This is a genomic window from Vibrio sp. 10N.247.310.24, assembly GCF_041467175.1.
Lineage (GTDB): Bacteria > Pseudomonadota > Gammaproteobacteria > Enterobacterales > Vibrionaceae > Vibrio > Vibrio tasmaniensis_A.
This window is the reverse complement of the sequence record NZ_JBFSUD010000040.1, coordinates 1-44,105: the sequence shown is the minus strand read 5'-3', so window position 1 is coordinate 44,105 and position 44,105 is coordinate 1. Positions and strand designations below refer to the sequence as shown.

General features: G+C 44.4%; 25 protein-coding genes. 13 read left to right on the top strand and 12 right to left on the bottom strand.

Annotation, left to right across the window (positions count from 1 at the left end):
• Nucleotides 1–9,752: cadherin-like domain-containing protein (locus tag AB6E08_RS13755; RefSeq protein ID WP_372160011.1), on the top strand; the 9,752-nt coding region annotated here is incomplete at its 5' end.
• 231 nt (nucleotides 9,753–9,983) lie between these two features.
• Here the strand turns inward: AB6E08_RS13755 and AB6E08_RS13750 are convergent.
• From AB6E08_RS13750 to AB6E08_RS13735, 4 genes are all read right to left on the bottom strand, one after another.
• A complete protein-coding gene (locus AB6E08_RS13750; protein WP_372064448.1) occupies nucleotides 9,984–11,753 on the bottom strand; it encodes a sodium:solute symporter family protein in 1,770 nt (589 codons plus the stop codon).
• A 397-nt stretch (nucleotides 11,754–12,150) separates the two neighbouring features.
• The gene (locus tag AB6E08_RS13745) at nucleotides 12,151–12,777 is read right to left on the bottom strand and encodes a bifunctional 4-hydroxy-2-oxoglutarate aldolase/2-dehydro-3-deoxy-phosphogluconate aldolase (protein WP_009846516.1); all 627 of its coding nucleotides are present in this window, start codon (nucleotides 12,775–12,777) and stop codon (nucleotides 12,151–12,153) included.
• A gap of 73 nt (nucleotides 12,778–12,850) precedes the next feature.
• Nucleotides 12,851–13,783: a sugar kinase gene (locus AB6E08_RS13740; RefSeq protein ID WP_009846517.1), complete on the bottom strand. Its 933-nt coding sequence runs from the start codon at nucleotides 13,781–13,783 to the stop codon at nucleotides 12,851–12,853.
• 34 nt (nucleotides 13,784–13,817) lie between these two features.
• On the bottom strand, nucleotides 13,818–14,153 hold the full coding sequence (locus AB6E08_RS13735; RefSeq protein WP_009846518.1) for a cupin domain-containing protein: 336 nt from the start codon (nucleotides 14,151–14,153) through the stop codon (nucleotides 13,818–13,820).
• A gap of 332 nt (nucleotides 14,154–14,485) precedes the next feature.
• Here AB6E08_RS13735 and AB6E08_RS13730 point away from each other — a divergent pair, with 332 nt between their 5' ends.
• The 3 genes from AB6E08_RS13730 to AB6E08_RS13720 all read left to right on the top strand — a co-directional run bounded on the left by AB6E08_RS13730 (nucleotide 14,486) and on the right by AB6E08_RS13720 (nucleotide 20,885).
• Nucleotides 14,486–16,684, top strand: a complete 2,199-nt coding sequence (locus AB6E08_RS13730) for a heparinase II/III family protein (protein ID WP_029225577.1) — start codon at nucleotides 14,486–14,488, stop codon at nucleotides 16,682–16,684.
• Between the two features lie 2 nt (nucleotides 16,685–16,686).
• Nucleotides 16,687–18,840 (top strand): heparinase II/III family protein, encoded by a 2,154-nt coding sequence (locus AB6E08_RS13725; RefSeq protein WP_009846520.1) that lies wholly within the window; start codon nucleotides 16,687–16,689, stop codon nucleotides 18,838–18,840.
• A 1,163-nt stretch (nucleotides 18,841–20,003) separates the two neighbouring features.
• A complete protein-coding gene (locus AB6E08_RS13720) occupies nucleotides 20,004–20,885 on the top strand; it encodes an NAD(P)-dependent oxidoreductase (RefSeq protein ID WP_012603741.1) in 882 nt (293 codons plus the stop codon).
• A gap of 516 nt (nucleotides 20,886–21,401) precedes the next feature.
• Here the strand turns inward: AB6E08_RS13720 and AB6E08_RS13715 are convergent.
• The 3 genes from AB6E08_RS13715 to AB6E08_RS13705 form a co-directional block, all read right to left on the bottom strand.
• A complete protein-coding gene (locus AB6E08_RS13715; RefSeq protein ID WP_372064452.1) occupies nucleotides 21,402–22,769 on the bottom strand; it encodes an MATE family efflux transporter in 1,368 nt (455 codons plus the stop codon).
• Between the two features lie 147 nt (nucleotides 22,770–22,916).
• A complete protein-coding gene (locus tag AB6E08_RS13710) occupies nucleotides 22,917–23,639 on the bottom strand; it encodes a FadR/GntR family transcriptional regulator (RefSeq protein WP_004733529.1) in 723 nt (240 codons plus the stop codon).
• Nucleotides 23,640–23,840: 201 nt separating this feature from the next.
• Nucleotides 23,841–24,617, bottom strand: coding sequence for an SDR family NAD(P)-dependent oxidoreductase (locus tag AB6E08_RS13705; RefSeq protein ID WP_372064454.1), 777 nt, complete (start codon nucleotides 24,615–24,617; stop codon nucleotides 23,841–23,843).
• 342 nt (nucleotides 24,618–24,959) lie between these two features.
• Between AB6E08_RS13705 and AB6E08_RS13700 the strand changes: the two genes are divergently transcribed.
• The 3 genes from AB6E08_RS13700 (at nucleotide 24,960) to AB6E08_RS13690 (ending at nucleotide 28,485) form a co-directional block, all read left to right on the top strand.
• Entirely contained in the window at nucleotides 24,960–25,679 is a 720-nt protein-coding gene (locus AB6E08_RS13700) for a FadR/GntR family transcriptional regulator (RefSeq protein WP_004733531.1), read from the top strand.
• Nucleotides 25,680–25,906: 227 nt separating this feature from the next.
• Nucleotides 25,907–27,769, top strand: coding sequence for a DUF294 nucleotidyltransferase-like domain-containing protein (locus AB6E08_RS13695; protein ID WP_017081004.1), 1,863 nt, complete (start codon nucleotides 25,907–25,909; stop codon nucleotides 27,767–27,769).
• Nucleotides 27,769–28,485 carry a 3'-5' exonuclease gene (locus AB6E08_RS13690; protein WP_017077162.1) on the top strand — a complete coding sequence of 239 codons (717 nt, stop codon included), beginning with the start codon at nucleotides 27,769–27,771 and terminating at the stop codon, nucleotides 28,483–28,485. Before AB6E08_RS13695 ends, AB6E08_RS13690 begins: the two co-directional genes overlap by 1 nt.
• 138 nt (nucleotides 28,486–28,623) lie before the next feature.
• Here the strand turns inward: AB6E08_RS13690 and AB6E08_RS13685 are convergent, their stop codons facing one another.
• From AB6E08_RS13685 to AB6E08_RS13675, 3 genes are all read right to left on the bottom strand, one after another.
• Nucleotides 28,624–29,298: an oligogalacturonate-specific porin KdgM family protein gene (locus AB6E08_RS13685; RefSeq protein WP_065682232.1), complete on the bottom strand. Its 675-nt coding sequence runs from the start codon at nucleotides 29,296–29,298 to the stop codon at nucleotides 28,624–28,626.
• A gap of 76 nt (nucleotides 29,299–29,374) precedes the next feature.
• On the bottom strand, nucleotides 29,375–30,634 hold the full coding sequence (locus AB6E08_RS13680) for an alginate lyase family protein (protein ID WP_102450741.1): 1,260 nt from the start codon (nucleotides 30,632–30,634) through the stop codon (nucleotides 29,375–29,377).
• A gap of 766 nt (nucleotides 30,635–31,400) precedes the next feature.
• Entirely contained in the window at nucleotides 31,401–32,954 is a 1,554-nt protein-coding gene (locus AB6E08_RS13675; RefSeq protein WP_061021515.1) for a methyl-accepting chemotaxis protein, read from the bottom strand.
• A gap of 286 nt (nucleotides 32,955–33,240) precedes the next feature.
• Here AB6E08_RS13675 and AB6E08_RS13670 point away from each other — a divergent pair, with 286 nt between their 5' ends.
• Nucleotides 33,241–33,378, top strand: coding sequence for a hypothetical protein (locus AB6E08_RS13670; RefSeq protein ID WP_372160006.1), 138 nt, complete (start codon nucleotides 33,241–33,243; stop codon nucleotides 33,376–33,378).
• A gap of 67 nt (nucleotides 33,379–33,445) precedes the next feature.
• Here the strand turns inward: AB6E08_RS13670 and AB6E08_RS13665 are convergent, their stop codons facing one another.
• Complete coding sequence (locus tag AB6E08_RS13665) at nucleotides 33,446–34,054, bottom strand: toxin-antitoxin system YwqK family antitoxin (protein ID WP_076679156.1); 609 nt, start codon at nucleotides 34,052–34,054, stop codon at nucleotides 33,446–33,448.
• Nucleotides 34,055–34,566: 512 nt separating this feature from the next.
• Between AB6E08_RS13665 and AB6E08_RS13660 the strand changes: the two genes are divergently transcribed.
• Nucleotides 34,567–36,339 (top strand): sodium:solute symporter family transporter, encoded by a 1,773-nt coding sequence (locus AB6E08_RS13660; protein ID WP_032555190.1) that lies wholly within the window; start codon nucleotides 34,567–34,569, stop codon nucleotides 36,337–36,339.
• An 85-nt stretch (nucleotides 36,340–36,424) separates the two neighbouring features.
• Nucleotides 36,425–38,041 carry a polysaccharide lyase 6 family protein gene (locus tag AB6E08_RS13655; RefSeq protein WP_372064457.1) on the top strand — a complete coding sequence of 539 codons (1,617 nt, stop codon included), beginning with the start codon at nucleotides 36,425–36,427 and terminating at the stop codon, nucleotides 38,039–38,041.
• Nucleotides 38,042–38,231: 190 nt separating this feature from the next.
• Here AB6E08_RS13655 and AB6E08_RS13650 read toward each other — a convergent pair whose 3' ends face one another.
• The gene (locus AB6E08_RS13650; RefSeq protein WP_052878544.1) at nucleotides 38,232–38,744 is read right to left on the bottom strand and encodes a peptide-methionine (S)-S-oxide reductase; all 513 of its coding nucleotides are present in this window, start codon (nucleotides 38,742–38,744) and stop codon (nucleotides 38,232–38,234) included.
• 239 nt (nucleotides 38,745–38,983) lie between these two features.
• Between AB6E08_RS13650 and AB6E08_RS13645 the strand changes: the two genes are divergently transcribed.
• From AB6E08_RS13645 to tnaA, 3 genes are all read left to right on the top strand, one after another.
• Nucleotides 38,984–40,096 (top strand): YcjF family protein, encoded by a 1,113-nt coding sequence (locus tag AB6E08_RS13645; RefSeq protein ID WP_372064459.1) that lies wholly within the window; start codon nucleotides 38,984–38,986, stop codon nucleotides 40,094–40,096.
• Nucleotides 40,083–41,777 carry a GTPase family protein gene (locus AB6E08_RS13640; protein WP_372064461.1) on the top strand — a complete coding sequence of 565 codons (1,695 nt, stop codon included), beginning with the start codon at nucleotides 40,083–40,085 and terminating at the stop codon, nucleotides 41,775–41,777. Before AB6E08_RS13645 ends, AB6E08_RS13640 begins: the two co-directional genes overlap by 14 nt.
• Nucleotides 41,778–42,523: 746 nt before the next feature.
• Entirely contained in the window at nucleotides 42,524–43,996 is a 1,473-nt protein-coding gene (gene tnaA, locus AB6E08_RS13635; RefSeq protein WP_372064463.1) for a tryptophanase, read from the top strand.
• Nucleotides 43,997–44,105 lie beyond the last annotated feature (109 nt).

Here is a 44,105-nt window from a genome sequence, read left to right as displayed (position 1 = left end):
TGGGTGAGTACACCTTTACTCTACTTGAAGCATTAGATCATGCTGATGGCCAAGCGAAGAACGATCTGAGCTTTGAACTGCCTGTATTTGCCGTCGACCGCGATGGTGACGATTCATTGATGTCGCCATTGAAAGTGACGGTCAGCGATGATGTGCAAGGCATGCAAAACCAAACGTTGACCATTACTGAGCCAACGGTGGCTGATTTGGCTGCTGGTGTTGTCACGACAGGCACGGTTGATGTGATGCCAGTGCAAAGTGCAGATGGGGCAACGATTACCCAGTTCGTTTATGACGGGCAACTTAGAACATTGGTTCAAACAGATACTGGTGAGCAGCGCTTCGGTTTCACTGAAGGGACGTTAGTCATCACCCTTCAAGGTGAAGTGCGTTTTGAACCCAATCGCGATTTAAACCACACGAGCAGCGAAGACATCGTTAAAACCATCGTGGTGACGTCAAGTGACTTTGATAAAGACCCAGTGACATCTACCGTGAAGTTGACCATCACCGATGGTGATATTCCAACGATTAATACCATTCCAAGCGTCACGCTATCGGAATCTAACCTTGCCGATGGTTCGGCAGCAAGCACCGCGCCTGTGAGTCAAACAGAGACGATCACCTTTACCAATCAAAGCGACAATGTGACCAGTTTCCGCATTGAGCCAAGCTTATTTAATACCAACGACACACTTAAATCTAATGGGTTGGTCGTTGAGCTTAAAGCCGATCCAAACACGACTGGGGGGTACATCGGCTTTGTGAAAGACGGAGCCAACCCAGAAGTTCCTGTCTTTACGATTAGTTTCTCTACTAGCACTGTGGGTGAGTACACCTTTACTCTGCTTGAAGCATTAGATCATGCTGATGGACAAGCGAAGAATGACCTGATATTTGAACTCCCCGTTTATGCGGTAGATCGTGATGGTGATGACTCATTAATGTCGCCACTGAAAGTGACGGTCAGCGATGATGTTCAAGGCATGCAAAATCAAACGCTGAGCATTACGGAACCAACGGTTGCAGATTTAGCCGCTGGTGTTGTCACGACAGGTACTGTCGATGTCATGCCAAACCAAAGTGCCGACGGGGCAACGATTACCCAGTTTACTTACGATAACAACGTGTACACGTTAGTTCAGGGGACAACCGGAGAGCAGGTTTTCCCTGTTGCTGAAGGTAAACTGTATATCACTCTGGAAGGTGATGTCCGTTTCGAACCTAATCGCAACCTCAATCATTCAGGGGGCGATATTGTTAAGACTATTACGGTCATGTCTGAAGATAAAGATGGTGACGAAGTCACGTCGACCGTTACGCTTACCATTTCAGATGGTGCTCCACCTGTTATTGATAACATATCACCAGTCGCTTTGGCTGAAGCAAACTTGCTTGATGGGACCTCTCCGAGCATAACGGTCACTCAAACCGGAACAATGACGTTTACATCTGGTAGTGATGATGTGAACCACTTCCGTATTGATACTGCGCAGTTCAACACAACTGGGGACCTAAAATCGGATGGTCTGGTTGTTAAGCTAAAACAAGATCCTCTAAACAGCGACAATTATATTGGCTTCGTAGAAAACGGTGGTGTCCAAACGGACATTTTCACCATCACTTTTGATAGTTTGGTGCTTGGTCAATATACCTTCACATTGTTAGAAGAGTTAGATCACCTGCCTGTGCAAGGTAATAACGTTCAAATCTTCACTTTGCCAGTTATTGCGGTCGACCAAGACAATACGGATTCAGTAATTAAGCCTCTTACGGTGACTATTACTGATGATGTACCCGTCATTACGGATACAACAGTTGCGAGTACGTTTGTTGTTGATGAAGATGATTTAGGCTCTGTTGTGGCTCAAGCGACAGGCTCGTTTGTGACCACAGAAGGTGCAGACCAAGTAGAGGTTTACGAACTGCGTAACGTAGCCACTCTAGAAACTACTCTGACATCAGGCAATGAAGCGATTTCGATCACTGAGGTCACTGGGGCTGCGAACACAACCACCTACCAAGGTGCGACCACAAGTGGGACTCCGATTTTTACTCTTGCACTTGGTAACGATGGGTCATACACATTCACTTTACTGGGCCCTCTAAATCACGCTACTGGATCAAATGACCTAACCATACCATTTAATGTTGTGGCGGTAGACGGTGATGGCGATGACTCCAACCAGTATCAACTACCAATTCAAGTCATTGATGATGTTCCAGTAATGACGCCGCCGACGGGCGAAACGGTTGTCGATGAAGACGACCTTTCAGGCATAGGTTCGGATCAATCTGAAGACACCATTATCAATGGACTGTTCACCGTCGATGAAGGTGCCGATGGCGTTGTGAAGTATGAACTGGTTGATGAAGATTTAGTCTTGACCGGTTTAACCTCCGATGGAGAAAGCTTAGAGTGGCTAGCTGTTTCACAAAACGGCACAAAATTCACATACGTTGCTCAAACTGTGACCAGCAATGAAGCGGTGTTTGAGATTGTTTTCGATACCTCTGATAACAGCTATCAATTCGAATTATTTAAACCACTGAAGCACCCTGACGCTGAAAACGAGAATACGATAAATCTTGATTTCTCCATCGTTGCTGAAGATTTTGATCACGACCAATCGAATGCGATCGATCTGAAGATCACGGTGACGGATGATGTTCCATTAGTGACAACACAATCGATTACTCGTGTTGAAGGTCAGGGTTATCGCGGTTCTATAGTCGATATGTTTGCTGATGCCACTGATGTAGGCGCTGATGGGGCGGCTTTAAGTCGAATCGAAGGAATTACTGATAATGGAGTCAATATTGTTTTCCGCTCTGGAACTAGTGGGCCTTACAGTAGTGGTTTCGATCTAAATAGTGGAACTCAGGAGATTCGAGTATACGAGCAGAGCAATGGCGGCGTTGATACTCGTGAATTGGGTCGACTTCAAATAAACTCAAATGGTGAGATAGAATTTAGAGCCAATAATTACTTAGAGCATGTTGGTGATGAAATTAATTTCTCTATTAATGTAACAGCGAAGGATGGCGATTCAGATACGTCATCGACACCCTTGGACATCACTATTACGGATAGGAATTCGTCGAAAATCGCGCTGACAGTGACCACCTTTGAGGATGCGGGTAGAGACTCAACAATACCATATGCTGCAGGTAATGCTCCGATTCTTGAAAATATACAAGACAACCAAAGCGGTTTACCTAATGCACCAGCTCAAGTTGCGCTTCAGGTTAACCTGAATGACAGGGATAACAGCGAGTCTATCGGTCAACTGATTATAAAAAACAGTAACCATAGAGGCACGTTCTATTACTTTGAGGGTGGTGAGTATCACAAGTTAACGCCTGAAACTAACGGTCAAATATTATTTGGACCGCCTCAAATGCAACAAAGCTTTGCATTAAACCCGAGTGAAGTCAGACAAACTATTGCGACTATCGATAACCTGTTCTTTGTCCCTGACCAAAACTATGGTTCAGATAGTAATGGTGTTGAGATCCGCTATCAATTGGAGATCGATAATGGAGGCACTCTTGACCACAAAGTAAACTCAAGCTTCAAAATCGAGATTGAAGCGGTAGCGGATATTGCTACTTGGGATGATGGTAATAGCACTTATCAGTATCAAGTCAACGAAGATGAAGACAATGTCACACTACAGCTGAATGCAGAATCACAAGATAACACTCAAACTGAAACGATCACCTATGAGTTAGAAGTTATCGAAGGCGACGGGAAGTTTGAGCTTCTTGATAAAGACGGCAATGTGCTTACTCTGACGGCGGATGGTGTATATAAAATAGCAGCAGAAGACATTAACACCACCGTGGTTAACCCTATTGATAATTTCTCGGGTCAGATTGAATTCAAAGCAACAGCGGTTACAGAAGAAACACTGAATCCTTATGAAGATACTGCCAACGGCGGAGCAAATGATAAAACTGAGGCCCGTTCTGTAGAGCAAAACATCATTATTGATGTCACCGCTGACGCGGATGCTGGAAAGTTCAGTGTTAATCGTATTCAGATTAACGAAGACAATATAGATGATCCTGATTACATAGGTCCGCTAGCTAACAAAGATGCATTCACGCTAGACGAAGTCATTACCATGACAGGGTCGGTCGATACGGATGGCTCTGAAGAACTGTTTGTTCGTATCAGCAATATTACAGAAGGCGCAGTGCTTTACTTTGTAGGTACAACCACGGTAGTTCCTATTGTCAGTGGTAGCAATTACCACGAAATAGCGTATTCCGATTTGGCTAATGTTGAGGTGGTTCCAACTAAACACAGCAATGTGGATTTCACTTTTGATGTTACAGGTGTAGTGAAGGACACTGCAAACCTGTCAACCAACCCACAACAAGTCGATGTAGAAATACTCGGTACTAAAACGGTTAACGTTGAAGTGAAAGGGGTTGCTGACACACCTTATGGTGGGACGAATGGTACCGATTGGACCGCGATTACAGATGGTACTGCAAGCGGCGTTCAAACGACGATTCAAGAGAGTCAAAACGGCGACAGCTTTGCTCTGCTTGACTTTACGGTATTGTCGGGTGAGAGAAAGCCTGATACAGGCACTACACCATTACCGGACGATGGTTCCGAATCAATAACGGTCATCTTATCGGGTATTCCTGATGGCGTTATAATCGAGGATGGTGACGGTACGGTTATTGATCTTAATTTTGTGGGTTACGAAACCGGACCGGGTGGTAGCCCTGATTTATCAAAACCTATCTACGAAGCTAATATTACGGAGGCGGGTACAACGTCAGGTATTCGTATTCGACCTGTCGACTCTTCGACCGAGAATATCCACATTCAAGGCAAAGTGATCGTAACGGAAAACGACGGTCACACACTTTCTTTTGATCAAGAAATTCGAGTGTTGGTTGAGCCTATCATCGATACCTCAACAACCTACGACAACGTCACAAACGGGAACGAAGATACGGCTATCAACATCGATTGGCATCCTGAAGGCGTTGACTATATCGACTCAGATGAGCATTTCACCTCAATTAAGATTTTCGGTATTCCACCGGGTGTCACACCCACCGTAAATGGTGATGTGACTGTTGTGAATGATGGTGCGGGTACGTTAACGATTACCCCTAAAGACGCGAATCAGACGCCGGAACAATTTACCCAAATTGCATTAGCGAATAACTTTATTCAAATGACTCCGCCAACTGACTCTAGCGTTGATTTCACATTGACGACAGAGGTAGACGTTGAGGAGCGTGATCACGAATATGTGGACTCTTCTAACCCAGGTGAGGGTATTGCGACTGCGACGGTTAAAGGTACGATCAATGTTATCGTAAGACCCGTTGTTGAGACTCATGATGGCATCGATAATCAGCTTATCGTCGACGACGTGGCTGGAACTGGTTCTTTGGGTACGGTGAGCGCCGATCCTTTGACTGGTGTACTCAAGTTTACAACCAACAGCGACAATCCGTCCGCCACGGATGAATTTGTTATTCGATATCAAGAAACCGATGCATCATCTGCTATTGAGGAAGTCGACCAACTGGTTATTCAATTAACGAATAATGACCCGAATAAGACTCCATTATCAGATGACGTATTGAATCAATTACTCGTTATTGGCGCGGCTTATGAAGGCGATGGTCGTTGGGTTGTGACGAATGAGGACTTGTTTAGTATCAGTGCTCCTAATGGTCTTGGTTTCCCTCCTATTTCTAATCTTCCAGACGTATTCAATGACATCAAGATGACTATCTTTAGTACGGTGGTTGATCGCGGTGATGGTGTTGAGGTTGAGTCATCTCCTGCCGTTATTCGGGAAGGCGAAGTGACATTATCATTTCCAGAAGTACTTGTTGGGGGAGGCGAGGTTGCAGCTAACATTACAATGGATGCTAATAGTGTTGTCGACGCTATCGAAGACACGCAACTTGATTTAGGTGCAGCACTAAATGGTGTGATCACTTTCTCTGGAGAAGATGCTTCGGTAGACCAAGTGACCATTATCATTGATGACTCCGTGACCATTAACCCAGGAGGCACTTTCCCAATTAGTTTAGCGGGAAGCAGTGAAGTCGATTTTGTTAATGGAAAATATGTATTTGAGACAACCGTTGAACAGGGCGTTCCAACTGATTTCTCAGGGCTGTTACTTAACTTGCCTGCCGATTACTCTGGTGACTTTAGATTACCACTAACCATAGTGACCAAAGATACGCTCTCTGGTGATGAGAAAACGTTAGTTACCGACGTCGTCATCAAAGTCGCGCCAGATGCAGAGACGGACCCTACGATTGAGGTGAATGTCGTCGGTTCGCTTGATGATGCCTTTAATCCTGTTGATAACGACGGTCAGGCTGGACAAGATCAGGTGGGTTACGAAGACACCTACATTCAACTCGACTTCAATTCGACTATTTCGGATCAGGTATCAGGCGTCGAAGGGGGGCAAGAGGCGTTTGCATCCATTACTTTGACGTTGGATGACCCTTCAATAGGGGCATTCTATGACAATACGGGCACCTCACTTGGTACCTCAGTCACGTTTAATCAAGCTGAAATCGCGGCGGGGGCGCTCGATAATGTCCTCTTTAGGGCGATAGAAAACTACCCAACTGGAAATGATATTAACCAAGTGCAGATTAATGTAAGTGGTACAGTTACAGATACCGCAACCTACAATGATTCTGCTTTTCCGGTAGGCACTGCAACCGACTCCGATACCTTCAATACAAGTGTTCGTTTTGATGTTGTTCCGGTTGTTGATGATGTACATGTCTCTGGGCCGGGTAGTGATCCTGATGTAATCGAGATTACCGGCAACGAAGACCAGCTTATTTCCTTGTCAGGTACAGGACCTGTATCGATTGCACTGACTGACCTTGATGGATCAGAACAGTTTGTATCGATTAAGTTCACCGATGTACCTGATGGCTTCCAGATGCGTGTAGATGCTGGTTCTGCTTACACTGTGAAAAACAACGGTGGCGGTGAGTGGAGTGTTCAATTGCCTCAAGCTTCTGGGCTTTCATTCGACTTAAGTGAAATTTCGATTTTACCGCCTAAAAACTTCAGTGGTACTGCTGAGTTTGGTGTTGAAGTGTTCACTCAAGAGTCGCTACTTGGTGTACCGACTGCGGCTGCAAACTTACCAAGCTTCAAACTGCATGTGGTGCCTGTTGGTGACGATGTTGATACCAATCCTACGGACTCTGTAACAGGCAACGAAGGGCAGAATATTGATATCGAAATCAATGCGACTATTTTAGATAAAGAGTTGTCGGCCACAGGAAGCGGAACGTATACCGAAAATGCACCCGAAACCCTTCGAGTCGAAGTGGCTGGTGTTCCTCAAGATGCTTCTATCTACTACCCTGACGGAACCACTATAGGTAGCTATGATCCAGCGACGCAACTCTGGACACTAAACGTCCCAGCTCAGTCGTTAGATAAGATCGTATTTAACTCTGGCGAACATAATAGTGATACAGGTAATGCTTTGGGTATTAATGGTCCACTGCAGATTACCGTTCGTTCTGTGGATACAGATGCTGATAACACGGAGCATTTAGGCACACCAACGAGTTTCAATGTTGATTTAGTGATTGATCCTATCAACGATCAACCGACCTTTGTCAATGTGACTAACCTTGAAACGACAGAAGACTCTACTGGCGTGGCAATCAACAACTTTAGTATCTACGATATCGACGCAAACTTTGATAATCCAGATGCACCGTATGTACTGACGCTAAAAGTTGACCAAACACTGCCGGGTGCACAGGGCGAGTTTGTACTCCCAAGCACTCAATCCAATGGTGTGACATTTGTATTGCAGGCTGATGGCTCACTTGTCATGACAGGTAAAGAAGCTGACATCAATGCAGCGCTAACTAATGGCGAGGTTACGTTCAAACCGGACCCGGATCAGAACTATCTCAATCAGGGTGGGTTAGTGACCATTAATGCTACGATCGATGACGGTGGTAATAACGGTTTGATTGATGCGGGTGATCCGAATACCGCTCAAACGAATCAAACTACCTTCACTATTAAAGTGACGGAAGTGAACGATGCTCCGATAGCGAGCAATATTGATTTGGGCACCATGCTTGAAGAAGGTCAGCTAATCATCAAAGCTGAAGACCTGATTACAGCGACGACAGACCCTGAGGGGCATGCCATTACGGTAACTAAGGTCGAAATCGATCAAGGTCAGGGGCAAATTCAGAAGTTTGAGAACGTTGGTGGGGCGGATGACAATTCGATTAATGGCCCATACTGGGTATTCACGGCAGCTGATGATTACAATGGCGATGTTACATTCACCTATACAGTAGAAGATAACGGTACAACCAATGGCTCAAATGATTTCTTAACGGATACCGCGGAAATCAGCGTTGTGGTACAAGGTGTTAACGATACACCTGTTGTTAATGGTGACAATGTCACTGATTTTATTGATGAAGAATCGGGTCAGCTGCTGAGTGGCATCAATGTCAGTGATCCTGATTATGTTGATTCATTTTCTAATGACTTGATGACGGTCACTTTGACGGTGGATTACGGAACGTTAAATGTGTCGCTGCCTGCCGTGACAACTGTGATGGTGAATGGCAACAACACAGGTTCGGTTATCTTAGTAGGTACGTTGAGCGACCTAAATGCATTGATTGACACACCGACTAGCCCTGCGGGTGTTTATCTGGATGCGAGCCTGTCTCCAACCAATAGCATTGGCTTGGAAGTCATCGCGAAAGATAGCGGAAACCCTTCTGGTATCGTCATTGAAACCACGCCAGTTATCTATGATATAGCAGTGACTCCTGTGGCGAATGCGCCGACCTTGTCGATTGATACTGCGTCTAACTACGTCAGAAATATCACCGCTAACCAGTCAGTAAGCGCTAGCGGCGTTCCTTTGGTTGGTATTATTGCTGCCTTGACCGATATTACGGAAAAGCTAACGCTACGTATTAGTGATGTGCCTGTTGGTGCTCAAATTACGAGTGATGTGGGTTCAGTGACTGATGTCGGTGGTGGAGTTTGGATTGCCACGGCGGATGCGATTGACACTGTGAAAGTGGTCGGGCTTTCTGATACGCCGGGAAGCTACACACTCAAAGTGGAGGCGGTTTCAGAAGAGCTAGATAACAGCGATACTGCAACATCGGCTTCGATAGATCTCAACTTGAACATTGTGTCTAACGGGGTTGATATCGATTTAGCTACAGAAACCGACGATGTTCAGTTATTGGCAGGGGCTGGCAATATCGACCTGACAGCGGGATCTGGAAATGATCGTCTGGAAGGTGGTTCGGGTGACGATACGTTAGTTGGCGGTGATGGTAACGACACTCTCATCGGTGGAGGCGGTTCCGATATTCTGACTGGTGGCGACGGTATGGATTCGTTTGTATGGTTCAACATCGAAGATGGTGTCGAAGATACGATTACCGACTTTAGCCTATCTGAAGGAGACCAACTCGATCTAAGAGAAGTGTTACCTGAGCTGAAAAGTGCCTCACCAGATATAACAACACTGCTGCAACACATTGATGCGAAGGTTGACGGGGATGATATTGAACTTACGATTAACCCTGATGGCTTAGGTACTACAGAACAAGTGATTGTGGTTGAAGATCTTGCGCCTCAGCTGACGTTAAATGGCACCATGCCTTCTGATATTCTGGATGCGCTAGTGCAACAAAATGTCATGACTCACGGTTAACGCTCAATTGATAAGCGCTAGTGATTAGAAGTGAATAACTAAACCATAACGAAATAGGCCAGCAATGCTGGCCTATTTTTTATTAAATCTTGCTGAATGAGTCCGATAAACCAATAGCCTCGATAAAACAATAGCCTCGATAAAACAACAAAAAGCCCATGCTGTCGGGGGAAAGCATGGGCATTATTTTATGTGTTATATCAGCTAAGCGAATAGTGTTCTTTCTCTATACTATTTGAGAATCGCTCCATCATTTAGCTTTTTTGCAGGGTTTTTGGCCGCATTAACCAGTAGGATACCAACGGTTAGTACCATCGAACCACATAGTAGGAACAACAAGCGTCCTGTTGGTTCGTTTGGAATCAGAGCCATTGCTAGGATACCGAAACCTGCTGTGCTGATAAGCTTACCAAGCATTGAACGCTGTTTAGTATCTAGGTTTTGTTGCTCTTCACCTTCCGCTACTAATGGTGTGTTCCAGTTAGTGAATAGTTGGTCAACTTCTTTCTCACGTTCAGGCGATAGGCCTTTGTAGAAGCGAGAAGTTAGCATGAAGTAACCACCAGTAAACACTACGTGAGCAGCTAAGCTAAGACCTACTTTCAAGTCGCTCCATTCACGGTCAGTAAGCGCTGTTTCCATACCGAATAGGTGCTCGATGTCTTCTGCTTGAAGCGAGATACCGAAGATGTAAGAAACGAAACCACCAACCACGAGAGTAGACCAACCAGCCCAGTCAGGCGTCTTACGAATCCACATACCAAGTAGTACAGGGATAAGCATTGGGAAGCCAATTAACGCACCTACGTTCATTACGATATCGAACAAGCTCAAGTGACGTAGAGAGTTAATGAACAAGCCAATCGCGATGATGATAACACCCATCATAATAGTCGTTAGCTTACTTACAATAACCAGCTCTTTCTGAGTCGCATTTTGACGAAGAATCGGGCTGTAGAAGTTCATTACAAAGATACCAGCGTTACGGTTCAAACCTGAATCCATAGAAGACATCGTTGCAGCGAACATTGCTGACATAAGAAGACCAACCATACCTGCTGGCATTACGTTCTGTACGAATGCTAGGTAAGCAGCATCACCCGCTTTATCACCCATTGAAGCGTACTCTAATGCGAACTCAGGCATGAATGCACTTACGTACCATGGTGGTAGGAACCAAATTAGTGGACCAACAACCATAAGGATACATGCTAGGCCTGCCGCTTTACGTGCGTTTTCACTGTCTTTTGCACATAGGTAACGGTAAGCGTTGATGCTGTTGTTCATTACACCGAATTGCTTCACGAAGATGAACACAACCCAAAGGATGAAGATGCTCATGTAGTTTAGGTTGTTACCTAACATGAAGTCGCCGTCGAAGTTAGCAACGATGTTAGTTAAGCCACCACCGTGGAAGTAAGCCGCAACCGCACAAGTGATTGTCACGGCCATGATTACAAGCATTTGCATGAAGTCAGAAGCAACAACCGCCCAAGAGCCGCCTGTTACTGCCATCAATACTAGAACCATACCCGTTACCACAATGGTTGCTTCCATTGGGATGTTGAATACAGCAGCTACGAAGATAGCGAGACCGTTTAGCCAGATACCTGCAGAGATAAGACTGTCAGGCATACCTGCCCATGTGAAGAACTGTTCAGACGTTTTACCAAAGCGTTGACGAATGGCTTCGATCGCCGTTACCACACGAAGTTGGCGGAACTTTGGAGCGAAGTACATATAGTTCATGAAGTAGCCAAAAGCATTGGCTAAGAATAGGATTACAATAACGAAACCGTCATTGAACGCGCGTCCTGCGGCACCTGTAAACGTCCATGCTGAAAACTGTGTCATGAAGGCGGTTGCACCAACCATCCACCACAACATTTTGCCGCCCCCTCTGAAGTAATCACTTGTAGAGGTGGTGAACTTACGGAACATCCAACCAATCGCGATTAAAAAGAAGAAGTAGGCGAGAACAACAAAAGTATCAATAGTCATCTTTTCAGCCTTTTAAGTTTCATAATTAACTGACACCTAGATTACTCCTTTCGCATGTTTATTTGTACTACAATATGTCTTTAGCGTGATCTGGGGCGCATGTTTATTTCATCATAGATGGCACTTAAAGCCGTTTAAGAGCTTAATTTTTTGCAATTATTTCAAACTTCATCGTTGTCGTCGGATAAATGCTTGAAAGTAAGCATTTAAAATAATAATACAAATGTCCATGTGGTTATAGGGGTTAGTTGAGCGAGCGTGTTGATTTAGAAGTGACAAAACTCTAATAAGTATGGTTAAAAATAAAATAGGTGTGTCCACTTTATATCACGTAATAAAAAAGCGAGCACAGAGCTCGCTTTCGTCGTTGAACAAGTGTCAGCCGGTTAACGCGAACCTATCTATTGACTAGCTCGACAGCGTCACGAACAAGCTTGCCTAGTTCGTCCCACTTACCTTCGTCGATAAGGTTAGTTGGAACCATCCAAGTACCGCCACACGCAAGAACAGAAGGGATCGATAGGTATTCATCTACATTCTTCAAGCTTACGCCACCAGTAGGCATAAATTTAACAGGGTAAACTGCTGTTAGTGCTTTAAGCATACCTGTACCGCCAGAAGGCTCAGCAGGAAAGAACTTCAACGTGCGAAGGCCCATTTCCATTGCTTGTTCAACTAGGCTTGGGTTGTTAACACCCGGTACAATTGCGACACCTTTATCGATACAGTATTGAACTGTACGAGGGTTAAAACCTGGGCTTACGATGAAATCAACGCCAGCTTCGATAGATGCGTCAACTTGCTCGTTAGTCAGTACAGTACCTGAACCGATTAGCATGTCTGGGAATTCTTTACGCATGATGCGAATCGCTTCGATTGCACATTCTGTACGCAGTGTGATTTCTGCACATGGCATGCCGTTTTCAACCAGTGCCTTGCCTAGGGGGATGGCATCTTCAGCACGGTTGATAGCGATTACAGGGATTACTTTTAGGTTTGCTAGTTGTTCATTTAATGTAGTCATGAATTCTTTCTCACGTTAATAATGGGTCTGCTTTCAACTAAGCAAACCCTTGATTAATAGTTAAAGTGCGCAATTATAGAGACAAATCAGGGGTCGCTTCTAGAGGAATGATAGCACCTGGATGCTGAATCACAGTCCCTGCCACAATGTGACCTGCTAATGCTGCATCACGCGCATTGCCACCGCTCAAGCGTTTAGCCAAGAAGCCTGCACTGAACGAATCGCCAGCCGCTGTTGTATCAACGATGCTGTCTACTGGGTTTGGTGCAACGTACTGAGCACTTTGGCTTTCAACCACTAGGCAGTCTTTCGCGCCACGCTTAATGATGATCTCTTTCACACCAGACTCAGACGTACGTGCAATACACTGTTCAATGCTTTCGTCACCGTACAGCTCTTGCTCGTCATCGAACGTCAGTAGCGCTGTGTCGGTGTACTTAAGCATCTTCAAGTACCAAGAAATCGCTTCTTGTTGGCTTTCCCAAAGTTTTGGACGAAAGTTATTGTCGAAGAATACTTGGCCGCCTTGAGCTTTGAATTTGTCTAAGAAGCTGAATAGCTGTGCGCGTCCGTTCTCTGTCAAGATAGCAAGCGTAATACCACTTAGGTAAACCGCGTCAAAAGAAAATAGCTTATCAAGTAGAGCAGGCGTGTCTTGCTGGTCAAACATGAATTTTGCTGCAGCATCATTACGCCAGTAGTGGAAACTGCGTTCACCAGTTTCATCGGTCTCGATGTAGTAAAGCCCTGGTTGTTTGTGATCAAGCTGAGCAATTAAGCTAGTGTCGATACCTTCCGCTTGCCACTTTTCTAACATGTCGGTACTGAATGGGTCAGTGCCTAGTGCTGTTACGTAGCTCGTGTTGATATCTTGCTCTTTTGTTAAGCGAGACAAGTAAAGTGCTGTATTCAGTGTATCGCCACCAAAACTCTGCTGAAGCCCGTCTTGTTTCTGTTGTAGCTCAACCATGCACTCGCCAATGACCGCGATGTTTAATGATTTCATATGCTTACCTTAGCAACTGAGGTTGCGCTAGTTATTATTTTAGGAAATCTTCACGCGCAGGATTGAAGATATCAAGAAGGATGCTGTCTTGCTCTAGAGCAACGGCGCCGTGCATCATGTGTTTACGCGCGAAGTAAGCATCGCCTTCTTTAAGCACTTTCTTTTCACCTTCGATTTCAGCTTCGAAGCTACCACGAACAACATAACCGATTTGGTCGTGAATTTCGTGAGTATGAGGATGGCCAATTGCGCCCTTATCAAAACATAGGTGTACAGCCATAAGATCGTCAGTGTACGCGACGATTTTACGCTTGATACCACCGCCCAATTCTTCCCATGGGTTTTCATCTAGAATAAAGAAAGAGTTCATTGTGTATCTCCTAATCTGTTTAAATCTTTTAAGTGTTACTTAACTGTGTTCATCATAAGGGAATGAGGTTAATTGTAATACAATATATCTAGCGTTGTGTGATGTTGATCAAGCGATACTTTATATAGCGCAAATAAATCAACAACTTAACAAATGCCTGATGTTTAGTGTTATCTATTCATATCAATAGCTTATGCGGGTTTATGTGATTCTGCTCATCATTTTGCGACGAATAGGTACAATTAAAGCTAATATTGTATTACTTTATATGGAGTTTGAAAATTTAATCAAAGTTTAAACCGATAAACTCTTTATTGAGGGTGACAAAGAATATGACGACTAAACCAGTATTGTTGACTGAAGCAGAAATAGAGCAACTTCACCTTGAAGTGGGCCGTTCTAGCTTAATGGGCAAAACCATTGCAGCGAACGCGAAAGACCTAGAAGCGTTCATGTGCTTACCTATTGATGTTCCTGGTCACGGAGAAGCGGGTGGTTACGAGCATAACCGCCATAAGCAAAACTACACGTACATGAACTTAGCTGGTCGCATGTTCTTGATCACTAAAGAGCAAAAGTACGCTGACTTTGTTACAGAACTACTAGAAGAGTACGCGGACAAATATCTAACGTTTGATTACCACGTACAGAAAAACACTAACCCTACAGGTCGTTTGTTCCACCAAATCTTGAACGAACACTGCTGGTTAATGTTCTCAAGCTTGGCTTACTCTTGTGTTGCTTCAACACTGACACAAGAGCAGCGTGACAACATTGAATCGCGCATTTTCGAACCAATGCTAGAAATGTTTACGGTTAAATACGCACACGACTTCGACCGCATTCACAACCACGGTATTTGGGCAGTAGCCGCTGTGGGTATCTGTGGTCTTGCTCTAGGCAAGCGCGAGTACCTTGAAATGTCAGTGTACGGCATCGACCGTAACGATACTGGCGGCTTTCTAGCTCAAATCTCTCAACTGTTTGCACCTTCTGGTTATTACATGGAAGGTCCTTACTACCACCGTTACGCGATTCGCCCAACGTGTGTGTTCGCTGAAGTGATTCACCGTCATATGCCTGAAGTTGATATCTACAACTACAAAGGCGGCGTGATTGGTAACACAGTACAAGCAATGCTGGCGACAGCGTACCCGAACGGTGAATTCCCGGCTCTGAACGATGCATCTCGCACAATGGGCATCACAGACATGGGTGTTCAAGTTGCCGTCAGTGTTTACAGCAAACATTACTCTTCAGAAAACGGCGTAGATCAAAACATTCTTGGTATGGCGAAGATTCAAGACGCAGTATGGATGCACCCATGTGGTCTTGAGTTATCTAAAGCATACGAAGCGGCTTCTGTTGAAAAAGAAATCGGCATGCCTTTCTGGCCAAGTGTTGAATTGAACGAAGGCCCTGAAGGTCACAACGGCGCGCAAGGTTTTATCCGCATGCAGGATAAGAAAGGCGACGTTTCTCAGTTAGTGATGAACTACGGCCAACACGGCATGGGTCACGGCAACTTCGATACGCTGGGTATTTCTTTCTTCAACCGAGGTCAAGAAGTGCTACGTGAATACGGCTTCTGCCGTTGGGTGAACGTTGAGCCAAAATTCGGCGGTCGTTACCTAGATGAAAACAAATCTTACGCACGTCAAACGATTGCTCATAATGCAGTAACCATTGATGAAAAATGTCAGAATAACTTTGACGTTGAGCGTGCAGACTCAGTACACGGCTTGCCTCACTTCTTTAAAGTAGAAGACGAGAAAATCAACGGCATGAGTGCATTTGCTAACGATCACTACCAAGGTTTTGACATGCAACGCAGCGTGTTCATGTTAAACCTTGAAGAGCTTGAATCTCCGCTATTGTTAGACCTTTACCGCTTAGACTCTACAAAAGGCGGCGAAGGCGAGCACCAATACGACTACTCACACCAATATGCAGGTCAGATTGTTCGCACTAACTTTGAATACCAAGCAAACAAAGAGTTAAACACGCTAGGCAGCGATTTCGGTTATCAACACTTATGGAACGTCGCAAGTGGTGAAGTCAAGGGCACAGCACTTGTGAGCTGGCTACAAAACAACACGTACTACACTTGGCTAGGCGCAACGTCTAACGACAATGCTGAAGTTGTCTTTACTCGCACTGGTGCTAACGATCCAAGCTTCAACCTACGTTCAGAGCCTGCATTCATTTTACGTAGCAAAGGCGAAACAACACTGTTCGCTTCTGTTCTAGAAACGCACGGTTACTTTAACGAAGAGTTCGAACAATCAGTAAATGCTCGCGGCGTTGTGAAAGACATCAAGGTTGTAGCGCATACAAACGTCGGTTCAGTCGTCGAAATCACCACAGAGAAGTCAAATGTGACAGTGATGATCAGCAACCAACTTGGTGCGACTGAGAGCACTGAACACAAAGTAGAACTGAACGGTAAAGTATACAGCTGGACAGGCTTCTACTCAGTAGAAACAATTTTAAACCCAGAATTAGCAAGCACAGCAGAGCAGGGGAAATAATAATGAGCTATCAACCACTTTTACTTAACTTTGAGGAAGCAGCAGAGCTTCGTAAAGAACTTGGCAAGGATAGCCTTTTAGGTAACGCACTGACTCGCGATATTAAACAAACTGACGCTTACATGGCGGAAGTTGGCATTGAAGTTCCAGGTCACGGTGAAGGCGGCGGCTACGAACATAACCGTCATAAACAAAACTACATCCACATGGATCTAGCGGGTCGTTTGTTCCTTATCACTGAGGAAACAAAGTACCGTGATTACATCGTTGATATGTTAACTGCGTACGCGACGGTGTACCCAACACTTGAAAGTAACGTAAGCCGTGACTCTAACCCTCCGGGTAAGCTGTTCCACCAAACGTTGAACGAAAACATGTGGATGCTTTACGCTTCTTGTGCGTACAGCTGCATCTACCACACCATTTCTGAAGAACAAAAGCGTCTGATTGAAGACGATCTTCTTAAGCAAATGATCGAAATGTTTGTTGTTACTTACGCACACGACTTCGATATCGTACACAACCACGGTTTATGGGCAGTGGCTGCAGTCGGTATCTGTGGTTACGCAATCAACGATCAAGAGTCAGTAGACAAAGCGCTTTACGGCCTGAAACTCGACAAAGTAAGCGGCGGTTTCTTAGCGCAACTTGACCAACTGTTTTCGCCAGACGGCTACTACATGGAAGGTCCTTACTACCACCGTTTCTCACTACGTCCAATCTACTTGTTCGCAGAAGCGATTGAACGTCGTCAGCCAGATCTTGGTATTTACGAATTCAACGACTCAGTGATCAAGACAACGTCTTACGCGGTATTCAAAACGGCATTCCCAGACGGTACATTGCCAGCTCTGAACGATTCATCGAAGACGATTTCTATTAACGATGAAGGCGTTATTATGGCAACGTCTGTGTGTTACCACCGCTATGAGCAGACTGAAACTTTACTTGGTATGGCTAATCACCAACAAGATGTTTGGGTCCATGCTTCAGGTAAAACGCTATCTGACGCTGTCAATGCAGCAGACGACATCAAAGCATTCAACTGGGGTAGCCTGTTTGTAACGGACGGCCCTGAAGGCGAAAAAGGCGGCGTAAGCATTCTTCGTCACCGTGACGAACAAGACGACGACACGATGGCGTTGATTTGGTTTGGTCAACACGGCAGCGATCACCAGTACCACTCTGCGCTAGACCACGGTCACTACGATGGGCTACACCTAAGCGTATTCAACCGTGGCCACGAAGTGCTGCACGATTACGGCTTCGGTCGCTGGGTAAACGTTGAGCCTAAGTTTGGCGGTCGTTACATCCCAGAGAACAAGTCTTACTGTAAGCAGACAGTTGCTCACAACACAGTAACGGTTGATCAGAAAACACAGAACAACTTCGATACGGCATTGGCTGAATCTAAGTTTGGTCAGAAGCACTTCTTCGTAGCAGACGACCAGTCTCTGCAAGGTATGAGCGGCACAATTTCTGAGTACTACACCGGCGTAGACATGCAACGCAGCGTGATTCTTGCTGAACTTCCTGAGTTCGAGAAGCCACTAGTTATCGATGTATACCGCATCGAAGCTGACGCTGAACACCAGTACGACCTACCCGTTCACCACTCGGGTCAAATCATCCGTACTGACTTCGACTACAACATCGAAAGCACGCTGAAGCCGCTAGGTGAAGACAACGGTTACCAGCACTTATGGAACGTTGCTTCAGGCAAAGTGAACCAAGAGGGCTCTCTGGTGAGCTGGCTACATGACAGCAGCTACTACAGCCTAGTAACCAGCGCGAATGCGGGCAGTGAAGTAATCTTTGCTCGCACTGGTGCTAACGATCCAGACTTTAACCTTAAGAGTGAGCCTGCGCTTATCTTACGTCAGTCTGGTCAAAACCACGTGTTTGCTTCTGTACTAGAAACGCATGGTTACTTTAACGAGTCTATCGAAGCCTCTGTAGGCGCTCGTGGTCTGGTTAAATCAGTGTCTGTTGTGGGCCATAACAGTGTCGGGACTGTTGTTCGCATTCAGACTACTTCTGGTAATACTTACCACTACGGTATTTCAAACCAAGCTGAAGACACGCAGCAAGCAACTCACACTGTTGAGTTCGCGGGTGAGACATACTCGTGGGAAGGGTCATTTGCTCAACTGTAAATGATTAACATACATGCTGTTTAACGAGGGCATGTATTGATGTGGTGCTTTGCGGGAACGAAGCATCACATTGAAATTCAGTCGTGATTGAAAAATCGTTCGTTGATACCAACAACGACTGAAACATCGGGAATAAGTCAAACCGAGTAACTCACTGCGAGTTGCTCGGTTTTTTTATTCGTGTGGTTTGAGGGTGAGATCGTTTGAATTAATTGGATTCAATTTACATCTGATGTTTAGGGTTGATGACTAGGGGCTGTTGACCTTTCGTGGTTAAGTTTTGTTCGAGATAAAATCGTTTTAGGCGCGGCGAAGAGTATGTAGCCTAGTCATTTTAAGCAAATATTCTTCAACAAAGCATAAAACGATTTTAGCCGAACCCTCGGGCAGCTCTTGTGGTTCATTTCTACAGCGTTATCGGCTTTTCATGTAGGCCAGCTACACGTCAAAGCCTCTTCCTTGTATAAATTTCCCACAAGATGCTGCAAAACCCAGCTCGAAAGATCACAGCCCCTAAATTTAGAGAAACGTTCAACTCTGCAGCGGCGCATTGACAACGAAACGATTTAACAAAATGAACGTTGTTATCTGGTTCTACGAGTATTGTTACGATAACTTCCAATAACTTTTAGTGCTTATAAGTAATACAATTGATGGTGTTGTATTGTCCGAAATTTATTACTTACTGGATAAGGTTGTTGAAAAATGACAGTGTTTTTGCCGCATTATTCTTGACTCGGCAAGTTCTTGTTGTGAGCTACTCTAGTACCTTTAGGGGGCAGGGAAAGGTGTCAGACGCTTTGATTTATTGGGGGGAACTTTAAGAGTGTGCCTGACTCATTTTTCTTTGGTCAGAACGATAGGAATGTACACTAATTAAACCTATCAAGCTTTATCTGTAAGTGATTTACTGATTCGTATCCGGTTAGATATTGTCGGATATGAAGGACGAAAGACTGAGTTGCTATCTGATTTGTCACTTATTAATCACAAGACCTATTCTTTGGGTTTATATGAGGCCAATTCGATAAGTGATGTCAGTATCCGCATTCGAAATTCATGCGCTGGATCACGCACGAAAGTCCTAAAACGGTTGCCTTAGCGGATTCGGCTAGTTATTATAATGAGAATATAATCATACAATAACATATTTGGAGTTGAACATGACTAAACCTGTAATCGGTTTCATTGGCCTAGGTCTTATGGGCGGCAACATGGTTGAAAACCTGCAAACACGCGGTTACCACGTAAACGTAATGGATCTAAGCGAAGAAGCGATGGCTCGTGTTACTGCTCGTGGCAATGCTACAGCTTTCACTTCCGCTAAAGAGCTTGCAGCTGCAAGTGATATTGTTCAGTTTTGCCTTACCACCTCTGCTGTTGTTGAAAAAATCGTTTACGGCGAAGACGGTGTTCTAGCGGGCATCAAAGAAGGTGCAGTACTCGTAGACTTCGGTACGTCTATCCCTGCTTCTACTAAGCAAATCGGCGCAGCTCTTGCTGAAAAAGGCGCGGGTATGATCGACGCACCTCTAGGTCGTACTCCAGCTCATGCTAAAGATGGTCTTCTGAACATCATGGCTGCTGGCGACATGGAAACTTTCAACAAAGTTAAACCTGTTCTTGAAGAGCAAGGCGAAAACGTATTCCACCTAGGCGCTCTAGGTGCTGGTCACGTGACTAAGCTTGTAAACAACTTCATGGGTATGACAACGGTTGCGACTATGTCTCAAGCTTTCGCTGTCGCTCAACGCGCTGGTGTTGATGGTCAGCAATTGTTTGACATTATGTCTGCAGGTCCATCTAACTCTCCGTTCATGCAATTCTGTAAATTCTACGCGGTAGACGGCGAAGAGAAGCTAGGTTTCTCTGTTGCTAACGCAAACAAAGATCTTGGTTACTTCCTTGCTCTTTGCGAAGAGCTAGGTACTGAGTCTCTAATCGCTCAAGGTACCGCAACAAGCCTACAAGCTGCTGTAGATGCTGGCCTTGGTCAAAACGACGTACCAGTAATCTTCGACTACTTCGCTAAACTAGAGAAGTAATCACGTCGTTTAGACACGGTTGGATAAAGAACCTGCTCATTTGAGTGGGTTTTTTTATGCTTGTTTTTAGACATTCTTGGAACGATATCTTTTAAGGAAGTGTACTTAATGAAGAGTGGGAAGAATGAAAACGGGTTTGTAGAGTTGGGTATCTGATTCGCTAATGTGTTGAACATGAACATAAGGATCAACTGGTGATATGAGATTATGAAATTACAAGGCGATTTTTGCCCAATAACTAGTATATAGACACACGTATTGTCAGGTATTGCTCAAAGAGGGCAATAACCCGAACGATAACCCACTCAACGCCATTTGATAATGAGGAATATACGGTGACTAGCAAGGTTACCATTATTGTTTACTAGGACTTAATGCAGCCTTATTCTTTATGGCGTAGCGAAATGTCTAGGCTCTTCGTTTGAGCTATATCGATCTAAATGAGATAAGCCTGAGACTACACAAGCAGTTCAGACATTTTCTCGGGACAGTAACTTTGTTACTTTTTGGTGGCGATCAGTCATACATCAATTCGTTGGCTTTGTTTGAGTCGAACTCTATCAATGACTTGCGAGCAAGATGTCTGAAGGGCAGCGCTTTTACTAACTCTTCAAAGGGCTGGATGGCAAATGCCCAAAAGATAGAACCGTCTAATCCAAAGATGATCAATGCACACAATGGAATTGAAATTAGCCATTGACCAGTAAAGTTGATTTTGAAGACTGCGGTCGTTTTTCCTAGTGCTCTTAGTACATTCCCATGAACCGTGTTGTAGCCACGGACAATCGGCAAGAAGATGTAGAGTGGGGCGATAACGGCCAATGCTTGATAGGTAGACTCATCCAAGTTCGGGTAAATGTCACCAATGACCAGACTTAATCCTGCGAACAAGATTGCACACACAAAAGAAATGACGACCGCAATATCAATACTGGTATCGACGTTTTTGACTAGGTCATCCATCTTTTTAGAGCCAATCGCTTGGCTGATAGTAATTGCGGAAGAGTGAGCCCAAGCGGTAATAAATTGAGAGACAGCCCTGATCCAAGGCATCACCAAAGTAATCGCAACATACGCGTTGATGTTAAGTTGCGAATACAGTAACTGATAAATCGTTGCGCCAATCAATAGCATGGTTACATTTGCTGCGACAGGGAATATCTCGATAAAGTGACGGCGAACGTTTGTCATGAACTCAGATCGCTGGGCGTCTAATTTGAGTGAAATTGCCGAGCTCAAATACACGCAAAGAACCAGATACACAAGGCGAAGGGTGATAGCAATAACACTGCCTAGCGCGGCGCCTTGAACACCAATACCTTCGAAATTTGAAAAGCCGTGAATGAGTCCATAAGAAAGTACAGCGTTGATCGGCAATTCAATCAAATACCCTTTAAACGGTATCTTGGTTCTTCCTAATGCATTAAATAGGGCGATAATTACTTGCGTTAATGCTGTGAAAATGACGAGATACTTTGAGATATCAAGGTAGTGGCTGATTTCTAAGTAAAGGTCTTTATCGTCGGTTAAGGCTTGAATTAAAGGCTGTTCTAAAAAGGTGAGCAGAAACCAAAATATTGTCGCGATACCTAAGTTGATGAACAGACCTGCCCAAAACGCTTTGGATAATGAAGCGGTGATGCCAGAACCCACGGCGCGGCTCAATACTAGCTGAGTGCCGTTTGCCAGCGCCATTTGAATACCGAGTACAAAGGCAACCATAGTGGTCGCAATTCCCATGGCAGCCAAAGGTATTTCACCAAGAGGAGAAACCAGCAGCGTATCGATCATCAACATCGACTGCATCAATATACCGTTTAGGGCTAGGGGCCAGGCGAGAGAGAAATTTTTCCTTACATACGATTGTGTAGACACAAACAACACCTTATGTGTGTAACCGTAAGTTTTCTCTGAGAGGACCCGAGTTCAACATTTAAAGATGAAACACTACGGTAATGGATGGTTAAAAATGGGCGCTAAAACAGACTGACTCGTGTATTGGGATACACGAGTCAGTCTGGTCAATCTTGGTTATGCGATGGCTAATTCAACCCTAGACAGCTTTTGGTTTTCATCATCAAGTAAAGCTTGAGAGGCTATTCGAGCCTGATTCGCATTGCCTGACATAATCGCATCGTATATCGCTTTGTGCTCTTCTAAACAGAAGCGACCGCCTTCGGCAGAGTGGTCGATAAACTGTTTGAAAATCGTCGACAGAATGTTCGCGAACGGAATGTAAAACTGGTTACCCGTCGATAAGAAAATCGTTTGGTGAAACAGATGATCGTTGGTTGTCCACTCTTGATAATCAAAGCCGTTTGCGGCAATGGTCATCTTTTGGAAAAGGATCGAAAGCTCTTTGCGTTGCTCTACCGTAGCGTTGGATGCCGCAAGCGCACATGCTTCTGGGTCAATAGCTTTTCTTAAGCCCAAGAATTGAGATAAGAAGGGTTTGGTGTCTTCTAAATCTTGGATCCAATACAGTAATTGAGGATCTAAAAAGTGCCATTGCGTTCTTGGTTTGATACGAGTGCCCACTTTAGGCTTTGATTCAATCAACCCTTTTGCTGAAAGCAGCTTAGTGGATTCTCGAAGGGCAGTTCTGCTGACTCCAAAGATCTCGCACAACTCCATTTCGCTAGGTAACTTCTGATTTTCTTTCAACTCGCCAGACAAGATTTTACGAGCAATTTGTCTCGCGACTTGGACATGAATTCGGCGGCTTGAATCTTCCACCAATGTAAATATTGACATTTAAACCACCTGAAATTGAAACTTTGAAAACAAAAAAAGCCAGACGAATCTGGCGCTTAGTGTCAGTGTATACGTCTAATATAGTGTGAGGTTTTCCCTCATCTATTTGGGTCTGATGACCTTATTTAGTGTGACGGTCTTAACGACTTTATATAACTTAACGATTCTATATAACTTAGTGAGCTTATATCAGTCAGCTAGCTAGGGCGTTATTTGTCCGCCATTCACATATAGGATTTGTCCTGTGATGTACCCGCTACAAGCGTGCGATGCAAAGAAAGCAAATGAAGGGGCAACTTCATCAATATTGCCAAAGCGTCCCATTGGAATGTTGTTAGCAATGGTCGCTTTCAGATCGTCGCTCTTGCCATCGTGAAATGCGGTGTCGATAGTGCCCGGTGAAACAATGTTGAACCGGATATTGTCTTGCGCGAACTCTTTCACCCAATTGCGGTGAATGTCGTGTAACCACGCTTTAGATGCGGCATATACGCCAGCACCCACACCACCGCCTTCGCGAGCAGCAATAGAGCCCGTGCTAATCACACACGATGTTTGCCCCGATAGAGCAGCAGATGCACGCAAGTGTGGGATGGAGAACTTAGTTGTCATCAGCGCGGATCGAACATTTAGGTTCATCACACGCTCATAAAACTCGTCATCGATATTTTCTAGACTTGCACGCCCACCAAGGCCACCAGCGTTGTTAATCAACACATCCATGCCGCCAAAATGGTCGGTGAACTCTTTGACTAACCTTTCGCACTCTAATGTGTCCATTAGGTTTGCAGGAAAAAACGCAACATCGCCACCCAATGCGGTGAGTTCGGTGAGAACGTCATCGACTTTTGGGCTGAAAGCACGACTATTGATGCCAATCTTTGCGCCGTACTTTGCAAAAATGCGTGCAGTAGCTAAGCCCATACCAGCAGTAGAGCCAGTAATTAAAATGCGTTTGCCTTTTAAATCGTTAAACATCAGAGTCGCCTATATTGTAGATTATTTGCGTTAATAAATCATACAATAACACTTGCTATATTCAAGAGTGTTCATCTAAAAACTGATCATTACCGACATAAATAGTGAGAGTAAGAGTGGTTTTGTGAGTTCACGCATACAAAAAATGTGTAAATAAGAACTATTTGTATGAATAAATGGGTATGTTTGGTTTGATGAGCTTAATACTTACAAGATTGTCAAAATAATGCTCTAGCCTATATTGGTAGTGACCTCACGTTATTCTTATACTGAGTTGGTAGAGATATAAATCAGTGTTATAGTACGAATTAAATAATACATATCTAATAAGTAAGTAGACACATGGCTGGTCATTTCAATTCTATTTCAGGCTCTAAGCGAAGCCTTCATGTGCAAGTTGCACGTGAAATCGCTCGTGGTATTTTGTCGGGCAATTTGCCTCAAGGTTCTATTATCCCTGGTGAAATGGCTCTGTGTGAGCAATTTGGTATCAGTAGAACAGCATTAAGAGAAGCGGTTAAGCTTCTTACTTCAAAAGGCCTATTAGAATCTCGCCCTAAGATTGGTACTCGTGTTGTTGACCGCGCGTTCTGGAACTTCTTAGATCCACAATTGATCGAATGGATGGACGGTTTAGCTGACACCGACCAATTCTGCCATCAGTTTTTAGGCTTGCGTCGTGCCATCGAACCTGAAGCTTGTGCGTTGGCCGCTAAATTTGCGACTGCGGATCAACGAATTGAATTATCAGAAATTTTCCAAAAAATGGTGGAGATATCTAGCGAAGAGATTCTTGATAAAGAGCGTTGGCTAGATATTGATATGAAGTTCCATAGCCTAATCTTCAACGCAACAGGGAACGACTTTTACCTACCATTCGGCAATATCTTAACGACTATGTTTGTTAATTTTATTTCTCACTCTTCTGAAGAGGGAAGTACCTGCATTGAAGAGCACCGCCAAATTTATGAAGCAATCATGGCGGGGAACAGTGATAAAGCGCGTCAAGCGTCAGCGAGTCACTTGCTAGAAACGAACCACAGGTTACCAATCGCTAGTTAATTGTTTTAAAAAGATTTTTACTTTGAATCTTTGTTGGAACTGGTTCATTGGAACTCAAAGGTACACCAGAAAAGCACGTTTAATACGTGCTTTTTTTGTATCTAACTTTGATGGAAACCTGACTGATGTCCAATATTTGACCTATTCTTTGCTGTTTTGTTAAAACCACTAGCAACCAGCCTTGTTAGTTATATAATAATACTAATCAAATTATTGCGAGTGTGATTATGCCTCAGTCTTTATTACCAAATATTCTTCAGTTTATCGGTCAGATAGACCCATTCGATAAGATCCCTAAAGAAGCGCTGCGCGAACTTGCCTCTAATGTTCAGATCACTTACCTCGGCAAAGGTGATGTGGTTGATCTGTGTGAATCGGGCAAGGAAAAGTCGCTCTATATCATTCGAACTGGCTCTATGGAGCAACGAAAATCGGACGGTGTGCTTCGCGCACGTTTAGGTAGCGAAGACTTGTTCGGTTTTACGTTCTTAGATTCTGAAGTCAACGACGAGAAAGGCTATAGAGCCATCGCAATTGAGAACACCTTGCTTTATGTGATTCCACACTCGGCACTTCAAACGCTTTTCAAAGCTTTTCCAAGTTGCGCAGAACACTTTGCTTCACAGGCTCAGGTTCGTTTGAAGTCGGCATTGGATGTTGTGTGGTCAAATAAAGAGAAAGGCTTGTTCATTCGTAAGGTTGAAGAAGTGGCAAGCGGGCAGGTAGCCATTGTTAAGTCTGAGCAAACCATCCAATCGGTAGCGGTGGAAATGCTTCATCAACGCTCGCCATGTGCGGTGATCTATGAGGGTGAAACCATTGTTGGTTTGATTACCGACCGTGACATGACTAAGCGAGTGATCGCTCACGGTGTCAGTACTGATAGCCTGATCTCAGAGGTAATGACACACTCTCCACTCACAGTGAAACCCGATGATTTAGTGCTGCATGCTGCATCTATCATGATGCAATTCAATATCCGTAACTTGCCCGTTGTGAAAGAGAATAAGGTCGTTGGTCTCCTCACCACGTCTCACTTAGTTCAAAACCACCGTGTCCAAGCGATCTTCTTAATCGAGAAAATCAAATACGCGGGCAGTGTGAAAACCATGTCTTCGTTTACCCCAGAGCGACAAGCTATTTTTGAAGCGCTGGTGGAAGGCAAGGTTGCACCGGAAACCGTCGGTAAGGTAATGACCATGATTATGGATGCCTACACTCGTCGATTGATTCAAATAGCGATTGATAAATTAGGCCCACCACCGTGTGATTTCTCTTGGATCGTAGCCGGATCGCACGCGCGTAATGAAGTGCACATGTTGTCGGATCAAGACAGCGCGATTGTACTGGCTGATGATGCGACAGACAGTGACCGTATTTACTTCAAACACTTAGCGATGATGGTGACCAACGGGTTGGCAAGCTGCGATTACCCGTTATGCCCAGGAAAATTCATGGCAGCGACGCCAAAATGGTGTCAGCCACTCAAGGTTTGGAAGCACTACTATAAAAAGTGGGTTGCCAACCCTGAGTATGAACGCCTACTCAACATCAGTGTGTTCCTAGAGATCCGTACTATTTATGGCAACAGTGAGTTCGAAGGCATTCTTCGTGATGAGCTGCATACTAATATTCGCGGCAACCGTGAATTCCTAAGTACGCTCGTGAAAGATGCGGTCAATACCAATCCACCTTTGGGTATCTTCAACAGCTTGGTGTTAGAGAAATCGGGTGAGAACAAGAAAACCTTGAACGTGAAGAAATACGCCATCAACTTGATTATTGATTTAGCACGTATTTATGGTCTTGCAGTGGAGTGTGACTTGTCGGCCACTGATGAACGCTTTGCGGCAGCCAATGAAAAAGGCATGCTGAGCGACGACGCATTCAAAAACATTCTAGGTGCTTACCAGTTCATTCTCTCTTTCCGATTCGGTCATCAACTTGAAGCGTTGAAGAACGGAGATGTGCCCGACAACAATATCAATCCAGATAGCTTTGGTAGCTTTGAACGTAAACACTTGAAAGATGCCTTTAGGATCATTGCTGACCTTCAAGAAGCGGCGAAAATTCGTTTCGGAGCGCGCTAATGAAATCGTTTTTAAATTACTTTCATCCGCTTGAGCGAATTAAACGTAAACGTAAGCAATATCTGGGAACGGTTAAGTTGCCAGAAGCGTTACATGATCTCGTAGATCAGCCTTGCCCTGAAATGACGGACTTGGCCAAAGACAGTGACTATATCGTGCTGGATCTTGAGACCACGGGTCTAGACAGCGAACAAGATCTGATTTTGTCCATGGGTTGGGTCGATGTGGTCAAGGGGCGAATAGACTTAGCGTCCGCCAAGCATATTTACCTGGATAACGATTCGCAGATCAACGCCGAAACCGCCGTGATCAACCATATTACGCCGCAAATGTTAGAAGAGGGCGCTTCTATTCATGATGCGATGCTGACGTTCTTCGAAGCAGCGAAAGGCAAGATTATTGTCGCGCACGCTTGCATGGTAGAAGAGAGGTTCATTAGCCAATATCTTCTTCGTTGCTATGGTTTACGAGCGATTCCTCTGCTTTGGCTAGACACATTGTGTATCGAAAAGAGTATGGAGAAAGCGATCAGCAATCATGAAGAGGTGGATTTGACTCTAGCTGGCACTCGTGAAAGATACGGGCTTCCTGAATACAACAATCACAATGCGCTTGCTGATGCAGTATCAACTGCGGAATTGTTTTTAGCTCAGCAGAAGCGAGTTGTGCCTAACGATGACGTGACAGTTGCATTTCTCTATCGGATCAGTCACTAGGGTGAGGAGCGTTAAGTACTCGGCTCTTATTTGAATGAATTGATTTGAAAGAAGAAAAGCCAGCGATTAAGCTGGCTTTTTTTTAGGTCTTAGAAAATTAGGACAGTAATTATCTTAGATTATCTATATAGCTATCGATTAGAAGCTGTAAGTAATACCTACACGGCTACGTAATTGACGGTCACGGCTGTCTTGAACGTTACCTAACTCAACGTATGGACGCCAGCTCCAGTCAGCCTCTTTGTAGCCCACTTTAAAGTTGTAATCCCACTCGTTGTCAGCACCACCGCCGCCAGTCCACTCATTGTCAATGAAGTCTTCTGCGTAGTTAGCTTCAAAGCCGAACTGCCATGCATTCCAGTTGTAATCGATGTTACCTGTAACTTTACTGCGGTTCTTATTCTCGTTTGAAGAGTCAGATGTGTAGTCACGGAACTCGTGACGGTAGCGAAGTTTCGCCTTTAGGCCTGATTCGAAAGAGTATTGAACACGTACTTGCGGTTTGTAGGTTACGCTATCAGAACCAAACGTTACTGGCATACTTGGTTGAATTAACCAGTGCTCGTTAAGCTTGAATTTGTAACCGTATTCGAACTCGTTGTCTGCCGCTTCCCACTCAGAGAAAGGCTTACCTTTTTGCTTCATTTCAGCGCCGAAGAAGTGGTTATCGACAGAACCGCTCATCTTGATACGACTTGCCCAGTCTTCTGAGCCATGTTTGTACTCTTGGCGCGCGTCGAGTGATGCGGCAGACACGCTGCCTGCGAAAAGAGTCGCTAATACTGCAAGTGTTACTTTATTCGTTTTTATCATTGTTATTGTTTCCACTGTATCTAAATAAAAAGGGGTTACTAAAGGGCCAACGTTGAGCCCTTTGTTGTATTTGGGATTATAGTTTTGGGTAAAGTAGTTCTACGTCTCGTTGAGCCCACACTTCAGCTAGCTGCTTCTTGACTGTGAATTCACTGAAATCGGTCTCTGTTGCTAGTTTTACCCATTCAGGGTTTTCCATAGCTACGCCAGCTTTCAGGTAAAGCGGAGTCATACGTTCAACGCGACGACGTTCGTCTTTCTGTGTGTATGGCCACTCTTTCGATAGGTCGTTGTAATCAGCCATTAGCTGAATACCTGTGTCTAAAGAACCGCCTTTCTTATTGGTGTAGTTCCAAAGATCGATACCGACCTTGTCACCGATCTGAGCCATACCGATCAATGGATCTAGGCTGAAATAGTGGTAGTGGTAAGCACGCGTGCGCTCGATTTCATGAGGCTGAGAGCCGTCTTTTTCGAATTGAGTGTCGATACGCATCTTGCCTTTTTGAACCATTTGCTTAGCAAGCGTTTCGTTACCAATAAAGTAAGAAACACCTGCAACTTGATAGTCGTACCAAGTACCGTGGTTGTTTTCTGCGTAAGCTTCGCCTTTAGGACCGCCAGATAAATCATCGATGATCAACCAATCCAAGTATTCGCTGTACCATTGGGTGATTTGTGTTTCGTCAGACTCTGACCAGGTAGGTGATTGAGACAAAATAGCGATTGAATCTAACATGCGATCAGTCAGCGTTCTTGTATCGATGATTCCACCGCGGCGACCTTCTGCTACACCAGGAACACCTTGTCCGTAGTTCACGTTCGGGTTCATCTTGGTGTCTTCGTTGAAGAACCAAGTTCTTATGTATTCGATACCTTGCTGAGCATATTTTTCGTCTTGGCTAAAATAATAGGCGACCGCTAATGCACGAACAGAACGGGTGAAGTGTCCAATACGTTTTGAGTCAGTTTCGTCAGTTTTTGATGCTGGGTTTGTTTTTCCGTCATGGCGAATCCATGGAAGCCCATCTTCTTTTGATTCATCAGGCCACCAGTATGGGCTGATGCTCATGTAATCGTTCTTGCTGCCACTTGGCGGAACCATTCCTTTATCAGCAACGCTAAAAGGACCATCGTTCATTGCTAGGTCGGCTTCTTCAATAAGCTTTGTGTACGCGTCTTTCATTGATTCAGAAGCATTGTCTGATTGAAGAAGAGTACGGTTCGCTTCTAATGTTGCTTCGTCTAAGAAAACGAATTCAGCGGCTATAGCCTGAGAACCAAAGGTGATAGCACCAATACAAGCAGCAAGATGTAGGAGTCGAGGGGCTTTCATATTTACGCCTTTTGTTTTGAGTTAAAATAATACAAATATGCTAACGATTTGAAGGCGCATGATCTGTGAATTGGATCGTGTTGTGAGGACAAAACCACTATTTACAAAGGGTTACAAAGTCAGTTTATATCGGTAAGTTTATGATTTTTAGTGTTTTGTTTGTCTGTTGAACATGATTTTTAAGGGTTTTGTTCATCAATAAATGTGCGCTACAGCAAAAAATTGAATCTTTAGATGTCATTTTTATTTGTAATACATTATTATTTACTAACTTTCTGTAGCAACACATAACTTTGCTGTGTTGATTGCATGAATTGACGCTGCGAAGCGGATAAGTAAGAACGATTTAAAGGCTAAATGGTTAGAAAGGAAAAATGGCTAAAAGCCAAAATGCTTTAGACCGCTAGCATTTGTTTTAGGTGTTATAGAGCTCGACCAGAGATGATTTGAAATGTAGTAGGCAAGGCAGTGACATAGCCTGCTATATAGATATGAACTTGATAGGAATGAACAGGGTTCGAATGGTTACCCGTTGTTCTTATTAGCGACAAAGAAGAAATCGTTGAAGTGCTTGCGAAAGCATTTTGATTATTGCTCCCAACTATTCTAATTATAACTTCTGCTTTCGTTTAGAAAGGTAGGAGACGGTAGTCGAAGATCTACCCTTGCGCTCATGTTGATACAGGCAACATGAGCGTTTTTTTATCTGAAATTTGAGTAGAGTGTCGTTTGAAGCGCAATAAGCGTGTAAGCCGCGGCTTAAGAGCTAGGCTTTTAGGTTGATGACAGCGCGTTCAAGTGAGTTTGTCTGTTCAACAACTGAAGTTGCAGAAGCGGCGTTTTTTGAAGCGCTCGTTACATTCGTCAGTGTCAGCTGTTTAATGGCATCTACGTTTTCGATGATCTCTGACGTCACTTCACTTTGCTCCTTCATAGCATTGGAGACTTCTAAACTGTTATTTAGAATGGTTTCCATGTCTGCGATAACCGATGTGATTCTTGAATGTGCCTTCTCACAAGAGTCGACACTGCTGTTACCTTTTTCACAACAATTTTGAATCGTGTTAACCACCATTTGGGTTTGATCTTGAACCCCTTGAATAATGGTTGAGATCTCTTCGGTTGAAAGCTGTGTTCTGCCAGCCAAGGTTCTCACTTCATCGGCGACGACCGCAAAACCACGACCTTGCTCTCCAGCGCGCGCTGCTTCAATAGCGGCGTTCAAAGCGAGTAGGTTGGTTTGTTCAGCAATGTCTTTAATCACTTCTAGTACGGTATTGATCTTTTCTGAGTGCACAGAAAGGCGATTCACTTCTTCACTCGCACTCACTAAGTCAGTTGAAAGCGTATTGATTGTGTCTCTGGTGAAGGCCACATCGTTCAGGCCATCATTTGCCGTGGAGAAGCTGGTTTGTGCATTTGATGATGCATTTTCACTATTGGTCGCAACACTTTGGATATTGCTGCCCATTTGATTTATCGCGGTCGCAATATTTTCTGTTTGTCGTTGCTGCTTGTTTAAAGCGCTTTCCACTTCTATGCCGTCGTGTTGCAACTGGTTCGAAATGTTGCCGAGCTCTTGGATCGACCCTTGTACTTGACCAACAAGTTGACGAATATCTTCTAAGACGGTGTTAAATGACTTGGCAATATCCGCAATTTCATCTGAACCGCTGTCTTCCGCTTTAACGGTAAAGTCACGTTGTTGGGATACGTGCAACATGGTTGCGTTTAACGAGGCTATCTTCTTAGCGACACGCGATGAGATCCCAAAGGACAGTGCGATCAGTAATCCAGTGACGGCGATTACGGAACTCACAATAAACGTAGTGATGGTTTGTTGAATCGATTCGACCTGTTGTTCTAAACGACCTTCAACGCCGGTAAATATCGAGATGATATCTTCAAACAGCATTTTCATTTCTGATTTCAGCTCACTGACCTTTGCAGGGTTGCGTTCTATCGCGTCTACCATCAAGGAAAAATCTTTGTCGTATTGTTTTACTTCTCGTGTCAGCTTGTCTAACTCAGGCACCGCTATATCTGACTCTTCAAGTAAAACAGAGAAGCTATTCATCAACTGTTGGAAGTGTGAATACTCTTTGGCGAATTCAGGCTTGAGGGCTTTGTCGTGGCTGATCAGAAACTCTAGTTCCGTTCGATTTAGTTGAAGCATCGAAACTTCAAGCGACTTCACCTTGATCAGGGTTTTCTCAAGTTTGATCAGCTTTAGGTTTGCCATTTCAGTGAATGAGACGACAACCAATAACGAAATAATGGATAAACAAGCAAGGCTAAAAAGGGAGGTTTTAATTTTCATAGGCAGGCACCAAAGCAAAACAATATGACTCAACAACGTATTTGGGAATCTCGTTTCTCTTATTTGCGTGATCAGTAGCTTACAAGCGGATAACTGGGATCTGACTCGCAACGGAAACGTTTGCTTACAGTATTTTATGGAAAGGTTATGCGCAAGTTAAATATTTAATATTTTCAATGACTATTGGTGATTGTTTTATCACTAGATGGAGTGCTGTAAATAATAACGAGAGATTGAGCTATAGTCGGACCAAAGTGATGAGGGGAAGTGGTAGAGAAAAGAGCAAGTGAAAAAGCCACGAACATTCACGCTTAGTCACATGAATGCTCGTTTCTCTTCTCTTGTCTTCTCTTGTTGTGTCTCTTGCTCTGGTCGCTTAATTGCAGACGGGTTAGCAGCAGACGGGTTTGCAGCAGACGGTTAGCTGCAGGCGGATTCGCAGCAGTCGTTTATATGTATGAGACTAACCCTGTGAGAGCCGTTTTTTAGTATTAGCTTTCCGTCGGCATCCAAACCTGTTTAGATGTGACTTTGTGGTCTTTAAATGTCAGTTCTTCAACCTTGTCTCCGTTAGAATTCCAGCGAGTGAGTTTCCCGTTTGCTACTTCGCCTTCATCAAATTTCGCTTGGCTGGCCTTATTGCCATTAGGGTAGTAGTCCGTTACCAATCCATCTTTTTGCCCGTCACTGAATTCGGCTGTTAGGCTTTGTTCGCCATTCGGATACCAGCGAGAGGCAACACCCGACAGCTCATTGTCTTTATAGTTGAGCTCCGCTTTTTTCTGTCCGTTTGGATACCAGGTCTCGGCCTTACCTTGCAGCTCACCTTTAACGTAATTCACTTTAGAAGCAACTTGGCCATTTGGGTACCAGTTGGTTTCTAACCCAAGCTCTAGGCCATCGGCAAATTGAGCTTGGGTCGCGACTTGGCCGTTATCGAACTTCTCTTCAAATTGACCAGTAAAGGGTTTTGAGTGGTTTACTTGATAAGCCACACCTTTGCGCATTTGTAAGTAGTCAACAGCATCATCGCTGGTGGCTGCATAGCTCATAGAAGATACCGTACTAAGAGCAATTAAGATTGGAACGTATTTCTTCATAATGACACCTTTTTAATGGACGAGGGGAAAGTGTAACGGGTGTGTTAAAAGCATTTCACTTCCGAGAACCACTGTCAGTATCTAATAGTGGTTTTCAAGTTTTCATTATTGGCTACCTAATATAGGGAACTTTTAAAAGCAAATTTTCAATCTTATTTGTGCTACAAATGTGTTCGTATGATTCATTTTTATAAATTATATCTAACGATATTTTTGCTGTTCTTCTTTGAGCTTTGATCGTGACGAGTAATGGTTTTTGTCGATAATTCTTCGTTTTTTAGAGGGTTTGTTCATGTTTTTTCGGGGTTTTTGTCGAAATCTAGTACGGATGGCTGCACTCACTTGAGGAATTATGCTCCTAGGTGGTGCAACTTTGAACTCGATCACTTGTATGATTAATTGAGTGTCAGACTGTAGGATCACTGTCACGCATTTGGATTATTGTAGTACAAATATACTTGCCATCTATCTATAGTGACCTCAACAAAAAAACATAAATAAAAGGTCTAACGATGGAACTCAATACCCTGATAGTTGGCATCTACTTCCTATTCTTAATTGCGATAGGGTGGATGTTCCGAACGTTTACAAGTACGACAAGTGATTACTTCCGTGGGGGAGGTAATATGCTGTGGTGGATGGTAGGTGCAACCGCATTTATGACCCAGTTCAGTGCTTGGACATTTACTGGTGCAGCAGGTAAAGCCTTTACCGATGGTTTTGCCGTCGCGATTATCTTCATCGCGAACGCATTCGGTTACCTAATGAACTACCTTTACTTCGCTCCGAAGTTCCGCCAACTGCGCGTTGTGACGGTAATTGAAGCGATTCGTATGCGTTTTGGTAAGGTGAATGAGCAAGTATTTACTTGGTCTGGCATGCCAAACAGCGTTATCTCTGCTGGTATCTGGTTGAACGGCCTTGCGATCATCGCATCAGGTATCTTCGGCTTTGATATGACAACGACGATTGTCCTAACGGGTCTGGTTGTACTGGTGATGTCAGTAACGGGCGGCTCTTGGGCGGTAATCGCATCTGACTTTATGCAGATGGTTATCATCATGGCGGTAACGGTGACGTGTGCTGTGGTTGCTATTTACCACGGTGGCGGCGTTACGCAGATCGTTAACGACTTCCCAACAGATTCATTCATTACGGGTGATAACCTGAACTACATGAGCATCTTCAGCATCTGGGCTGTGTTCATCTTCTTAAAGCAGTTCAGCATTACCAACAACATGCTTAACTCTTACCGCTACCTTGCTGCGAAAGATTCAAACAACGCACGTAAAGCAGCACTGCTTGCTTGTGTACTAATGACGCTTGGTCCAATCATCTGGTTCATGCCTTCTTGGTTCATGGCTGGTCAAGGTGTTGATTTAGCAGCTGCTTACCCAGAAGCTGGCAGCAAAGCCGCTGACTTCGCTTACCTTTACTTCGTTCAAGAATACATGCCTGCAGGTATGGTTGGCCTTCTGATTGCCGCTATGTTCGCAGCAACAATGTCTTCAATGGACTCAGGTCTAAACCGTAACTCAGGTATCTTCGTTAAGAACTTCTATGAGCCGATTCTTCGTCCTAAAGCGACAGAGAAAGAGCTAATGGTTGTTTCTAAACTAACGTCTACTTTCTTCGGCATCGCGATCATCTTGGTTGCTCTGTTCATCAACTCTCTTAAAGGTCTGAGCCTTTTCGACACCATGATGTACGTGGGCGCATTGATCGGCTTCCCAATGACGATTCCAGCATTCTGTGGCTTCTTCATCCGTAAAACACCGGATTGGGCAGGTTGGGGCACGCTAGTTGTAGGTGGTGTGGTTTCTTACTTCGTTGGTTTCGTTATCACTGCGGACATGATTCAAAACTGGTTCGGTCTAAATGAACTAACAGGTCGTGAGTGGGCTGACCTGAAAGTGGCTATCGGCCTTATCGGTCACATCGTATTTACTGCTGGCTTCTTCGTACTTTCAACACTGTTCTACAAGCCTCTTGCTGAGCACCGTGAGAAAGACGTAGACAAGTTCTTCAACAACCTTGCGACACCACTAGTTGCTGAAAGTAATGAACAGAAGAAACTGGATAACAAGCAACGTCGTATGTTGGGTTCACTTATCGCGGTAGCGGGTGTGGGCGTAATGACTATGTTCGTACTGCCAAACCCAATGTGGGGACGCATGGTATTCGTTCTGTGTGGCTTGATTGTGTTCTCTGTTGGTCTGTTACTTGTTAAAGCAGTCGATGACAAAGTCGAGCAACAAGACGAAGTGACTCCAGCCGAAGGCTAATCTAATTCGCATCCTAAATAACATCACGGCCACCTGAACGGGTGGTCGTCATTTTTATAATCCAATATTTAACGTGAGATGTACGATGAACAAAAAACTATTATCGGTAAGCATTATTAGCGCGTTCACGCTCGCTTTTGCAACTGGCTGTACAACACAAGAAAAAACAGCACCTGTAGTCAGTATCGCTGAACAAGCTGCGCCAGCTATTAGCGAAATCGACCGTAGTTACCTATTGAGCAGTGACCGCTTAACTGAGGTAGATGGTGACACTTTAGTTGTTGCTTCAGAAGAACAAGTGGCTGCGCTCAAAGCAAAATTTGAAAACCTAAAAGATGGCGACGAAGTGGTGATCCCTGCCGGTAAATACGCGAACTTAGGTCAAGTGACGATCACGGCGAATGACATCACTATCAAAGCTGAGCAAGCAGGTTCTGCGTGGATCACTGGCTTGATCCAGTTTGAACTGAAAGGTGATGACATCACGCTTGATGGCCTAGTGTTTACCGAAGGTGGTCCAAACGAGCGTTTTGGCGCAGTACGTATGATGGGTAATGGCAACACGCTACAAAACTCAACATTCTACTACTTCAACCATGATTACACGTACGAGCCAGACGAGCGTCGTTCTGAGTATCCAAAGTACCTATGGGTTTCTCTATGGGGTAAAGATGGCAAAGTCATCAACAACCGTTTCGAAGGTAAGCAAAAACGCGGCACTTTGATTGGTGTACAAAAAGATGACACAGCTGATAACCACCTGATCGCAAATAACATCTTCATGGATCAAAAGCCTAACCAGTTCAACGAATTCGACATTAAAGAAGCGATTCGTTACAACGGCAACAGTTGGGAAGCGATCCGTATTGGTGATTCTAAAGCTTCACAGTGGGATTCAAGTTCTAAGTTCGTGAACAACCTAATGATCGATATGGATGGTGAGCGTGAGCTTATCTCGATTAAGTCGGGCGACAACACGATCTCAGGCAATACGATTTTCCAAAGCACGGCGCTTATTTCACTGCGTCACGGAAAAGGCAACACGGTTGAGAACAACATGATTCTAGGTAATGGAAAGCGCCTAACGGGCGGCGTCCGTATCTACGATGAAGATCATGTGATTCGTAACAACTACATTGCAAACACTCGAGGCCGCGATGGCTTGATTGAAGGCAATGCTGACCTACGTGGCGGTATTGTTATTAACACGGGCATCATCGACGTAGCGAATGGTGAGCAGCTAGATCAATCGGTGAAGGGCAAAGAGCTGAACAAGCAATGGACGCCGAAAAACATCACCATCGAGAACAACTCTCTAGTCGACACTGAGTGGGGCATTGTTTACGGCAACCAAAGCCACCGTGTAAGTTTGTTTGACAACGCAGAAGTGGAAGGCATTTATGCTGGTGTTGATGTGGCGTTCAAACACAACGTGGTCGATAACTCGCTGTCACCTGAGTTTGTAAGTGTACGTGCAACGCAAGATTTCCCATTAGTTGGCGCAACCTACACAGACGAAACTTACGTAGGTCAAGTAACGGATTCTGAACTGATCGAAGGCTACTCGGTAGAATTACCAAAAGTCGTTGTAGAAAATGGCATCAACGCTTATCAAGGTGAAGGCGCAGACGTGTCTAAACTTGCGGTCGTGACGGCTGAAACAGCGGGTCCAGACTACGTGCTTGAGAATACGACTAAGTAAGTTAATGGCTAATGGCTAATGGCTAAAGGTCAATGGTTTAATGGCTTGAGCTATCAAACCAATTCACGATAGCTGTCCTGACCATTAACACTTAAAAAGCCTCAACGGATAATGTCTGTTGAGGCTTTATCGATCTTAGGTCGTGATCATCTCAATCTTACGTCGTGACTATTTTAATCTTACGTCGAGACTACTGTGATTTATACTTATGCAGTAGATCCCAAGGGATATGACATAAGTGGTGATCTTCAGGGAAGTGACTTAAGTGATGCTGGTGGATGTCATCGCTGGCAACATAATTGGTCAATGGCAACACTTCAACAGCGATACGGTCGGCATCATCTCTTGAAGAAATATAGTGCTTGGCTTCGGTTAAGTGTTCTGCATTAGTGCTGTAAACGCCTGTTCGGTATTTCTCTCCGACATCGACACCTTGTTTATTCACGCTGTAAGGGTCAATAATCTCAAACAAGTGTTCCATCAGAATCGTTACTGACGTGATGCTTGGATCAAACTCTATTTGTACGCACTCTGCGTAGCCATCGTAATCGTTTTGTGTGCTGTCGCTTTGAGCCGTCTTGTTTTCTGTTGGCTGGGCGCTTCCATTAGCACGGCCTGCTTCTGTGCTGATAACACCAGGAACGTACTTAATAAATTCTTGTACACCCCACAAGCAACCGCCAGCTAAATAAATTTGTTCCATACTTCTCTTTGAGCTCTCTGTGTTTGTTGATGTTCGTTAGGTACTCGAATCAATGCGATGATACCCGCACGTATAAAAAAGCGTCTATAAAAATGAGCGCGCAAATAAAAACAAGCGTTTAGGCATTGTAAACCTGTGCGACTGAACAAACATAAGTTTAATATGATTTGTGATTATATAAGTCAGTATTGCTTTGTCATCAACTCGAATCTCAACATCAAGTGAGCGTTACTCTAAACATGTTTGATCAAATAAAAGACTTCATTAATCCGAGCAAGAACCCAGATCTTGCTCAGGCCCATGAATACCAGCGTCAGCATCTGCCGACATTGTGGTTGTTGGGGAAAACGGGGGCGGGCAAGTCATCGTTTATTCAGGCGGTGACTGGCGACTCTTCTGTGGAAGTTGGCAATGGTTTTGCACCTTGTACCATGACGGCGATGTCTTACGAATTCCCACAAGACAAACCGGTGATGCGCTTTCTCGATACCAGAGGACTAAGCGAAGCGAATTATGATGCGAAAGAGGATCTGGAAGAGATTGGTCAGGCAGGTAATGCGTTAGTCGTTGTAATGAAAGCCGACGAACCTGAACAATCCGCTGTGCTTACGGCTCTAAAACAGATTAAGAAGCAAAAGAAGATTAAGCACTTACTGTTGGTTCATACCGCTGTGTTGTCTTCCTGTGAACCAGATCGAGCAAGGCAAATTCAGTTCAACACTAACCAAGTAGAGAAGGCTTGGGGTAAAGAGTTTGAATCGGTCGCGGTCGATTTCGAGACGGATGACTCGAGCAATAACAGTGGTTCAATTTACAACTATGACATCTTGTTAGAAAAGCTGACCAGTATTCTTCCGGTGATCGGAATGATGGTGCAAGACAAGGAGCATTCCACGCAAGAAGAAGCCAACTTTGATCAAGTAGAAAACGAAGTGCTTTGGTATGCAGGAAGTGCGGCGGCGAGCGACTTGATTCCAGGTGTTGGTTTGGTATCGGTACCTGCGATTCAAGCGAAAATGCTTCATAGCTTGGCGAACCAATATGGGGTCGAATGGAACAAGAGAGTCTTCAGTGAGTTGATAGGCACTTTGGGAAGCAGCTTTGCTTTGCAATACGGAATGAAACTGGGCACTCGACAGTTGATAAAGCTGATTCCAGTTTATGGTCAAACGGTAGGTGCGGTGGCTGCAGCTGCAATGAGTTTCGGCACCTCTTATGGTTTAGGTCGCGCTGCGTGTTTTTACTTCTATCATAAGAACAAAGGCGAAGAAGTGTCTGAACAAGAGATGCAGAAGATCTACAAAGAATCCCTGAAAAAAGGAAAGGCGGCGTCGGGCTATGAAGAAAATTAGAAACCTATTTCGATTACTGGCGGTGCTATCGAGCGGCCGTTGGGGTATTGCCCTGATTTCGGCCATCTTCCCAAGCATTATCATGATGGGTTTTGGTGTCTTTTTGGCGATCAAATACGGTTACCTGCTCGAAATGTCGATTGCCATTGCCGTGAGTACCTTGGTGTTCACCATTCCTTTGTTCATTTCTAGTCGTTCTTCACGCGATTCTTCAAGCCACTCTTCACGCCGATCTTCAAGTACGGAGCCCTTCTCAAATAAAGAGAGTGACGACCTTGGTGAGGGTGCTTCTGAGTCACAACATAACAAAGCTGATATCAACGATGCATTGGTTAAGGCTTCGGCTGATTGGTCTCAAAAAGAACTGTCGATTTGGAATGATTCAAAACACTACGTGCGACAGCAATTAATGGTCGATATAGAGTGGGGCAACCTAGACCAAACCGGTTTAGAGGTACTTGAATTTGTTGCGAAAAAGTTTGATAAGAAATCACTCGATTTTTCGATTCCTGAAGGGCTAAAGCTGTTCGAAGAGGTAAGCCGACGTTACAAATTGGTCGTGCGAGAGCATATACCTGGTATTGAGTATCTCAAGGTTTCTTACATCAAAGCGGGCTATGAAGCCTATGACAAATATGGCGAGCTAGGGCAGAAGATCGTTAAGGCCGCTATTTGGGGGAATCACCTCAAAAACCTCTATTTGAACCCGCTAAAAGTGATTTCCGATTTGGGTCGAGAACAAGCGACGGCAACGATGACAAGAGGGGTGGTTGATGACATGCAATACGCCGCTAAACAAGCCTTGTTAGATGAAGTCGCGGCGGTGGCGATTGACCTCTATAGCGGACGTTTCAGCATTGAAGATGAAGCACTGAAAGCGTCTGATGTTTCTGAACTCGACGAACAACGCTTTGCTCCAGAGTTAGAACCTGTGCGAATCGTGCTAGTGGGGCAAACCAGTTCTGGTAAATCTTCGCTTATCAATGCGCTTAAGCAAGAGTTGGTTGCAGAAGTGGATGTACTGCCATCAACCGACACTTCAATGGTGTACAACGCGTTTGTCGACGACAATGATGTTCGCGTTGTTGATCTTCAAGGGCTTGATGGCAATCCTAAAACCGAAGCCTTAATGCTCAAAGAGATGACCCAAGCCGATGTGGTGCTATGGGTATTGAAAGCCAGTCAATCTGCACGTGATTTGGATAAGCAGTTGAAAGATAGATTTGATGCTTTCTATGACGATCCTAAGAACATCTCACGTAAGAAGCCGATAGTTGTCTCGGTTGTTAATCAGGTAGACCGATTAAAGCCTGTCGACGACTGGCAGCCGCCGTATGACTTAGACAACCCAATATCGGCTAAAGCGAAGATCATTGCTCAAGCGCTCGAATACAATCATATATTGCTGCAAACCGATATCGTGTTACCACTGGCGATTGCGCCAGAAAAGGTACAGTTCGGTTTAGATACATTAAGGCAGACGTTGATCGAGCGTATCGCTGACGCAAATAACGTTCAGAGAAATCGCCAACGTTTAGAAGCCATGAAAAGAGGCACGTCGGTTAAAGGCCAACTGAATAAAGCGGTCAAGGTGGGTAAGAAGGTTGCCCCCAGTGCATTGAAAGCAGCGACGCCAAAACTGGCTGAAATGGCCATCAAGCAAGTCGTGAAGAAAAAGTAATCCACGACTGCGGCTGCAAAACGGTTCTGATGAGGCTTGAGACTCATCAGAGCTTATCTTTTTAGCTCAGTAGATTTCTAGAAGATAGCTTTGTCGAAAATAGCCACCTTCATCCTATATCGGATAAGCATTGAATTTAAAAATGTCCGTTATTATTAAGGCGATCACGAACTAGTTTAATAGTATGTAAAATGATGTTCTTCACAGTTTATATAACACGCTATCGTATTTAATTACCATTCTAAATATTGATCACATTTATACTTTTCGAAGCTTTATTTATAAAACAATTGCACTATATTTAAATTTCGGATCATCTTGATTTCAACGTAGGGATATATTGTGAACATGTATCTGAAATGGCAATCAACAACATGGCTAACCTTGTTAGCTTGGTATACCTTAGATCACCAGCTCTCGTTCCGTCTTTCTTCAGAGTAGTACCCTCTAGGCGTCACGCGCCAGCAAAGCAGCGTGCTTTGTTTACCTATCAGCAGCTTTGATAACCTTTGAACGTATGAATGTCGCACTTATTATTCCGTGCAAGGTATTCATTGTTTTGTCGTTCTCGCTAATTATCTTAGCCTCTGTTTAGGTTTGATTAATAAGTCATTATTTAATTTTTTTATTTTCACTATTAATTTCCTGTGTGTCTTTATACGGAACTATTAATTTAATGGTGAGGATTCTTGACATCTAAAGAAAATAGATTTCGACCTGATCGGAATGTATTGAAAGGTATTATTATGGAAAACTTCAAACATCTACCAGAACCGTTTCGTATTCGTGTTGTAGAGCCAGTAAAAAGAACAACTCGTGCCTATCGTGAACAAGCCATTGTCGAAGCGGGGATGAACCCATTCTTACTTGATAGTGATGATGTGTTTATCGACTTACTGACAGACAGCGGAACCGGTTCTATTACTCAGCGTATGCAAGCCGCGATGTTGATGGGTGATGAAGCTTACAGTGGTAGTCGCAGTTACTACGCATTGTCGAATGCGGTTAAGGATATCTTCGGTTACGAGTTGACGATTCCAACCCACCAAGGACGCGGTGCCGAGCAGATCTACATTCCGGTTCTTATCAAAAAGCGTGAAATGGAGAAAGGGCTCGACCGAAGCAAAATGGTCGCTCTGTCGAACTACTTCTTCGATACAACACAAGGTCACACCCAAGTGAATTGCTGCGTGGCGAAGAACGTTTATACCAAAGAAGCGTTTGATACCTCAGTGAACGCGGATTTCAAAGGCAACTTCGATGTGGTGAAGCTGGAAGAAGCGATCTTAGAAGCGGGCGCGGCCAATGTTCCTTACATCGTAAGTACCATTACCTGTAACTCTGCTGGTGGGCAGCCAGTGTCTATCGCTAACCTAAAAGCCGTGTATGAAATAGCACAGAAATACGATATTCCTGTGATCATGGACTCAGCACGCTACGCTGAAAATGCTTACTTCATTCAACAACGTGAAGCGGGTTATCAAGACTGGACAATCGAACAGATCACGCGTGAGTCATACAAATACGCGGATGGCTTAGCCATGTCTGCCAAGAAAGATGCCATGGTCCAAATGGGCGGCTTGTTGTGCTTTAAAGATGCGTCTTTCATGGATGTGTACACAGAGTGTCGAACTTTGTGTGTGGTGCAAGAAGGTTTCCCAACCTATGGTGGTTTAGAAGGTGGCGCAATGGAGCGTCTTGCGGTTGGCCTTTATGACGGCATGCGTCAAGACTGGTTGGAATATCGTATTGGTCAGGTTCAATACTTAGTCGATGGCTTAGAAGCGATAGGTATCGTGTGCCAACAAGCGGGTGGTCATGCTGCGTTTGTCGATGCGGGTAAACTGCTTCCTCATATTCCAGCGGGTCAGTTCCCAGCACATGCTTTGGCGTGCGAGCTGTACAAAGTGGCAGGTATCAGAGCTGTTGAAATTGGTTCCTTGCTGCAAGGACGCGATCCTGCCACGGGCGAACAGCATCCATGCCCTGCAGAGTTATTGCGCCTTACTATTCCACGCGCGACGTACACACAAACACACATGGACTTCATCATCGAAGCGTTCGAAAAAGTGAAAGAGAACGCAAGCAAAGTGAAAGGGCTCGATTTTACTTACGAACCGCCAGTGTTAAGACATTTCACTGCGCGCTTGAAAGAGGTTGAAACCGTTGAAAAACAGACAGAAAAAAAGAATGAACAAACGCTCGAAGAAGCATTTTAAAATAAAAACATAAGCGAATAGTCACTAGAAACATAATTAAAGGCTCCCTCGGGAGTAATGCCGATCAGTTAAAGCCAAAGTGATCGGTTGAAGGATCCTTCCGAGCTGT

What these genes read in the sequence shown, in the direction of transcription:
- AB6E08_RS13750 (WP_372064448.1), bottom strand. Translation starts at nt 11,753, where the DNA reads ATGACTATTGATACTTTTGTTGTTCTCGCCTACTTCTTCTTTTTAATC.
- AB6E08_RS13745 (WP_009846516.1), bottom strand. Translation starts at nt 12,777, where the DNA reads ATGACTACATTAAATGAACAACTAGCAAACCTAAAAGTAATCCCTGTA.
- AB6E08_RS13740 (WP_009846517.1), bottom strand. Translation starts at nt 13,783, where the DNA reads ATGAAATCATTAAACATCGCGGTCATTGGCGAGTGCATGGTTGAGCTA.
- AB6E08_RS13735 (WP_009846518.1), bottom strand. Translation starts at nt 14,153, where the DNA reads ATGAACTCTTTCTTTATTCTAGATGAAAACCCATGGGAAGAATTGGGC.
- AB6E08_RS13730 (WP_029225577.1), top strand. Translation starts at nt 14,486, where the DNA reads ATGACGACTAAACCAGTATTGTTGACTGAAGCAGAAATAGAGCAACTT.
- AB6E08_RS13725 (WP_009846520.1), top strand. Translation starts at nt 16,687, where the DNA reads ATGAGCTATCAACCACTTTTACTTAACTTTGAGGAAGCAGCAGAGCTT.
- AB6E08_RS13720 (WP_012603741.1), top strand. Translation starts at nt 20,004, where the DNA reads ATGACTAAACCTGTAATCGGTTTCATTGGCCTAGGTCTTATGGGCGGC.
- AB6E08_RS13710 (WP_004733529.1), bottom strand. Translation starts at nt 23,639, where the DNA reads ATGTCAATATTTACATTGGTGGAAGATTCAAGCCGCCGAATTCATGTC.
- AB6E08_RS13705 (WP_372064454.1), bottom strand. Translation starts at nt 24,617, where the DNA reads ATGTTTAACGATTTAAAAGGCAAACGCATTTTAATTACTGGCTCTACT.
- AB6E08_RS13700 (WP_004733531.1), top strand. Translation starts at nt 24,960, where the DNA reads ATGGCTGGTCATTTCAATTCTATTTCAGGCTCTAAGCGAAGCCTTCAT.
- AB6E08_RS13695 (WP_017081004.1), top strand. Translation starts at nt 25,907, where the DNA reads ATGCCTCAGTCTTTATTACCAAATATTCTTCAGTTTATCGGTCAGATA.
- AB6E08_RS13690 (WP_017077162.1), top strand. Translation starts at nt 27,769, where the DNA reads ATGAAATCGTTTTTAAATTACTTTCATCCGCTTGAGCGAATTAAACGT.
- AB6E08_RS13685 (WP_065682232.1), bottom strand. Translation starts at nt 29,298, where the DNA reads ATGATAAAAACGAATAAAGTAACACTTGCAGTATTAGCGACTCTTTTC.
- AB6E08_RS13680 (WP_102450741.1), bottom strand. Translation starts at nt 30,634, where the DNA reads ATGAAAGCCCCTCGACTCCTACATCTTGCTGCTTGTATTGGTGCTATC.
- AB6E08_RS13675 (WP_061021515.1), bottom strand. Translation starts at nt 32,954, where the DNA reads ATGAAAATTAAAACCTCCCTTTTTAGCCTTGCTTGTTTATCCATTATT.
- AB6E08_RS13665 (WP_076679156.1), bottom strand. Translation starts at nt 34,054, where the DNA reads ATGAAGAAATACGTTCCAATCTTAATTGCTCTTAGTACGGTATCTTCT.
- AB6E08_RS13660 (WP_032555190.1), top strand. Translation starts at nt 34,567, where the DNA reads ATGGAACTCAATACCCTGATAGTTGGCATCTACTTCCTATTCTTAATT.
- AB6E08_RS13655 (WP_372064457.1), top strand. Translation starts at nt 36,425, where the DNA reads ATGAACAAAAAACTATTATCGGTAAGCATTATTAGCGCGTTCACGCTC.
- AB6E08_RS13650 (WP_052878544.1), bottom strand. Translation starts at nt 38,744, where the DNA reads ATGGAACAAATTTATTTAGCTGGCGGTTGCTTGTGGGGTGTACAAGAA.
- AB6E08_RS13645 (WP_372064459.1), top strand. Translation starts at nt 38,984, where the DNA reads ATGTTTGATCAAATAAAAGACTTCATTAATCCGAGCAAGAACCCAGAT.
- AB6E08_RS13640 (WP_372064461.1), top strand. Translation starts at nt 40,083, where the DNA reads ATGAAGAAAATTAGAAACCTATTTCGATTACTGGCGGTGCTATCGAGC.
- tnaA (WP_372064463.1), top strand. Translation starts at nt 42,524, where the DNA reads ATGGAAAACTTCAAACATCTACCAGAACCGTTTCGTATTCGTGTTGTA.